This is a genomic window from Corallococcus sp. EGB (assembly GCF_019968905.1).
GTDB lineage: Bacteria > Myxococcota > Myxococcia > Myxococcales > Myxococcaceae > Corallococcus.
This window is the reverse complement of record NZ_CP079946.1, coordinates 2,395,309-2,451,241: the sequence shown is the minus strand read 5'-3', so window position 1 is coordinate 2,451,241 and position 55,933 is coordinate 2,395,309. Positions and strand designations below refer to the sequence as shown.

Annotated in this window: 46 protein-coding genes, 5 tRNA genes and 1 other RNA gene (1 of these 52 cut by a window edge); 30 read left to right on the top strand and 22 right to left on the bottom strand. The window is 71.4% G+C overall.

Features of this window, described 5'->3' with window-relative positions; genetic code table 11:
* Together KYK13_RS10335 and KYK13_RS10330 are read right to left on the bottom strand one after the other, a co-directional pair.
* Positions 1-504 carry the start of a class I SAM-dependent rRNA methyltransferase gene (locus KYK13_RS10335; RefSeq protein WP_223643899.1) on the bottom strand. The gene continues 675 nt to the left of window position 1, outside the view, so the window shows 504 of its 1,179 coding nt (coding positions 1-504); the start codon lies at positions 502-504; its stop codon lies off the left edge, out of view.
* A 9-nt stretch (positions 505-513) separates the two neighbouring features.
* Positions 514-1,767 (bottom strand): metallopeptidase family protein, encoded by a 1,254-nt coding sequence (locus tag KYK13_RS10330; protein WP_223643898.1) that lies wholly within the window; start codon positions 1,765-1,767, stop codon positions 514-516.
* Positions 1,768-1,872: 105 nt separating this feature from the next.
* Here KYK13_RS10330 and KYK13_RS10325 point away from each other — a divergent pair, with 105 nt between their 5' ends.
* Positions 1,873-2,454 (top strand): nucleoside triphosphate pyrophosphatase, encoded by a 582-nt coding sequence (locus KYK13_RS10325; protein WP_223643897.1) that lies wholly within the window; start codon positions 1,873-1,875, stop codon positions 2,452-2,454.
* Between the two features lie 21 nt (positions 2,455-2,475).
* Here KYK13_RS10325 and KYK13_RS10320 read toward each other — a convergent pair whose 3' ends face one another.
* Positions 2,476-3,438 (bottom strand): DHH family phosphoesterase, encoded by a 963-nt coding sequence (locus KYK13_RS10320; protein WP_223643896.1) that lies wholly within the window; start codon positions 3,436-3,438, stop codon positions 2,476-2,478.
* Positions 3,439-3,806: 368 nt separating this feature from the next.
* Here KYK13_RS10320 and KYK13_RS10315 point away from each other — a divergent pair, with 368 nt between their 5' ends.
* Positions 3,807-4,058, top strand: a complete 252-nt coding sequence (locus KYK13_RS10315) for a hypothetical protein (protein WP_223643895.1) — start codon at positions 3,807-3,809, stop codon at positions 4,056-4,058.
* A 351-nt stretch (positions 4,059-4,409) separates the two neighbouring features.
* Here the strand turns inward: KYK13_RS10315 and KYK13_RS10310 are convergent, their stop codons facing one another.
* Positions 4,410-5,921 carry a hypothetical protein gene (locus tag KYK13_RS10310; RefSeq protein WP_223643894.1) on the bottom strand — a complete coding sequence of 504 codons (1,512 nt, stop codon included), beginning with the start codon at positions 5,919-5,921 and terminating at the stop codon, positions 4,410-4,412.
* A 139-nt stretch (positions 5,922-6,060) separates the two neighbouring features.
* Between KYK13_RS10310 and KYK13_RS10305 the strand changes: the two genes are divergently transcribed.
* Entirely contained in the window at positions 6,061-6,858 is a 798-nt protein-coding gene (locus KYK13_RS10305; RefSeq protein ID WP_223643893.1) for a TatD family hydrolase, read from the top strand.
* A 29-nt stretch (positions 6,859-6,887) separates the two neighbouring features.
* A complete protein-coding gene (locus tag KYK13_RS10300; RefSeq protein ID WP_223643892.1) occupies positions 6,888-7,787 on the top strand; it encodes a ThiF family adenylyltransferase in 900 nt (299 codons plus the stop codon).
* 18 nt (positions 7,788-7,805) lie between these two features.
* Here the strand turns inward: KYK13_RS10300 and KYK13_RS10295 are convergent, their stop codons facing one another.
* A complete protein-coding gene (locus KYK13_RS10295; RefSeq protein ID WP_223643891.1) occupies positions 7,806-8,771 on the bottom strand; it encodes a PD-(D/E)XK nuclease family protein in 966 nt (321 codons plus the stop codon).
* Between the two features lie 143 nt (positions 8,772-8,914).
* Here KYK13_RS10295 and mutY point away from each other — a divergent pair, with 143 nt between their 5' ends.
* Both mutY and KYK13_RS10285 read left to right on the top strand, forming a co-directional pair.
* A complete protein-coding gene (mutY, locus tag KYK13_RS10290) occupies positions 8,915-10,102 on the top strand; it encodes an A/G-specific adenine glycosylase (protein ID WP_223643890.1) in 1,188 nt (395 codons plus the stop codon).
* 199 nt (positions 10,103-10,301) lie between these two features.
* Positions 10,302-10,541: a DUF2934 domain-containing protein gene (locus KYK13_RS10285; protein ID WP_223643889.1), complete on the top strand. Its 240-nt coding sequence runs from the start codon at positions 10,302-10,304 to the stop codon at positions 10,539-10,541.
* A gap of 28 nt (positions 10,542-10,569) precedes the next feature.
* Here KYK13_RS10285 and KYK13_RS10280 read toward each other — a convergent pair whose 3' ends face one another.
* From KYK13_RS10280 to KYK13_RS10270, 3 genes are read right to left on the bottom strand one after another with little or no spacing between them, the layout of a single operon-like run.
* Positions 10,570-11,664, bottom strand: coding sequence for a hypothetical protein (locus KYK13_RS10280; RefSeq protein WP_223643888.1), 1,095 nt, complete (start codon positions 11,662-11,664; stop codon positions 10,570-10,572).
* A 57-nt stretch (positions 11,665-11,721) separates the two neighbouring features.
* The gene (metH, locus tag KYK13_RS10275; protein ID WP_223643887.1) at positions 11,722-15,237 is read right to left on the bottom strand and encodes a methionine synthase; all 3,516 of its coding nucleotides are present in this window, start codon (positions 15,235-15,237) and stop codon (positions 11,722-11,724) included.
* The gene (locus KYK13_RS10270; RefSeq protein WP_223643886.1) at positions 15,234-16,130 is read right to left on the bottom strand and encodes a metalloregulator ArsR/SmtB family transcription factor; all 897 of its coding nucleotides are present in this window, start codon (positions 16,128-16,130) and stop codon (positions 15,234-15,236) included. The genes metH and KYK13_RS10270 overlap by 4 nt, the downstream gene beginning before the upstream one ends.
* Before the next feature lie 99 nt (positions 16,131-16,229).
* Here KYK13_RS10270 and KYK13_RS10265 point away from each other — a divergent pair, with 99 nt between their 5' ends.
* Both KYK13_RS10265 and KYK13_RS10260 read left to right on the top strand, forming a co-directional pair.
* The gene (locus KYK13_RS10265) at positions 16,230-17,108 is read left to right on the top strand and encodes a patatin-like phospholipase family protein (RefSeq protein ID WP_223643885.1); all 879 of its coding nucleotides are present in this window, start codon (positions 16,230-16,232) and stop codon (positions 17,106-17,108) included.
* A gap of 138 nt (positions 17,109-17,246) precedes the next feature.
* Complete coding sequence (locus KYK13_RS10260) at positions 17,247-18,848, top strand: S8 family serine peptidase (protein WP_223643884.1); 1,602 nt, start codon at positions 17,247-17,249, stop codon at positions 18,846-18,848.
* An 87-nt stretch (positions 18,849-18,935) separates the two neighbouring features.
* Here KYK13_RS10260 and KYK13_RS10255 read toward each other — a convergent pair whose 3' ends face one another.
* The 3 genes from KYK13_RS10255 to KYK13_RS10245 form a co-directional block, all read right to left on the bottom strand.
* Complete coding sequence (locus KYK13_RS10255) at positions 18,936-19,379, bottom strand: CoA-binding protein (protein WP_223643883.1); 444 nt, start codon at positions 19,377-19,379, stop codon at positions 18,936-18,938.
* A complete protein-coding gene (locus KYK13_RS10250) occupies positions 19,376-20,284 on the bottom strand; it encodes a hypothetical protein (protein ID WP_223643882.1) in 909 nt (302 codons plus the stop codon). Before KYK13_RS10250 ends, KYK13_RS10255 begins: the two co-directional genes overlap by 4 nt.
* Before the next feature lie 84 nt (positions 20,285-20,368).
* Positions 20,369-20,686 (bottom strand): DUF2795 domain-containing protein, encoded by a 318-nt coding sequence (locus tag KYK13_RS10245; RefSeq protein WP_223643881.1) that lies wholly within the window; start codon positions 20,684-20,686, stop codon positions 20,369-20,371.
* A 213-nt stretch (positions 20,687-20,899) separates the two neighbouring features.
* On the opposite strand from KYK13_RS10245, the gene KYK13_RS10240 reads away from it, so the two are divergent.
* Genes KYK13_RS10240 through KYK13_RS10225 form a run of 4 tightly spaced genes read left to right on the top strand, consistent with a single transcriptional unit; the run spans position 20,900 to position 24,295 of the window.
* Positions 20,900-22,501, top strand: coding sequence for a YiiX/YebB-like N1pC/P60 family cysteine hydrolase (locus tag KYK13_RS10240; RefSeq protein WP_223643880.1), 1,602 nt, complete (start codon positions 20,900-20,902; stop codon positions 22,499-22,501).
* A gap of 17 nt (positions 22,502-22,518) precedes the next feature.
* Positions 22,519-22,794 (top strand): hypothetical protein, encoded by a 276-nt coding sequence (locus KYK13_RS10235; RefSeq protein ID WP_223643879.1) that lies wholly within the window; start codon positions 22,519-22,521, stop codon positions 22,792-22,794.
* 55 nt (positions 22,795-22,849) lie between these two features.
* Positions 22,850-23,704, top strand: coding sequence for a SirB1 family protein (locus tag KYK13_RS10230; RefSeq protein ID WP_223643878.1), 855 nt, complete (start codon positions 22,850-22,852; stop codon positions 23,702-23,704).
* A gap of 18 nt (positions 23,705-23,722) precedes the next feature.
* The gene (locus tag KYK13_RS10225) at positions 23,723-24,295 is read left to right on the top strand and encodes an NUDIX hydrolase (RefSeq protein WP_223643877.1); all 573 of its coding nucleotides are present in this window, start codon (positions 23,723-23,725) and stop codon (positions 24,293-24,295) included.
* Here the strand turns inward: KYK13_RS10225 and moaC are convergent.
* Genes moaC through trxB form a run of 3 tightly spaced genes read right to left on the bottom strand, consistent with a single transcriptional unit; the run spans position 24,292 to position 26,940 of the window.
* Entirely contained in the window at positions 24,292-24,732 is a 441-nt protein-coding gene (gene moaC, locus KYK13_RS10220; RefSeq protein ID WP_304504102.1) for a cyclic pyranopterin monophosphate synthase MoaC, read from the bottom strand. The two genes, KYK13_RS10225 and moaC, sit on opposite strands and share 4 nt — an antisense overlap.
* Positions 24,729-25,916, bottom strand: a complete 1,188-nt coding sequence (locus KYK13_RS10215) for a PLP-dependent aspartate aminotransferase family protein (RefSeq protein ID WP_223643876.1) — start codon at positions 25,914-25,916, stop codon at positions 24,729-24,731. The genes moaC and KYK13_RS10215 overlap by 4 nt, the downstream gene beginning before the upstream one ends.
* A gap of 40 nt (positions 25,917-25,956) precedes the next feature.
* Positions 25,957-26,940 carry a thioredoxin-disulfide reductase gene (gene trxB / locus KYK13_RS10210; RefSeq protein ID WP_370645330.1) on the bottom strand — a complete coding sequence of 328 codons (984 nt, stop codon included), beginning with the start codon at positions 26,938-26,940 and terminating at the stop codon, positions 25,957-25,959.
* Between the two features lie 63 nt (positions 26,941-27,003).
* Here trxB and KYK13_RS10205 point away from each other — a divergent pair, with 63 nt between their 5' ends.
* The 4 genes from KYK13_RS10205 (at position 27,004) to KYK13_RS10190 (ending at position 30,769) form a co-directional block, all read left to right on the top strand.
* Positions 27,004-27,462 carry a cyclic nucleotide-binding domain-containing protein gene (locus KYK13_RS10205; RefSeq protein ID WP_223643874.1) on the top strand — a complete coding sequence of 153 codons (459 nt, stop codon included), beginning with the start codon at positions 27,004-27,006 and terminating at the stop codon, positions 27,460-27,462.
* Positions 27,463-27,640: 178 nt separating this feature from the next.
* Positions 27,641-28,402 (top strand): DNA repair protein RadC, encoded by a 762-nt coding sequence (radC, locus tag KYK13_RS10200; protein WP_223643873.1) that lies wholly within the window; start codon positions 27,641-27,643, stop codon positions 28,400-28,402.
* Positions 28,402-28,662: a DUF3006 domain-containing protein gene (locus KYK13_RS10195; RefSeq protein WP_223643872.1), complete on the top strand. Its 261-nt coding sequence runs from the start codon at positions 28,402-28,404 to the stop codon at positions 28,660-28,662. Before radC ends, KYK13_RS10195 begins: the two co-directional genes overlap by 1 nt.
* Before the next feature lie 52 nt (positions 28,663-28,714).
* On the top strand, positions 28,715-30,769 hold the full coding sequence (locus KYK13_RS10190; RefSeq protein ID WP_223643871.1) for an ATP-dependent DNA helicase RecQ: 2,055 nt from the start codon (positions 28,715-28,717) through the stop codon (positions 30,767-30,769).
* A 4-nt stretch (positions 30,770-30,773) separates the two neighbouring features.
* On the opposite strand, the gene KYK13_RS10185 is transcribed toward KYK13_RS10190, so the two are convergent.
* Positions 30,774-31,112 (bottom strand): hypothetical protein, encoded by a 339-nt coding sequence (locus KYK13_RS10185; protein ID WP_223646579.1) that lies wholly within the window; start codon positions 31,110-31,112, stop codon positions 30,774-30,776.
* Positions 31,113-31,164: 52 nt separating this feature from the next.
* Positions 31,165-34,863, bottom strand: coding sequence for a tetratricopeptide repeat protein (locus KYK13_RS10180; protein WP_223643870.1), 3,699 nt, complete (start codon positions 34,861-34,863; stop codon positions 31,165-31,167).
* Positions 34,864-34,955: 92 nt separating this feature from the next.
* Between KYK13_RS10180 and KYK13_RS10175 the strand changes: the two genes are divergently transcribed.
* Positions 34,956-35,399 (top strand): hypothetical protein, encoded by a 444-nt coding sequence (locus KYK13_RS10175; RefSeq protein ID WP_223643869.1) that lies wholly within the window; start codon positions 34,956-34,958, stop codon positions 35,397-35,399.
* 346 nt (positions 35,400-35,745) lie between these two features.
* Here KYK13_RS10175 and KYK13_RS10170 read toward each other — a convergent pair whose 3' ends face one another.
* Together KYK13_RS10170 and KYK13_RS10165 are read right to left on the bottom strand one after the other, a co-directional pair.
* Positions 35,746-36,708: an SDR family oxidoreductase gene (locus KYK13_RS10170; RefSeq protein WP_223643868.1), complete on the bottom strand. Its 963-nt coding sequence runs from the start codon at positions 36,706-36,708 to the stop codon at positions 35,746-35,748.
* On the bottom strand, positions 36,705-37,559 hold the full coding sequence (locus tag KYK13_RS10165) for a lysophospholipid acyltransferase family protein (protein WP_223643867.1): 855 nt from the start codon (positions 37,557-37,559) through the stop codon (positions 36,705-36,707). The genes KYK13_RS10170 and KYK13_RS10165 overlap by 4 nt, the downstream gene beginning before the upstream one ends.
* Before the next feature lie 91 nt (positions 37,560-37,650).
* Between KYK13_RS10165 and KYK13_RS10160 the strand changes: the two genes are divergently transcribed.
* Positions 37,651-39,084: a DUF2252 family protein gene (locus KYK13_RS10160; RefSeq protein WP_223643866.1), complete on the top strand. Its 1,434-nt coding sequence runs from the start codon at positions 37,651-37,653 to the stop codon at positions 39,082-39,084.
* Here KYK13_RS10160 and KYK13_RS10155 read toward each other — a convergent pair whose 3' ends face one another.
* The 3 genes from KYK13_RS10155 to KYK13_RS10145 all read right to left on the bottom strand — a co-directional run bounded on the left by KYK13_RS10155 (position 39,085) and on the right by KYK13_RS10145 (position 42,150).
* Positions 39,085-40,032: a polysaccharide deacetylase family protein gene (locus tag KYK13_RS10155; RefSeq protein ID WP_223643865.1), complete on the bottom strand. Its 948-nt coding sequence runs from the start codon at positions 40,030-40,032 to the stop codon at positions 39,085-39,087.
* A 15-nt stretch (positions 40,033-40,047) separates the two neighbouring features.
* Positions 40,048-40,758 (bottom strand): glycosyltransferase family 2 protein, encoded by a 711-nt coding sequence (locus KYK13_RS10150; RefSeq protein ID WP_223643864.1) that lies wholly within the window; start codon positions 40,756-40,758, stop codon positions 40,048-40,050.
* Positions 40,759-40,836: 78 nt separating this feature from the next.
* On the bottom strand, positions 40,837-42,150 hold the full coding sequence (locus tag KYK13_RS10145) for an NAD(P)/FAD-dependent oxidoreductase (protein ID WP_223643863.1): 1,314 nt from the start codon (positions 42,148-42,150) through the stop codon (positions 40,837-40,839).
* 228 nt (positions 42,151-42,378) lie between these two features.
* On the opposite strand from KYK13_RS10145, the gene KYK13_RS10140 reads away from it, so the two are divergent.
* From KYK13_RS10140 to ffs, 9 genes are all read left to right on the top strand, one after another.
* Positions 42,379-47,274, top strand: a complete 4,896-nt coding sequence (locus KYK13_RS10140; RefSeq protein ID WP_223643862.1) for a tetratricopeptide repeat protein — start codon at positions 42,379-42,381, stop codon at positions 47,272-47,274.
* Between the two features lie 159 nt (positions 47,275-47,433).
* Complete coding sequence (serS, locus tag KYK13_RS10135; RefSeq protein WP_223643861.1) at positions 47,434-48,714, top strand: serine--tRNA ligase; 1,281 nt, start codon at positions 47,434-47,436, stop codon at positions 48,712-48,714.
* 125 nt (positions 48,715-48,839) lie between these two features.
* Positions 48,840-48,926 (top strand) — tRNA-Ser (locus KYK13_RS10130).
* A 42-nt stretch (positions 48,927-48,968) separates the two neighbouring features.
* Positions 48,969-49,058: transfer RNA gene (locus tag KYK13_RS10125), tRNA-Ser, on the top strand.
* Positions 49,059-49,087: 29 nt separating this feature from the next.
* Positions 49,088-49,164, top strand: a tRNA-Arg gene (locus tag KYK13_RS10120).
* Positions 49,165-49,188: 24 nt separating this feature from the next.
* Positions 49,189-49,656 (top strand): tRNA adenosine(34) deaminase TadA, encoded by a 468-nt coding sequence (gene tadA / locus KYK13_RS10115; protein ID WP_207051137.1) that lies wholly within the window; start codon positions 49,189-49,191, stop codon positions 49,654-49,656.
* A gap of 7 nt (positions 49,657-49,663) precedes the next feature.
* Positions 49,664-49,750: transfer RNA gene (locus KYK13_RS10110), tRNA-Ser, on the top strand.
* Positions 49,751-49,763: 13 nt separating this feature from the next.
* Positions 49,764-49,850: transfer RNA gene (locus KYK13_RS10105), tRNA-Ser, on the top strand.
* Positions 49,851-49,877: 27 nt separating this feature from the next.
* An RNA gene (ffs, locus tag KYK13_RS10100) (signal recognition particle sRNA small type) lies at positions 49,878-49,970 on the top strand.
* Positions 49,971-50,056: 86 nt separating this feature from the next.
* Here ffs and KYK13_RS10095 read toward each other — a convergent pair.
* Entirely contained in the window at positions 50,057-51,514 is a 1,458-nt protein-coding gene (locus KYK13_RS10095) for a glycosyltransferase family 39 protein (RefSeq protein WP_223643860.1), read from the bottom strand.
* 109 nt (positions 51,515-51,623) lie between these two features.
* Between KYK13_RS10095 and KYK13_RS10090 the strand changes: the two genes are divergently transcribed.
* The 3 genes from KYK13_RS10090 to KYK13_RS10080 all read left to right on the top strand — a co-directional run bounded on the left by KYK13_RS10090 (position 51,624) and on the right by KYK13_RS10080 (position 55,910).
* A complete protein-coding gene (locus KYK13_RS10090; RefSeq protein ID WP_223643859.1) occupies positions 51,624-53,162 on the top strand; it encodes an NAD(P)/FAD-dependent oxidoreductase in 1,539 nt (512 codons plus the stop codon).
* 77 nt (positions 53,163-53,239) lie between these two features.
* On the top strand, positions 53,240-54,451 hold the full coding sequence (dnaX, locus tag KYK13_RS10085) for a DNA polymerase III subunit gamma/tau (RefSeq protein WP_223643858.1): 1,212 nt from the start codon (positions 53,240-53,242) through the stop codon (positions 54,449-54,451).
* A gap of 355 nt (positions 54,452-54,806) precedes the next feature.
* On the top strand, positions 54,807-55,910 hold the full coding sequence (locus KYK13_RS10080; protein WP_223643857.1) for a DNA polymerase III subunit gamma/tau: 1,104 nt from the start codon (positions 54,807-54,809) through the stop codon (positions 55,908-55,910).
* Positions 55,911-55,933: the final 23 nt, after the last annotated feature.

Below are 55,933 nucleotides of genomic sequence, written 5' to 3'. Positions count from 1 at the left end.
GAGGCTCTCGAAGTCGCGGCCGGAGGCGTCGTCGCGGCACACCACGTGGCTTGCGCCCGTCCTCTCCACCAGGGCGCGCGCGAGCATCTGCTTGCGCGCGTCCATGCCCTCCGACAGCGTCTGCACCGTGAGGCCCTGGCCGTAGCGGTCCACGAAGAAGCCGGGGAGCAGGTCCGCTTCCCCGTGCACCAGGCGCAGGCCGTCCCGCCCCGGGAGCACCGAGCGGCGGGCGAGCGCGGCCTCCAGGCGGCGGAGGAAGAAGGCGTCATCCACCTTCTCCTCGTTGGGGCCCTTGCGCGTGAGCAGCCGCAGGGCGAGCGGGGAGCGGCGGGCGTAGAGCGCCTGGCCGATGGGGTTGCCCTGCGGATCCACCACCGCCACCACCGCGCCCGGCGTGTCGGTGGCGGGAGCGTCGGTGAGCTCCGTGCGGTACACCCAGGGGGTGCCGCGACGCAGCGTCTTGGCGCCCTTGAGGCTGACCCGGGCGGTGGGAAGGGAAGGCATGTCTTGGGCTCACTCCAGGCCGCGCGCGGCCAGTTCCTCGTCGTCTTCCCCGCGCAGATGCCCGATTTCATGCAGCAGTGTCACGCGAATCTGTTCGCGCAGCTCTTCTGGGGTGCGCACCGCGCGGGCCAGGTTGCGCCGGTAGAGGGCCACCGAGCGGCAGGGCGTCTCCGAACCATCGCAGGGCTCGTGCAGGGACGGGCCCCGGAAGAGGCCCAGGATGGTGGGTGACAGGGGCGGCTGGTTGGCGAGCAGGTCGTCCTCGGAGGGAAGCTCCTCCGTGGTCACCGGCACGCCCTCCAGGTCGCGGCGCATGTCCGCGGGCAGGTCCGCCATGGCGCGCGTCACCTGGGCCTTGAACTCGTCCGCCGACGGCAGGGGGGGCGGGGGGAAGTCCTCCGGCTCCAGCGCGCGGGCCTTCTGGAAGTGCTCCTCCGCCTTGGCCCACTGGCCTTCGCGCTCCAGCAGGAGGCCCAGGTGCTGGTGCGCGTGCGCCGCGCGGTCCTTGTCCTTCAGGAGCGACGCGAAGGCCACCTTCGCCTCGCGGAAGCGGCACAGCTCGAAGAGGGCCAGGGCCTTCTCGTACTTCGCCTCGGCGTTGCCCGGCTCGCGGGCGAGCACGAGGGTGGCGCGGTCCAGCGCCTGCTCCGCCTGCCCCAGGTCGTTGAAGGCCATGGCCGCCACCAGCGCCAGCGACGGCACGAGCTCCGGGGGCGTGGAGGGCTGGGACAGGCCGCGCTCGGCGTAGAGGGCGCCCAGTTCGTCCCGCTCGCGCGTGGAGGGCAGCTGCACCGCGTACAGGTGCGCGGCGCCCAGCAGCGCGTCCGCGTCCCCCGGGTCGATGGCCAGCGCGCGGGCGTAGGCGAGCTGCGCCTCCGGCTCGCGGTTGAGCGCGGCCAGGGCGGCGCCGCGTTCCGCGTGGGCGGCGGCGAGGTCCGGCTCCAGCGCGGCGGCCTGCGCGGCGCAGGAGAGCGCCTGCTCGTACTGGCCGGCGTCGTAGTAGTCCCGGGCCGCGTCCAGGGGCGCTCCCCCCTTCGCGTCGCAGACCGCCAGCGGGTGCACCTCCGCGACCGCGTCGTCCGGGCGCGTGACGGAGGCGCGAGGGCCCGCGTCCAGGGGGCCTTCCGCGAGCGCACCCGCGTCGGCCTCCTCGGCGGCGGTGGCCACGCCCGCGTCCGTGCCCGCGTCGGCGGCCGCCGGAGGGTTCCGTTTGCAGGAGGCGAGCAGAAGCAGACAGACAGCGAGCAGACCGCGCCGCGACATGGGCGGGGAGGCTATGGCATCCGCCCCATGCACAGGAAGCGGGGACGTGCCTGCCCGCTCGAGGGGTCCCCTCCCCTCCCCTGCTGCATTACCCTCCGGCCTCCCATGAGAGAGCTCATCCTGGCATCCACCTCCAGCGCGCGCCGGGCCCTGATGGACGGGCTGGGCGTGCCCTACCGCACCGAGGCCCCCGGCGTGGACGAGCACGTCCCCGCGGACCTGTCCGCCGATGAAGCCGTCCGCATGCTCGCCGTGCGCAAGGCCCGCGCCGTCCAGGAGCGCCACCCGGAGGCCTGGGTGCTGGGCGCGGATCAACTGGTGGAGGTGGGCCGGGACGTGCTGGGCAAGCCCCGGGACCGGGACGCGGCGCGGGCGCAGCTCCAGCGCCTGCTGGGGAACACCCACGTCATCCACACCGCCGTGTGCCTGCTGGGCCCGGGCGGCCACCACTCGGAGACCGTGGAGGACACGCGCCTGACGTTCTTCTCCGTCCCGCCGCAGGAGCTGGAGCGCTACCTGGACACCGGCGAGTGGGAGGGCTGCGCGGGCAGCTACCGCGTGGAAGGCCGAGGACAGGCCCTGCTCCAGAAGCTGGAGGGCGACCGCACCAACGTGCAAGGGCTGCCCATGCTGTCGGTGGTGCGGCTCTTGCGGCAGGCGGGCTTCGACCTCTTCGCCCGCCCCTGAGCCCCGGAGAAGGCCCGGCGCTCAGCTGGCGCCGGACAGCTCCGCCAGGATCTCCTGGTACGCGGCGCGGGCCTTGTCGGCCTGGTCCGCCTTGAAGCTCGCCGCGGCCACCACCGGGTGGCCGCCTCCACCGTAGCGGCCGGCGATGGCGGACAGGTCGTGCTTGCGCGTCTCCGGCTTCCACGGGTTGGAGCCCAGCGACACCTTGGCGCGCGACGCGCCCTTGCCCACCCACAGCGTGTAGCGCGCGTCCGGATAGAGCGCGTACGCGATGAACTTGTTGAGGCTGTCCACGCCCTCGTCCACCAGGTCGAAGAAGACGACGCCGTTCTCGTAGCGGGCCTTCTCGCGCACGAGGTCGATGTTGCGCTGGTGCCTGAAGAGCAGCGGCTCCAAAGGAGCGGAGATGAGCGGCGACCGGGCGATGTCCGCCAGCGACTCCGTCTGCATGCGCCGGATGACCTCCGGGATGAGCGTGTCGTCCTTCGTCGCCTCCAGCACCGTCATGATGCGCAGCGCGGGCTCCTCCAGCGCCACCGCCATCTGGGGGCTGGGGAACTGCGCGCCGTCGATGATCTCCGCCCAGTGCAAGAGGTCCTTCAGCGGGGACGCGTCCCAGCCGAAGCGCTCGCGCGCCACGTCCGCCAGGTACAGCGTGCAGCTCTTGCGATGCGGGTCGTGGAACTTCCGGCCGCTCGTGTCTCGCTGGAAATGGGGCTCGTCGCCGGGCTGCTGGAACGCGGAGGCGTGGTGGTCGAACCACCAGGTCAGGCGCGCGTCCTGGCTGTAGCGGAAGTCGACGATGACGTTCTCGTCGCCGGTGAACACGGCCGGGTCGATGCCCTCCGCGCCCGGCTTGTGGGCGAGCCCCCGGTAGCTGAACGTCGCATCCGCGCGGACGCGCTCCCGGTAGAAGCGGGTGAAGACCGCGGCGCTGGCCGCGCCGTCGAAACAGTTGTCGTGGAAGAGGACCTGGACTCGCATGGGCGCCCGCCCTCTACCCCAAAGCCCCGCCGCGTCCCAACCGCACCGTGGTCGCTCGGCCGCAGGGGCTGTGGCCAGGGGGTGACACCTGACCCGGCCCTGTCAGGCGAGTCCCACGCAACGGATGCGCGACATTGAACGATGCGTGGAAATCCGCTCACTGGGTGAACGAAAAACTCGACAGAACGAGGAACGACCCTGAAGGGCTGAAAAAAGGAAGGCCTGCCTGCCCCACGGAAACCCGCTAGCCACAAGGAAAACCCCTGGAACCAGGAACCTGCCGGGGAGCCTGAGCCCTGGCACCTCGCCTGCATGATGTCAGACCGACGAGGTACTCACCCGCGCATCACGAGGTGGCGGGAGGAACCATGGCGAAGCGGACCGCGGTCAAGGCAAAGGGTGGCACGGGGGTGCGGCGGCAGGGTCGGCGGGTGATGCCCGCCTTGCGTCGCACGGCGAAGCGGGCGCGGGTGGCGGCCCAGAAGGCCCAGCTCACCCTGGGCGAGGTCATCGCGGCGGCGTTCGACACGGCGGGCGGAGAGATGAACGGCGTGCTGGAGCTCGTCACGTCCCCGCAGATGACCCGCGCGCTGGGCCGCCGCATCGTCGTCGTGGGCTGAAGGAAGCACCCGGCGTCCCGGCCCCGTGAAGCCCAGGCCGTGCTCCTGTTCCGGAGCGCGCGGGCCCCGGCGCCGTCGCGACACGGCTGTCAGTCATCCTCCACCAGGTGCCGCGTTTCGCGTGAGCGCGGGTGGAGTTCCTCCCCTCTCCATTTCGTCCGGAACCTGGACCCGCAAGACTGGGAAGCGGATCCGCGCGGGTTCATCCAGACCCGGCGCTGCCCGCGTTCGTCACTTCGCGCGGGGTGCGCCGCGCGCTTCGCACCCAAAACGCGACGGCCCGTGCTCCCTCGTGAAACGGGGAACACGGGCCGGGAAGCCCCGGAGCGCGGGGCTTGGGACACCGGGGTGCTAGCGGGGCTGCCAGCGCGGGCGGTAGTCGTCCCCCTCGCTCGTCAGCGCCGTGAACGTGGTCTTCATGTGGACGATGGGCGCGCCGGCGGGCTGGCCCGAGACCGGGTTGATGGCCTGCACCGTGAGCGCGCCACTCTGGATGTAGGCCACGAAGGCGCTGTCCGGGGAGAACGACGGCAGCGTGGCGTTCTCCGCGAGCTGCACCGGGTCGCCGACCGGCGCGCCCGTGGTGGTGTCCACGCGCTGCAGGAAGATGACGTTGCCCGCCGTGGTGCCGCACAGGGTCGCGCCGGTGTTGCCGCACAGGATGGCCGCGTTGCCGATGAGCTGGTAGTACGCGCGCACGTACGCCACCCAGCTGCCGTCCGGCGCCCAGTTCGGGTTCGCGATGTACGAATCCACGGAGCCGCCCGCGGCGGGCTGGGAGGTGCTCGCCGCGATCGTCGTGGGCGTGCCGCCCCCCGTCACCGGCAGCGAGTACAGCTGCAGCACCGGGGTCGCGACGCCGCCGAAGGTCACGGTCTTGTTGTCCGGATTGGCCAGGAAGAGCAGCTGCGAGTTGACGCGGTTGAAGTGCGGCTGCTCAGCCGTGGTGGGCGAACCCGCGAGCGGGGTCGGCGCGCCGCCGTTCGTGGAGACGAGGATGCCCGTGCCCGAGGCGCTGTACGCGAGCTCCGTGCCGTTGGGCCCCCACTCCGGGAAGGTGCCGTTGGGGGTGACCGTCGTGGGCGTGCCGCCCGTCGCCGCGATGGTGGAGATGCCCGAGTTGCCGCGCACCCAGACGATGAGGTTGCCCGGCTCCCACTCCATGTAGCGGATGCGCGCGTCGCCGGCGGCCGTGCCCGTCGTCAGCACCGTGGGGGTGGTGGCCGTGAGCGGCACCGGAAGCACCGCGAGCTCACCCGTGGGCTCGACGACGTTCCCCTGCACGAAGGCCACCTGGGGGCCGCCCGGGCCGAAGCGCGGGTAGGCGCTGGGGACGCCGGCCGCGGAGAGCTGCGTCATCCCGGCCACGTCGTCGTAGGCCGTCACCACCGCGACCGTGCTCGTGCCGGCGTCGCCGGCCGCCACGCCATTGGCCGTCACGGCGATGAGGAGCGACTGACAGGTGTTGGCCTCGCAGCGCAGGCCCGCCATGCACTCGGCGGACGCGGTGCATGCGCCGCCCTTGGCCACGGTCATGCCTGCGTCCGTGCCGGCGTCCATCCCCGTGCCCGCGTCGGTGCCCGCATCCATCCCCGTGCCCGCGTCCACCTCCGTGCCCGCATCCATCCCCGTGCCCGCGTCCACCTCCGTGCCCGCATCCACCTCCGTGCCCGCGTCCACGATCGGCTCGGGCACGAAGGCCTGCAGCTGGCACTTGTTGTCCGGGTTGCAGATCCACTGCTGGCCCTCGGGTGGCGTGCCCTTGTCACGGCAGTCGAACTGATCGACGCACTCGTCGCTGCAGCCCGTCCCCAGTACGGCCAACGCCCCGAACAACGCCCCCAACACCACTCGCTTGGTCATTTCCACGCCTCCCACATCGCGATGGATCCAAAGTCAGGCGGCGCGTCATACCTTCGCGCTCGCGGGTGTCGGGATGCCCTGAAGGGCTCCGCATCCGGGCTTGTCAGTGATTGAACGGGTCTGTGACGAAGGGTGCTCAATGATCGACACGCACTGCCATCTGGACGCCTCGCGCTTCGACCCGGACCGCGACAGCGTTGTCACACGTGCCTGGGCCGCGGGGCTGCACGGCATCCTCATCCCCGCGGTGGGCCCGGACACGTGGGAGCCGCTGCTCCAGCTGCCGCGCAGGGATGCGCGCATCCAGGTGGGGCTGGGCATCCATCCCCAGTTCCTGCCGGACCTGCCACCGGAGGAGGACGGCGCGCACCTGGAGCGGCTGGACGCGCTCCTGGCCCGGGGCGGCGCGGTCGCGGTGGGCGAGTGCGGCCTGGACGGCCCGTCCCTCCCGGGCGCCCCGCTGGAGCGGCAGCTGGCGGTGCTGCGCGGGCACCTGACCCTGGCGCGCAAGCACGGGCTGCCGGTGCTGATGCACTGCCACCGGCTGCACCCGGCGCTGATGGAGCTCTTGAAGGCGGAAGAATGGCCGGAGGCCGGCGTGCTGATGCACAGCTACAGCGGCGGCGCGGAGCTGGCGCGCTTCTACATCCAGAAGGGCTGTCACTTCTCCTTCGCGGGCCCGGTGACGTGGGCGGAGGCGCGCAAGCCCCTGGACGCCCTGCGCGTGATTCCGGCGGACCGGCTGGTGGCGGAGACGGACGCGCCGGACCAGGCGCCCACGCCCTTCCGGGGGCAGCGCTCGGAGCCGGGCTACCTGCCCCACATCCTCGCGGGCATGGCGCAGGCGCGGGGGGAGCCGGTGGAGGTGCTCGCCCAGCGGACGACCGAGAATGCCCGACGCCTGTTCCGGGAAGCTTTCCCCTCCCCTTCGCGGTAGGCGAGCGTCGCGTGATAGAGGAGCCCTTCATGAACCCGCAGCCCGCCCCCACCCCCACCGCCGAGCCGGAGGCGTCCTCCGCCTCCCCGGCCGCTTCGAACGCCGTCGCGCCGGCGGCCTCGCTCGCGAAGCCCTTCAAGCTGTCGCGCCGCTTCGACCGCACGGCGCGCCTCCTGGGCGACAACGCCATGGAGCGGCTGGCCAACGCGCACGTGGTGGTGTTCGGCCTGGGCGGCGTGGGCAGCTTCACCGCGGAGGGCCTGGTGCGCAGCGGCGTGGGCCGGCTGACGCTGGTGGACCACGACGACGTGTGCGTCACCAACACCAACCGCCAGCTGCACGCGACGGTGAAGTCGGTGGGCCGGTCGAAGGCGGAGCTGATGGCCCAGCGCTGCCAGGACATCAACCCGATGGCGAAGGTGGAGGCCGTGCGCGAGTTCTACCGCGAGGAGCTGGCGGAGACGCTGCTACCCGCGGGCAGGTACGACTTCGTGGTGGACGCCATCGACAACGTGAAGGCGAAGCTGCACCTGCTGCACCGGTGCGTGACGCTGGGCCTGCCGGTGGTCAGCTCCATGGGCGCGGCGGGACGCCTGGACCCCACGGCCATCCGCGTGGAGGACCTGAGCGAGACGCACATGGACCCCTTCGCCAAGGACATCCGCAAGCTGCTCAAGCGCAAGTACGGCGTGGAGACGGAGCGCCACACGGGCATCACCGCCGTGTACTCCATCGAGACGCGCCGGCAGCCGGTGCCGCTCAACTACGACGACGCGACCGACGGCTTCCTGTGCGTCTGCCCGCAGGACAACGAGTTCCACACCTGCGACCACCGCACGCAGATTGACGGCAGCGTGGCCTTCGTCACCTCCGCCTTCGGCATGAACGCCGCGGGCGTGGTGGTGCGCCGGCTGGCGTCCGCGCGCTGAGCGGCTTCAGGAGGCGTTTCAGGCGACTCGGGGCCGGGCCTGCGTCACCGCGGGCTCCCGGCCACACGGGCGGCGGAAGACGCAGCGGGCGCAGACGTCCAGGTTCCCCGTCTGCGGGAAGGCCTCCGCCTCCTTGGGCGTGTTGGTGGCGGGGTCCTTGAGCAGCGAACGCATCCCCTCCACGCTGCGGGCGAAGTGCTGGCGGAAGGAGTCCATGGCGGACGGGTCCACCGTCACGTCGTGCTCCAGGCCCTCGTTGAGGTACACGAGCGACGCACGCACCTTCTCCAGCGGGTAGCGGTAGCGCTGCGCGATGTAGAGCGCGTAGCCCAGCACCTGTTCGTCGTAGCCGTCGCGCGAGCGGCCCGTCTTCCAGTCCACCACCACGACGGAGCCCTCGGCGTCCACGTAGGCGAAGTCCGGGATGGCGAAGGTCTTCACCCCGTCCATGACGAAGTGGGCGAAGTCGAAGCCCGCGTCCACCTCCAGCCACTGCGCGGGCTTGAGCCCCTTCGCCACCGCGGGCCAGCGCGACTGGAAGAACCACGCGAGCGCGGAGCGCACCGTCTCGAAGTTCTGCTTCCAGGACTCGTTGGGGACGTCCTCGCCGTACTCGTGCTCCGCGAGGCCGGTGAAGGGCTTGCGGTACTTCGTCGTCCAGTAGGCCTTGGAGCGCGAGTGCCGGAAGTCGTCCTGCATCAGCTTGTGCGTGCGCGCCTCCACCTTCGCGGGGTCCACGTCGCGGCCGGCGCGCCAGTCCAGGAGCACGTCCTTGAGGGCCTCGTGCACGATGCTGCCCGCCCAGGTGTAGCGGTTGTGCAGCTTCTTGAGGACGTAGAGCTCGCGCACGTCCTTCGCGGCCTCCGCCTCCCAGCCGCCCCAGGAGCGGTAGTAGTAGAGGTAGTAGGCCCGGAGGCACTCGGTGAACTTCTCGTGCCGGCTCTTGGACCAGGAGAAGTCGTTGGTGATGGGAGGGCGGGCCATGGACGCGGGGCATCCTATAGACGATCGCCCGCCTCGCCAGAAGAGGGACGGCCGGCCGGACAACCCCCCCCTTTCGTTGGCGAAAACGGTGGGCGCGCCCGACCACATGGGTTAGGTGCCGCGCTCCCCCCGCGAAGAATCACATGAGCCCACGCAAGCGCACCGACACCGGGGCACTCCCCGCCCCTGTCTCCCCTGAACGCCACACGGCCCTGCATGATCCGCTGCTCTCCTGGTACGACCGGAACAAGCGCGACCTGCCCTGGCGCCGCACGCGCGACCCGTACGCCATCTGGCTCAGCGAGGTCATGCTCCAGCAGACCCAGGTGGCGACGGTCATCCCGTACTGGGAGCGTTTCCTCGCGCGCTTTCCCACGGTGAAGGCGCTGGCCTCCGCGCCCCTGGACGACGTGCTCTCCGGGTGGAAGGGGCTGGGCTACTACTCGCGCGCGCGCAACCTGCACCGCGCGGCGCAGGAGGTGGTGGAGCGCTTCGGCGGGAAGCTCCCGGCCACCGCGGAGGAGCTGCTCACCCTGCCCGGCTTCGGGCGCTACACCTCCGGGGCCGTGGCCTCCATCGCCTTTGGGGAAGAGGCACCCATCGTGGACGGCAACGTGGCGCGCGTGCTGTCGCGCATCTTCGAAGTGGAGGGATTGCCCGGGGACCGCGACCGCGAGGCCACGCTCTGGGCGCTGGCCTCCGCGCTGGTGAAGGGCGAACGTCCCGGTGACTTCAACCAGGCGCTGATGGAGCACGGCGCCACGGTGTGCCGGCCGGAGTCCCCGCTGTGCCTGCTGTGCCCCGTGCGCGACGGGTGCCTCGCGTTCAAGAAGGGCCGCGTGGACGAGCTGCCACCGGCCAAGGTGCGCGCCGCGCCCCGCAAGCTGTTCCTGGCGCTGGCCGTGTGGCCACACGCGGGCACGCTCCTCTTCGCGCGCCGCGCGGACAAGGGCCTCTTCGGCGGCCTGTGGGAGCTGCCCGCCGTGGAGGTGGAGGAGGACACGCCCGAAGCGGAGGCCACGGAGCGGCTGGCCACGACCCTGGGCGCACCGCTCACGTTGACGGGTACGCTGGACAGCGTGCGCCGGCAGCTCACCCACCGCGACCTCACGCTGCGGCTGTTGCGCGTGACGGGCGACCCGCGCCCCACGAAGTCCGCCGCGTTCCAGGAGCTGCGCTGGTGCACGCCCCAGGAGGCGGAGGCGTTGGGCATGAGCACCGCGATGCAACGCGCGCTCGACGCGGCCCTGGGGCACGGCGTGATGGGGACGGAGGCCCCGCCCGCGAAGAAGGCGCCGGGCCGGAGTGCCAGGAAGGCGACCGGCCGCTGAAGCAGCGGGCGGCCTTCCGCTCACGGACCACGCCTCCAGGCCCATTCCTCGAATGGATTTTCCGAGGGGAATCGACCGTTGCACCCTCAACACTTCGCGACCCTGGATGTCGCTCGGGCAACCCCCCACGCCTTGGGTCTCTTCCGTGAGAGAGGGGGTGCGTCCGAAGCTTCAGGCCGCCTTTCCCAGGAGGACCCCCATGGCCCGTCAGAACGCGCAGAAGTCGCAACCGAACCCGGCTCCCAAGGCCGCGCCCGAGCGGACCGAGGACAAGAAGCCGGCGGTCCCGGTGAGCGCGCCCACCAGGAGCGCCGCGCCCACGCAGGAGCAGATCGCCCGCCGCGCCTACGAAATCTTCCAGGCGCGGGGCGGCACGCACGGCAGCCCCGAGCAGGACTGGCACCAGGCCGAACGCGAGCTGCGGCTCGGCCGTCAGTAGCCGCCTTCCGAAGTCCGCCGTCCGCGCGTCAGTGCGCGGGCGGCATCCCCTGGACGGAGGGGCGCTCGGACTCCAGCGCCCGCTTCAGCCGGCGCTGGGCCTGCTTGAGCTCCTCCAGGATGCGCTCCGCGTCCATCACCGAGCGCATCGCCAGGCCGCACGCGGGCGTCAGCAGCACCGTGGACAGCGCGCGCGCGAAGCCGATGTCCCCGGGCAGCGCAGCCTTCAACGACGCCTCCACCGAGTCCGCCAGCTCCTCCACCGAATAGGTGGACGCCAGGTCCGTGGGGATGATGCCCAGGCTGAGCGTGGCGCCGGAGTCGAGGAAGCGCTTGAGCGCGTCCGTCTCCTCCAGCATCGCGTCCAGCGACAGCCGCACATCCAGCGAGACCAGGTCCGCCTGCGCGTCCAGCAGCACGCCCCAGTCCGTGTTGCCGCAGCAGTGGATGCCCACGAGCGCGCCCTCGCGCTGAAGCGCCACCACCAGCAGCCGCAGCTCCTGCTGCGCCAGGAGGTGCTGCGGGTTCATCCGCACGTAGGCGTAGAGGCCGGGCTCGTCCAGGTAGAACAGGGGCGTGGTGCCCGTGCGCTTGAGCGCGCGCACCATGGCCAGCGCGCGCACCATCACCAGCCGGAACAGCGCCGCGTCCAGGCCCGGCACCGACAGCACCGGCTCGCCGGTCGCGGTGCGCACCACGGAGCGCACCGTGAAGGGGCCGGACAGCTGCGCCTTCGCGAACGCGAGCTTGCGGTGCTCCACCTCCCAGAGGAACGGCTTCCACGCGCGGCACGCGTCCGCCGTGGGCTCGAAGTCCTCCAGGTCCTTGGAGGCGAGCGCCGCCTCCAGCCGCTTCTCGAAGGCCTCGCGCCCCGCGGTCCACGCGTCCACGTCCACCGTGCAGACGCCGTCCTCGTCGAAGCGCAGGCCCGGCAGGCCCTCCAGCGCGGCGGGGATCATCAGCTCCGAGGGGTGCCCCACCGGCAGCTGCGGCAGGAACGGGATGTCCAGGGCGAGCGCGGCTTGCAGACCCAGTTCCACCTGGGTGTGCGGCAGGCTGCCAATGCCCGTCGTGGCACACGCGGGCAGGAGCTGGACGGCGCGACGGATGGTGGGCGAAGGCATGGGCGGCAATCTAACCCGTCCGCGGCGTCGGGGCCCGGCCTTCGGGCCACCGACGCATCAGGTCACGGAGAAGTACGTCGCGTTCGGGTGGTGGAAGACGATGGCGGACACGCTCGCCTCGGGCTCCATCATGCAGCCGTCGGTGAGCTGCACGCCGATCTCCTCCGGCTTGAGCGCGGCGAACAGCTTCGTCTGGTCCTCCAGGCGCGGGCACGCCGGGTAGCCGAACGAGTAGCGCTTGCCGGTGTACTCCGCGCGGAAGCGCTCCAGCATCGTCATGTCCGCGCGGTCCGGGAAGCCCCACATGCTGCGCAGCTGCGTGTGCAGGAGCTCCGCGTAGCCCTCCGCGGTCTCCAGCGCCAGCGCCTGCACCGCGTGCATCTTGAGGAACTCGCCCCTGGCCTTGAAGCCCTCGGACAGCTCGCGGATGCCCGCGCCCGCCGTGGTGACGAACAGCGAGAGCGCGTCCACGGGCCTGCCGTTCTCCAGCGGCTTCACGTAGTCCGCCAGGCACAGGCCGTTGTCCTTGTCCTGCCGGGGGAAGTCGAAGGACGTCACCGGCTCGCCCGTCGTGCCGTCGAAGAGGAGCACGCGGTCGCCGTCGCTCGCCGCCTTGAAGAACTGGAACACCGAGCGCGCCTGCATCACGCCGCCGCGCAGCAGCGTCTTCAGCTCCTCCACGGCCTCCTTGAGCGCGAGCGCCTTGCGCCCTTCTTCCGTCTTCGCGAGGTCCGCCTCCGCCGGGGTGCCCAGCGCGCGCGACGAGGTGCGCAGGCCCAGGTGGCGGCCGTAGAGCATCACGGGGTTGATGAACTTCCAGATGTGATCCAGCGGCGTGTTGGTGAGCACGTGCCGCGCGAAGTCCGGCGCGGGCGGCACCGTGTCCAGCACCGGCACCTCCGCGCTGCGCGAGCGGCGCACCGGGGCGGCGGGCGCGGGGCGCTCCTTCGCCTCCTGCGCCAGCTTCAGCCGGCGCGCGGCCAGGTCGTCCCGCAGCTTCGCGTGAGCGCCCGGCTCGACAATCTGCTTCGCCAGCTCCAGGCCGTTCATCGCGTCCTGCGCGTAGGCCACCGTGCCGCCGCCGTAGGCCGGGGCGATGTTGCGGTCCACGAAGTTGCGGCTGAGCGCGGCGCCGCCCACCAGGATGGGCGTCTCCACGCCCGCGCGCTTCAGGTCCTCCGCGGTGGCCACCATCTGGTGCGCGCTCTTCACCAGCAGCCCCGACAGGCCGAGGATGTCCGGGCGGTGCTCCTTCACCGCCAGCACCAGCTGCTCGGGCGGGACCTTGATGCCCAGGTTCACCACCTGGAAGCCGTTGTTGGCGAGGATGATCTCCACCAGGTTCTTGCCGATGTCGTGCACGTCCCCCTTCACCGTGGCGAGGACGATCTTTCCGCGCGACGCCGCCTGGGTCTTGCTCATGTGCGGCTCCAGGTGGCTCACGGCGGCCTTCATGGACTCCGCGCTCTGGAGCACCTCCGCGACGATGAGCTCGTTGGCGCCGAAGAGGCGGCCCACCTCGTCCATGCCCTTCATCAGCGGCCCGTTGATGATGTCCAGCGGGGACATCTCCTTCATCGCCAGGTCCAGGTCCGCCGTCAGCCCGTCGCGCGTGCCCTCGATGATGTAGCGCTGGAGCCGCTCATTCAGCGGCAGGCTGCTCACCTGCGCCTTGGCCGCCTTGCGCTCGCGGAAGTGCGCCGCGAAGGGCGTGATGGGATCCGCGCCCCGGTTGTAGAGCAGGTCCTCCGACAGGCGGCGGTCCTCCTCCGGCAGGGACGGGTAGCGCTCCAGCTTCTCCGAGTTGACGAGCGCCATGTCCAGGCCCGCCTGCACGCAGTGGTACAGGAACACGGAGTTGAGCACCTCGCGGCCCGCGGTGGGCAGGCCGAAGGACACGTTGCTGATGCCCAGCACCGTGCGGCACTGCGGGAAGCGCTGCTTGATGAGGCGCACGCCTTCAATCGTCTCCACGCCGCTGCCGGTGTACTGCGCATCCCCCGAAGCGCAGGGGAACACCAGCGGGTCGAAGTAGAGGTCCTCCGGGCGCATGCCGTACTTCTTCGTGAGCAGCTCGTAGCTGCGCTCGGCCACGGCGAGCTTGCGGTCGCGCGTGACGGCCATGCCCACCTCGTCGATGCAGCCCACCACCAGCGCCGCGCCGAAGGCCTTCGCCAGCGGGACGACCTTCTCGAAGCGCTCCTCGCCGTCCTCCAGGTTGACGGAGTTGATGATGGCCTTGCCCTGGCAATACGTGAGCGCCATGGCGATGACCTTCTCGTCCGTCGAGTCGATCATCAGCGGCACGCGCACCTTCTTGACCACCACCTCCAGGAAGTGGCGCATGTCCTCCAGCTCGTCCCGGTCCGGGTTCGCCAGGCAGATGTCGATGACCTGCGCGCCCCGCCGCACCTGGGCGCGCGCGATCTCCGACGCGTCGTCCACCTGGCCCGCGACGATGAGCTCCTTGAACTTCTTGCTGCCGATGACGTTGGTGCGCTCACCCACGATGATGGGGCGCTGCTCGTCCGTCACCTCCAGGTAGTCCACGCCGGACAGCGACGAGCGCGGCTTCGGCACCTCCATGCGCGGCTTCAGGCCCTTCACCGCGGCGGCGAGCGCCTCGATGTGCCCCGCGTGCGTGCCACAACAGCCGCCCACCACGTTGATCCACCCGCTGTCACAGAAGCGCCGCAGCGACCGGGCAATCATCTCCGGCGACTCCAGGTACTGGCCGTTCTCGTCCGGCAGGCCCGCGTTGGGCACGCACGACACCGGGAACGGGCTCATGGACGACAGCGACCGGATGTGGTCCGTCATGAAGTCCGGGCCCGTGGCGCAGTTGAGCCCCAGGTACAACAGCTCCGTGTGCTCCAGCGACGCGGCCAGGCTCTCCACGGACTGGCCCGCGAGCATCGTGCCCATGGGTTCGATGGTCCCGGACACCGCCACCGGGAGCCGCCAGCCCAGCTTCCGGAAGGCCCGGTCGATGCCCAGCAGCGCCGCCTTCACGTTGCGCGTGTCCTGCGCCGTCTCCACCAGCAGGTAGTCAGAGCCGCCCACCGCGAGCGCCTCCGCCTGCACGGCGAAGTTGTCCACCAGCTCCTCGAAGGTGATGCCGCCCGTGACGCTGATGGCCTTGGTGGTGGGGCCGATGGAGCCCGCCACCCAGCGCACCCGGCCGTCCTTCGCCTCCGCCGCCTTCGCCGCCTTCAGCGCGATGCGGGCCGCAGCGACGTTGATGTCGTGCGCCTTGTGGCCCAGCTCGAACTCCGCCAGCACCACCGGCGTGCCGCCGAAGCTGTCCGTCTCCGTCACGTCCGCGCCCGCGGCGAAGTACTTCGCGTGGATGCCTTCGATGACGTCCGGGCGGGTGAGGACCAGGTGCTCGTTGCAGCCCTCGTACTCGGCGCCGCCGAAGTCCGCCGCCACCAGCTGGTGGCCCTGCAGGAGCGTGCCCATGGCGCCGTCCAGCACCAGGATGCGCTCACGCATCGCGGCCAGGAGCGCCTCCACACGCTGGCCGTGCTCCCCGGAGGGAAGCGGCAGGGGATGGGCGATGTGGCTCGTCATGACGGTTTGACTCCGGTCAGCAGGAAGACGCGGAAGGGACTGGCCCCGTCGCGCGCATGCGTCTCGCGGGTGAACGACGTGAAGCCGGCCTCGCGAAGGGCCGCTTCGAGGACTTCGGGCGAAAACCCCAGGTGCCGGTGGCCCAACCGCTCCAGCACCCACTTCTCTTCGTGCGGCATCAACTCCAGCACCACCAACCGGCCCCCCGGCTTGAGCAGCCGCGCGGCCTCCGCCACCACCGCCGCGGGAGACTCCACGTGGTGCAGGCTCTGCGAAATCACCACCAGGTCCATGCACCCGCCCTGAAGCGACAACCGGTGCAGGTCCTCGCGCAGGAAGGTGATGTTGGTGAGTTCGTCGCGGGAGGCCAGAGTTCGAGCCTGCGACAGCACGTCCTCGCTCTGGTCGATGGCCCACACGTGCCTCGCCCACCGGGCCATGGCCCGGCTGAACACGCCCGTGCCACAGCCGAAGTCCGCCACGTCCAGCGGCGGCAGGAGCGACGCCAGCGCGCCCGCCCAGAGGAACCACGACTGGCCCGGCTCCAACAGCCGCTCGTTGAGCGCCTGCCGGTCCTCCCGCGCGCGCAGGAGGTCGTTGAGCCGAGCGGAGTCCCCCGCCGCGTCCTCCGCCTCGCGCGCCAGCCGGATGAGCGGCCAGCGCGCGTCATCCGGCTCCAGGGCCAGCGAGTAGTAGGTGAAGCCCGCCTGCCGCTCCTCCCGGATGAGCCCCAGCCCCTTCAGCTTGGACAGGTGGTGGGACACCGACGACTGCGCCACCCCCACCAGCGACACGAGCTCCGTCACGTTCAGCGGCGCCTGGGCCACCAGGCGCAGGATGCGCAGCCGCGTCGTGTCCCCCAGGACACGGAAGGATTGGGAGAGGACATCCATATCGAGCCATCAACATATATCGATACCCCGATTCCGCCACAAGGGACCCGGCAACGCATTGCGTTGCCTTGGGGCGCACCCATCCCGTAAAAATCCGAAATGGCTCCCTCTTCCACGTTGCACTCCCTGCTCGAAGGCAAGCGGTTCGGGCTGGTCCTGTCCGCGGGCTACTTCGGGTTCTATGGCCACGCGGGCTTCCTCAAGGGGCTGCATGCCTCCGGGCTGAAGCCGCACGCCTACGCGGGCACGTCCGCGGGCGGGATGGTGGCGGCCTACGCGGCGGCGGGGATGCCCATGCCGGCCCTGGAGGAATTGGTGCTGCGCCAGACGCGGGCCAACTTCTGGGACCCGGACCCCCTTGGCGCGGTGCTGAACGTGGCGTCGCAGGGGCACGGCTTCACGGGCCTGCTCAAGGGCGAGCGCTTCCGGCGCCTGCTGGAGGACACGCTGCCCGTCTCCACCTTCGAGGACCTGCCGCACCCGCTCTTGCTCACCGCGGCCAACCTCACCCACGGCACGCACCAGGTGTTCACCACGGGGGAGCTGGCCCCGCGCGTCCACGCCACCTGCGCATACCCGGGCCTCTTCCGCGCGGTGCCGCTGGACGGCCAGCTGTTCTGGGACGGCGGCCTGGTGGACAAGGCGCCCGCGCTGGCGCTGCAGGAGAGCGCCATGGGCAAGGACCTGGACGCCATCCTCGTGCACTTCCTGCCCAGCCGGACGCGCAAGGTGGTGGGCGGCCCCATGGCCTACCCGCAGGGCCTGGCCGCCGGGTCCGCGGCGCTGAGGCGCGACCACTTCCGCCTCCAGCTCACCGTGCTCCAGACACGCAACGTGCCCGTCTACGTCGTCGTCTCCAACCTGCCCCCGGTGACGCCCGCCACGCTGGAGCGCGGCTTCGACGCCCTGGATCAAGCCCGGCTGTCCGCCGAGCGCGCCCTGGCCCGGCCTCCCTTGCCCTTCGAGCAGAGCACCTGAGCGCCTTCGCCCGCCCGCCCGCCCGCTCGGTTCAACAAGGACTGAATAAATCAACAGGACAGAAATAACAGAATATCAAGATTTAAATGACAGACCGGCGTAGCATGGTGGGAGTGCTGTCCATCCCGGAGGAAGTCCATGCTGAAGTCGACGCTGTCCCCGCGCCCCCTGCGTGGCGCGGTCATGGCTGTGTCCCTGCTGGCGTTGGCCCCCGCTGCTGGCGCCGCACCCTCGCTGACGCCGCGTGCGCTCCTGGCGAAGCCCACGGGCCGGGAGCTGCCCGCGGGGACGTTCGTGGAGCGGCTGGTGGTGAAGTTCCACGAGGGCAGCCACATCCGTCTGCGCGGCGATGCGCTGCGCGTGCTCGCCTCCGAGCGCAGCGCCAGCGAGCGCGCGCTCCTGTCCGGCCTGCGCCTGGACGATGCGCGCGTGGAGGCGGACCTGGCGGAGGTGGTGGCGCTGCTGGAGCGTGCGCCGCGCATCGGGTCGCTGGAGCGGGTGTTCCAGGCGGACGAGGCCGCGCTGGACGCGAGCAAGCTGTCCGGTGAGCGGTCGAGCGGCGAGCAGCTGGCGGACCTGAACCTGTACTTCGAAGTCCCGCTGTTGCCCGGCACCACCGCGGACACCGTGGCGGACCTGGTGGCGGCGCTCAACCGCGTCGGAAGCGTGGAGACGGCCTACGCGGCGCCCCCCGCGGAGCCGGCGATGGTGAACTTCGGCATGGAGGCGGGGCTGCGCGCGCTGCTCTCCGCGGCGGACCTGCCGCCCACCACGCCGCTGTACCAGGCCAACCAGGGCTACCTCAACGCGGCGCCCTCCGGCGTCAACGCGACGTACGCGTGGACGGTGAACGGCGGCAAGGGCACCAACGTGAAGTTCGTGGACATCGAGGGCGCCTGGCGCACCACGCACGAGGACTTCCCCACGTTCTTCCGCGTGGGCGGCACGCAGTACAACGACCTGGGCTGGCGCAACCACGGCACCGCGGTGCTGGGTGAAATCATCGGCGCGTCCAACGCCTACGGCGTGACGGGCATCGCCCACGCGGCGACGCCGGGCGTGGAGGCCATTGGCGCGCAGAGCACCGCGAGCGCCATCACCAACGCGGCGGCCGCGGTGGGCGCGGGCGGCGTCATCCTGATCGAACTGCACGCGGGCGGCCCCGCGGACGGCACGCCCTGCACGTGCAACACGTCCCAGTGCAACTACATCGCGATGGAGTACTGGCAGGACAACTTCGACGCCATCCGCAACGCCACCGCCAACGGCGTCATCGTGGTGGAGGCGGCGGGCAACGGCAGCGCGGACCTGGACGCGGCGGCCTACGGCGGCCTGTTCAACCCGGCCACGCGGGACTCGGGGGCCATCATCGTGGGCGCCAGCACCGCCACCACGCGCGTGCCCATGTGCTGGACCAACTTCGGCCAGCGCGTGAACGTGCACGGCTGGGGTGAGTCCGTCGTGTCCACCGGCTACGGCGACCGCTTCGGCAGCGCCTACGGCGAGGACCAGTACTACACGTCCACCTTCAGCGGCACCTCCAGCGCGTCGCCCATCATCGTGGGCACCGCCGTCAGCGCCCAGGGCGTGGCGAAGGCCAACGGCCGGCTGCTGACGTCCGTGCAGATGCGCGGCCTCTTGCGCAACAACGGCACGGCGCAGGCCGCGGACTCGCGGCAGATCGGCCCCCTGCCGGACCTGCAGAAGGCCCTGCCCAAGGTCATCTCCGGCAACTACTGACACCTGACGAGGGCCGCCGACCTCCACGCGCGGCCACGCGGCCCGCCGTGCCCTTCGGGGTGCGGGGGGCCGTTGTCGTTCCTGGCGTCAGCGCCCGCTGTAGCGGCGGTGGTCCACCATCAGGCAGCGGTCCTGCACCACGCGGATGCCCGCGGCCGCGAGCCGCTTCGCCGCGGCGTCGTTGCGGATGCCGGACTGGAACCACACCGCCTTGGGCTTCTTGGCGATGATGTCGTCCACGTGCTGGTCGATGTCGCCGGGCCGGCGGAACACATCCACCACGTCGATGTCGCCCGGGATGTCCACCAGCCTCCGGTACACCGGCTTGCCCAGGATCACCTTCGCGTCCGGGTAGTAGACGGGCACCGGCACCACGTCCACGCCCGCCTTCGCCAGGTACTCCGGCACGTAGTACGCGGGCTGGGCGGAGTGGTCCTCCGTCTTGATGCCCAGCACCGCCACCCGCTTCGCCTCCTGCACCACGCGCTTCACACCCGCGTCGTCCTCGATGAGGTACTCGTCGTGGCTCATGGCCCTTCCTCCTGGAGCGCTTCCGCCTGGGACTCGGTGGTGAGCGTGAGCGTCGTGCCCGCCTCCACCGCCTTCACCTTCAGCAGGCGGCGCACCGGGATGAAACGGCCCGTCGCCACCACCTGTTCGCCTTCACACGTCACACCCTTCGAAAGTCCGGGCGAGCCGGCCTCCGCCCACACCGCCTTGAGCTCCTCCGGCGCCTTGGGCGGCAGCGCGTCCAGGCAGCGCAACGACAGCACCACCGCGTCGCCGAACATCGTCGGGCGCGTGCCCTGCACCGTGCGCTCCAAGAGATAGGTGCGCTCCGCGCCGTCCACCGTCACGGAGTCCACCGCCCAGGTGCGCTGCCCCTCCACCAGGTTGCGCTGGAGCAGCCCCGCGTACTTCGCCTCCCACTCGCGGCGCGTGCGGATCTCCAGCGCCTCCGGGCTGAAGAAGCGCTCCACCTCCGGCACGCCGGGGCCGCCCTCGGGCGCCACCTGCCGCAGCGCCTCCTGCGCGGCCTCCGGGCCCACCAGCTTCACGAAGGTGCCGTCCGCCGCCAGCTGCATGCGCAGCGTGAAGCGCTCCAGCACGGCGCCGGACAGGGACGGCACGTCCCGCCCGTCATGGACCTGCCGCGGGGTGCGCACGGACTGGGCCGCGCGCCAGCCGCCGTCGGACGGAGTGAAGCGCGTCTCGGTGGTGAAGGCCGCCTCGTCGCGCACCTCGGGCAGGCCCTCGCGCTGGAGGGTGCGGGTGGCGCGCACGGATTCGGTGAGCAGGCGGTCCACGGGGGGCTTGAAGTCCAGACGCACCGGCGGCGGCAGCCCCGGCGGGGGGGTGAGCGGCGGATACCGGGACTTGCACCCGGCACCCGCCAGCGACAGCAGAAGACAGCTCCACACGAGGCCCGTACGCATGCGCTCGCGAACGCTGGCAGAAAGCCAGGGCGCCCGCGAGCGTCTTGCAACGTCCTTGCGTCGAGTGTCAGCGCGCAGGCGACACTAGGGGTGGCGCGTCTCGCCCTCGGAGGCACCCTCGACGCGGTCGCGCCCGATGTTGCGCCGGTCGCGGTCCACGCCGTCGTCGTCCGGCAGCCCGTTCATCGCGAAGCGGCGCTCGGCCTCCGCCAGGTCGCGCAGCACGTGCTCGCGCAGCATGTACTCGTCCTGCGGCAGGGACTTGAGGATGTTGATGATGTCGACCGGGGCCTCGTTGTCCGCGGCGGTCTCGACGAGTTCCTCGCGCGTCGCCGGGTACTCCACCCCATCCAGGTGCGGGGTGATGGAGCGCGAGAGGTCCTCCGCCTTTCCGTAAGCCATCGTGTCTTCCACCTTTCTTGCGCCCGGAGCTCCCATGCCCGGACGGTCATCCACGCATCAACGTGGGGATGCCGCCCGCACCGGGCCACCCTGGCCGCCTGTACCTCCCCTGTACCTCCTTCGACGCCGGGCGAGCGGGGGACCGTCCGCCTCTCCCGCGTCCGCTTCGCGCTAGAGTCCCCGCGCCCACGCCCGCCGGAGTCCTGCCCTCCGATGTCCTCCGCTTCCCTGCTCGCCGCCTGGCTCACGCTCGCCAGCCCTCCCGCCGAACCGGCGTCCCCTCCGCCCGGCCCCGCCGCCGAGCAGGCCCCGCGCGACATCTACGCGCTGGATGACGCCGCCTTCGTCGCCCAGGCCCGCCGGGACCTGGAGACGCTGCGCCTGGGGACGGAGGGGCTGCGCCGGCTTCGTGAGGAGGCCTTCCGCTCCAAGGCGCTGTACCGGCGCGACCAGGACGTGCCCTACACGCCGGACGAGAAGCAGCTCCTGGTGTCCACCTGGGCCGCGTTCTTCGACTGCTTCGTCACCACGGAGGTGGTGCGCCAGCGCTACTGGGACTTCCTCAAGGTGCCCGCCCTCACCCAGCCGAAGAAGCACGCCTGGGGCTTCCTCCTCACCCACGCGGCGCTCGCCGCGGAGCTGGCGCAGGGCATGGCCTTCGCGGACCTCGCCGGGAGCCAGAAGCAGCTGGAGGTGCTCCTGGATGAGCCCGGCCCGGAGTACGGCCTGCCCGCGCGCGCCTTCAGCCGCTTCAAGGAGAAGGTCGTCCACGTGGGCACCAGCACGCAGCTCTTCACGGGCGACGGCTACCGCGCGACGCTGCACCCGGTGCTGGCGAGGTCCGGCGTGCTGGACGAGCCCGGCGTCTCCGCGCTCTTCCAGGCCATGCGCGAGGACAGCAAGGCGGCCCGCACGCGCCTCCTGAAGCGAGGCCCGGTGCTCTTCGCGAAGGCCGCCGCGGACCTCACCCAGGACACCACCGCCCGCGCGGTGTTCCCGGTGCAGAAGACGGTGGCGGAGTGGATGGGGGACACCCGCGTGCACCGCTCGGGCCGTCCGCTCATCTCCCGGGAGCAGGCGCTGGCGCTGCTGCCGCGCATGGAGCCCGGGGACGTGATGGTCGCGCGCCAGAACTGGTTCCTGTCCAACATCGGACTGCCGGGCTTCTGGCCGCACGCGGAGCTGTACGTGGGCACCTCGCGGGAGCTCTCCCAGGCCTTCGACGCGGAGCCTGGCGTGAAGGCCTGGGTGGCCACCCTGCCCGGCCATCCGGAGACGTTCACCGCCCACCTGGCGAAGGCCTTCCCCGCCAAGTGGGCGGAGTACACCCGGCCGGACGCGCACGGCGACCCGGTGCGCATCATCGAATCCATCAGCGAGGGCGTGAGCTTCACCGGCGTGGAGCACGGCATGCACGTGGACTACCTGGGCGTCCTGCGGCCCCGGCTGTCCCCGCTGGACAAGGCCCGCGCCATCCTGCGCGCCTTCACCTTCCAGGGCCGCCCGTACGACTTCAACTTCGACTTCTTCTCCGACCAGTCGCTGGTGTGCACGGAGCTGGTGTGGAAGTCCTACGCCCCCTCAAAGGACATGAAGGGTCTGGACATCCCCCTGGTGAGCGTGGCGGGCCGGCGCACGCTGCCGGCGAACGAAATCGTGCGCGTGTTCGACGCGGAGTACGGCCAGCCCGGCCGGCAGTTCGACTTCGTCGCCTTCCTGGACGGGCGGGAGGCCCAGGGGGACGCCGTCGAAGCAAACGCCGAGGCCTTCCGTTACACCTACCGGCGCATGAAGTGGGACATCGCGCAAGAGTGAGGCGAGGCAGACACACCATGACGGAAGAGACGGCGAACGAGTTCCTGGCCCTGGCCACCCCCCTCTACGAGCGGATGATCGCCCAGCAGCAGGCGAAGGTGCTCAAGCTGGCGCGCGAGGCGGTGCCCAACATCGGGCCGGAGGAGCTGCGCAACCCGCACGACTTCCCCGAGCTGAAGGAGCACCCGACCTTCGAGTTCGAGGACGGCATCCTGGCGGGGCTGATTTCCGCGCAGATGGCGCTCCGGGCGGAAATCAAGGGCCGGCTGCCGGCGGCGCCGCCGGCGTCCTGACGCTCGGCTGCCTGCCTTTGCCGTGAGGAGCGTCCGTGGGTTACTGGTGCCAACCGTGAGCTTTCCCTCTGGATTCGGCCCTCCGCTCGCGCGCGAGCGGCTGGTGTCTTCCCTGGCCGCGGAGCCTCCGCGGCTGGACCTGGCGGCCCTGGCCATCGCGACGCTGGGCCGCGAGGACCTGGATGCTCCGGCGTGTCTGAGGACGCTGGACGCGCTCGGCGCGCGGGTGCAGGTGGAGGCGGAGCGGCTGCGCGAGAAGGGCGAGGCGCTGGCCCCGCTGCGCGCGCTTCGCCACGTGCTGGCGGACATCGAGGGCTTCCGGGGCAACGAGGAGGACTACCACGCCCCGGACAACAGCTTCCTGGACCAGGTGCTGGAGCGGAAGGTGGGGCTGCCCATCACGCTGTCGGTGCTGTACCTGGAGGTGGCGCGCCGCGCGGGCATTCCGCTGTACGGCGTCCCCTTCCCCGGCCACTTCCTGGTGGCGTGCGACGCAGGCGACCACAAGCTGGTGATGGACCCCTTCCACCACGGCGACATCCTCACCGAGCACGGCTGCGAGGAGCTGCTCAAGCGCGTGGCGCCGCAGCTCAAGTTCGACCGGTCCATGCTCGCGCCCGCGCCGGTGGAGCTCATCGCGTACCGCATGCTGTCCAACCTTCGCCGCGTGTACCTGGGGCGCGACGACAGCCAGCAGGGCCTGGCGGTGGTGGACCTGCTCTTGCTGCTGGCGCCGGACCATCCGGGAGAGCTGCGCACCCGCGCGTCGCTGCTCACCACGATGGGCGCCTTCCGCGCGGCCTTGAAGGACGTGGAGCGCTGCCTGGAGCTGTCACCGGACGCGCCGGACCGCGAGCGCCTGGAGATGTCCGCGCGGGAGCTGCGCGAGCGGGCGGAGCTGCTCAACTAGCGAGAGGGAGTCTGTCGCATGGCGTCCGCGCCCGAGACGAAGGTGAAGCCCTGGCCGCGACTGCGCCGGGGCCTGGTGCACGACTTCACGGTGGTGCAGATCCGCGAGGACAGGGTCGCGGACCCGCGCACGCACCGGGAGCACCCGCGCGTGCACATGGACTGCGCGGACTGGGTGAACGTCATCGCGGTGACGAAGCAGGACGAGCTGGTGATGGTGCGCCAGTTCCGCTTCGGCATCGACGCGGCGACGCTGGAGGTGCCGGGCGGCGTCATCGACCCGGGCGAGGACCCGGCCACGGCCGCCGCGCGCGAGCTGGAGGAGGAGACGGGCTACCGCGCCGCGAGGCTGGAGCCATTGGGCGTCGTGCATCCCAACCCGGCCTTCCAGGCCAACCGCTGCCACACGTACCTGGCGCTGGACTGCGAGCGCGTGAGCGAAGGCGACCCGGACGACGGCGAGGACATCGCCGTGGAGTTGCACCCGAGAGCGGACCTGCCCCGGCTCATCCTGGAGGGACACATCACGCACTCGCTGGTGGTGACGGCCTTCTTCCTGGAGCGGCTGCGCGCGGAGGCGCAGGCGCGTTAAGCCGGGTCGCGGTCCCAGGTGCCGGAGCGGCCGCCGGACTTGTGGTCCAGTTGCACCGCTTCGATGACCATGCCCCGGTCCACGCTCTTGCACATGTCATAGACGGTGAGCGCGGATGCGCACGCGGCCGTGAGCGCCTCCATCTCCACGCCCGTGCGGTCCACCGTCTTCACGCGCACGCGCACCTCCAGGCCTTCCTCCACGGGCGCGAGCGTCACGTCCACGCCCGCGAGCGCGATGGGGTGGCACAGGGGCACGAAGTCCGGGGTGCGCTTGGCGGCCATGATGCCGGCGAGCCGCGCCGCCGCGAGCACGTCCCCCTTCTCCACCTTCCCCGCGAGGATGCGCTCGCGAGTCTCCGGCAGCATGCGCAGGCGCGCGGTGGCCACCGCCACGCGGTCCGTCTTCGGCTTGTCGCCGACGTCCACCATCTTCACCGGCCGGCCCCCTTCGCCACCGCGGCGAGCAGGTCGTCCGCCACGTCGTCCGGGTCCTCCAGCCCCACGGACACGCGGATGAGGCTGTCGCGGATGCCCGCCTGGGCGCGCTCCTGGGGCGTCATGCGGCGCGCGCTGGCGCTGGCCGCGTGCATCACCAGCGTGCCCACGTCTCCCAGCGACGGCCCGGGCTTCGCCACCCGCAGCGCCTCCAGGAACCGGTCCCCTTCCTTCTGCCCCGCGCCCTTGATTTCGAACGCCACCATGGGCCCGAAGCCACCCTCCAGCACCCGCGCAGCCACCGCGTGGTCCGGATGGGAGGCGAGGCCCGGGTAGATGACCCGCTCCAGCAGCGGCGACTCCGCCAGCCGCTTCGCCACGTGGGCGGCGTGCTCGTTGTGGGCCTTCATGCGGACGGGCAGCGTGCGCAGGCCGCGCAGCGTGAGCCATGCCTCGAAGGGGCCCAGCACGTCACCGGACAGGATGCGCGCCGAGCGCAGCGGGTCGATGCGCGCCTTGGAGCCACTCACCGTGCCACCCAGGGCGTCGCTGTGGCCGTTGAGCCACTTGCTGGTGGACTGCACCGCGTAGTCCGCGCCCAGCTCCAGCGCGCGCTGGCCGAACGGGGACGGGAACGTGGCGTCCACCGCGAACACCGCGCCCGCGTCGCGGCAGGCCTCGGCGAGCGCGCGGATGTCCGGCACGCGCAGCAGCGGATTGGAGATGCTCTCCGCCAGGACCAGGCGCGGGCGCCACTCCCGGATGCGCGCGGGCGCCTCCGGGGACGTCGGGGCCAGGGGCTTCAATTCCACGCCCCAGCGGGCGCACAGGTTCTTGTAGAGCGCCCGGGTGACGCCGTAGCCGTCCGTGGGCATCACCAGCACGTCCCCGGCCTTCCACGGCTGCGCGTCGAACAGCGAGCGCAGCGCGGCCATGCCGCTGGCGTAGGCGACGCAGGCCTCCGCGCCCTCGAGCGCAGCCACGGCCTCCTCCAGCAGCGCGGCGTTGGGCGCGCTGATGCGGGCGTAGGCGTAGTCCTTTCCGTCCAGCGCGTCCGACAGGTCGTCGCTGCTGTCGAACCAGTTCACCGCCGCCGGGAAGATGGGCGGCATGACGGGCACGGCCTTGCTCCCGGTGAGCCGGGAGCCCGCGTGCACCGCCACCGTCTTCTGCTTCGTCTTCATGCGCGTGTCGTCTCGCTCAGGGACGGAAAGGATGGGCGGACTACTCGCCGTGCTCGATGAGCCAGCGCTCCGCGTCGATGGCGGCCATGCAGCCCGTGCCCGCCGCGGTGATGGCCTGGCGGTAGTAGCTGTCCTGCACGTCGCCGCAGGCGAAGACGCCCTCGACGTTGGTGCGCGTGCTGCCCGGCACCGTCTTCAGGTAGCCGCTCTGGTGCGTCTCCAGGACGCCCTGGAACAGCTCCGTGTTCGGCGTGTGGCCAATGGCCACGAAGAGGCCGTGCGCGTTCACCAGCTTGCTGTCGCCCGTCTTGACGTTGCGCACCACGGCGCCCGTCATGCCCTTGCCGTCGCCCACCACCTCCTCCACCGCGGAGTCCCACATGAAGGAGATCTTCGGGTTGTTGAGCGCGCGCTCCTGCATCACCTTGGACGCGCGCAGCGAGTCGCGGCGGTGGATGAGCGTGACGTGGTTGACGATCTTCGCCAGGTACGTGGCCTCTTCCATGGCCGTGTCGCCGCCGCCCACCACCAGCACGTCCTGCTTCTTGAAGAAGGCGCCGTCACAGGTGGCGCACGCGGACACGCCCCGGTTCTTGTAGGTGTCCTCGCCCTTGACGCCCAGCCACTTGGCCGTGGCGCCCGTGGAGATGATGACCGTCTCCGAGCGCACCTGCATGCCGCTCTCGCTCTCCAGCAGGAAGGGCCGCTGGGAGAAGTCCACCTTGGTGATGTTCTCCATGTGGATGACGGTGCCGAAGCGCTCCGCCTGCTTCTGGAAGCGCTCCATCAGCTCCGGACCGGTGATGGCCTCCGGGAAGCCGGGGTAGTTCTCCACGTCCGTGGTGACCATGAGCTGGCCGCCCGGGACGCGCTGCGGGTGCTCCAGGGTGGGGCCGCCGGCGAACAACACGGGCTCCAGGTTGGCGCGCGCGGCGTAGATGGCGGCGGTGTAGCCCGCCGGGCCCGAGCCGATGATGGTGACCTTCTGGATCTTGTCCTGCGACACGGCGCCTCCTGCGCTCATACGTTTGCGGGCCGGGACGGTACCAGACACCGCCATCCTGGCCATGATACGAACCTGGACCCCATGGATGCCGCTGTCCTCAAGAAGGTTGCGCTCTTCGAGGGATTGACCCAGGGCCAGCTCGCCAAGGTCGCTCGGATTGCACTCTCCCGGAGCCACGCGGCGGGGGACTTCCTATTCCGCGAAGGCGACACCGGCCAGGAGATGTTCATCCTGACCACCGGCAAGGTGCGCATTTCCAAATCCGTGCCGGGCATCGGGGAGGAGGCGCTCGCCATCCTCGAACCCGGCCAGTATTTCGGAGAGATGGCGGTCATCGAGGATTCTCCCCGCTCGGCGGACGCCATCGCGCACACCGACTGCACGGTGTGGGTCATCGAGCGCGCGAAGCTGGACCAGCTGATGTTCACGGACAAGGACCTGGCCTACGTCCTCCTGTGGACGTTCGTCCGCACGCTGAGCGAGCGGCTTCGCGAGACGAACGACAAGATCAAGGGCTTCTTCGCCATCTCCCGCTTCTAGCTGGCGGCCCCGGCGCTTCCTGCCTCCTCGCACGCCAGGAGTGCGAGTGGAGCATCGCTGTCCGTCCCGCTCCCGGGCCTCTTCACACGCCGCTGGACGGGCCTGCCTGGGCGTCCAGGAGTGGACCCCAGCGGGCACATGCCTTGCTCAAGCCCGCCGTCGCGTGGACGGAGGCGGGATGGAACAGGGTGGAGAGGCGTGGGTGGAGCCGGGCGAAGGGGAAGCCACGGGGGCCAGGTCGGTGAGGGCGCGCGGCGCGGGACGGGGGGATGCGCGCGAGCGCCTCTTCCGCCTGGGCGCGGAGTCCCTCACCGACCTGGAGCTGTTGGGGCTCCTGTGGACGGAGGGGTTGGGGGACGCGGCGGACGGCGTGGCGAGGGACGGGCTCAAGGCGCTGGTGCAGGAGGATCCGCGCGTCTTGTGCGCGCGGCGGGGCGTGGGGCCCTCCCGCACGTCCCGGCTGCTGGCGGCGCTGGAATTGGGACGGCGCGCGCAGCGCTCCCCGGAGAAGCGGCCCCGGCTGCGAAATCCGAAGGAGGTGCACGCGTACCTGGCGCCCACGCTGGGCGCGCTGAGGCGCGAGGTGTTCCACGTGCTCTGCTTCAACCCGCGCAACGTGCTGGTGCGCGACGCCCGGGTGGCGGAAGGAACGCTGAGCGCGTGTCCGGTGGATCCGCGGGAGGTGTTCGCCGCGGTGGTCGCATCGAGGGCCACGGCCATCGTGCTCGCGCACAACCACCCTTCCGGAGACCCTGAGCCCAGCCTCCAGGACGTGGGGCTCACGGAGCACCTGGCGCGAGCGGCGGGGATCCTGGGCGTGAAGCTGTTGGACCACGTCGTCGTGGGGGACGGCGTGTTCGTGTCCATGCTGGAGCGGGGCATCCTCCCGGACAGCGAGCGGGAGGGGCGGCGCAAGTGCGTCACGGGAGGGGGCTGGTGATGGGAGCGGGGGTGCTGCTGGCGCTGGGGGCGAGTCCCCTGCGGGTGGAGGTGTTGGAGGACACGCGGGCCCTGGTGGTGCGGACCGACGGCGGGCAGGCGTGCACGGTGGAGCGCTGGCGGCTGCCTCCGGGCGCGCGCGAGGGGGACGTCATCGTGGACGGCCGCCTGGACCCGGAGCGGACGGAGGCGCTGCGGCGCGAGGTGGCGCGCAAACGGGCCGCGTTGGCGGTTCCCCTTCCTCCGGGGCTCGAGCTGTGAGGTGGGGGCGCCGGTGCCCACGGAGGGGATTGGCGTTGACGGCCGATCCAGGATGGTGAACATGCGCGCGATGACGGAGTCCCTGCCCCATTTCGAGGATGCCCAGCAGGGACTGGTGCGGCACTTCGGCCTGTCGGAGTTCCGCCCCGGCCAGGCGCCCGTCATCAGCTCCGTCCTCAGCGGCCGCAACACCGTGGTGGTGATGCCCACGGGCGCGGGCAAGAGCCTGTGCTACCAGCTGCCGGCGCTGCTGTTGCCGGGCATCACGCTGGTGGTGTCGCCGCTCATCGCGCTGATGAAGGACCAGGTGGAGCAGCTGGCCGCGAAGGGCATCCCGGCCACGTACATCAACTCGTCCCTGTCGGACGTGGAGCGGGCGGAGCGCCTGCGCAAGCTGCGCGCCCGCGAGTACAAGCTGCTCTACGTGGCGCCGGAGCGCTTCCGCAGCGCGAGCTTCCTGGAGCTGGTGTCCGGGCTGGGCGTGGAGCTGTTCGCCGTGGACGAAGCCCACTGCATCTCCCAGTGGGGCCACGACTTCCGGCCGGACTACGCGATGCTGGGGCAGGTGCGCAAGAGGCTGCGGCCCCCGCGCACGGTGGCCCTCACCGCCACGGCGACGCCGGAGGTGCGCGAGGACATCGTCCGGGTGCTCCTGATGAAGGACCCGGCGGTGTTCGCGCAGGGGTTCGACCGGCCCAACCTCTTCCTGGACGTGGTGAACGTCAGCGGGGACGAGGAGCGCCGCGACGCGTGCGCGAGCCTGGCGGCGAAGGGCGGCAGCGGCATCATCTACTGCTCCACGCGCAAGGCGGCGGAAGGCATGCACTCCGCGCTCGTCACGCGCAAGGTGAACGCGGTGCTGTACCACGCGGGCATGGAGGACGACGCCCGCCGCCGCGCGCAGGAGGACTTCATGTCCGCGAAGGAGGCGGTGGCGGTGGCCACCAACGCCTTCGGCATGGGCATCGACAAGCCGGACATCCGCTTCGTCGCGCACGCCAACATCCCCCGCGCGGTGGAGGCGTACTACCAGGAGATTGGCCGCGCGGGACGCGACGGCAACCCCGCCACGGCGGTGCTCCTGTTCAACCACGCGGACGTGTACACGCAGGAGCGCCTCATCGAGGGCAGCCACCCATCCGAGTCCGTGCTGTCGGACATCTGGGCGCAGCTGCAGGCCGTGGAGGAGTTCGACCGGGGCGTGCACGCGCTCGCGGGCATGGTGGGCGCCAGCGAGTTCGAGGTCTCCGCCGCCCTGAAGATTTTCGAGCGCGAGGGCAAGCTGGAGCGCGGCGGCCGGGGTGAAGGCGAGTACGGCATCACGCTGACGGACAAGGCCGCCAGCGCGCAGCCGCACGCCGCGGAGTCACAGCGGCTCCTGCGGTCGCTGCTGGAGACCTTTCCCGTGGGACGGCAGGCCACCACGGAGTTGCCCATCCTCGCGCGGCGCACGGGGCTGACGGAGGACGCCGTCCGGCACGCGCTGGGCCTCCTGGAGAAGTCGGGCGTGGTACGGGTGCGCCGGCCGTTCGCGGGGCGCTCCATCCGCGCGCTGGAGCGCGTCCCGTTCCGTGAGCTGTCGATGGACCTCTCCCGGGTGCGCGAGCAGGAGCGGCTCAACCGGCTGATGCTCAAGCGGATGGCGGACTACGCGTACACGCCCAAGTGCCGGCGCGCGTTCATCCTGCGCTACTTCGGCCAGGCGGACGCGGCGGCGGTGTGCGGCAAGTGCGACCGGTGCGCGGGCAGCATGATGCCCAGGCCGTCCGGTTCGTCCTCGCGCTCGGCGCCGGCCGCGTCCGGGGCGCCGGTGATGGCGTACAGCGAGCTGGCATCCACGGAGCTGCGCCGCTGGCGCAAGGACCTGGCCAGGGACCTGGACATCCCGCCCTTCATCATCTTCAACGACGCGACGCTGCTGGGGCTGGCCGCCGCGCTGCCGGTGGACCGCGAGTCCTTCCTCGCGGTGAAGGGCACCGGGGAGAGCCGTTGGGAGCGCTTCGGCCCCAAGGTGGTGGACATCTGCCTGATGGCGCGCGCGGCGGGCCACGAACCCCAGGTGGCGCCCGTGGCCCCGCGCATCCGCAAGGCGAAGTCGCGGCGCTGACCGCTCAGCGCTGCGGAGGGGGCGGGCCGCCACGCGTGGCGCGCACGAGCGCCAGGCGCAGCACGGCCATGATGGCGCCCACCACCAGGGCCAGGAGGAAGATGACCGCCACGGTGGCCACGCCGAAGACGGCGCGCACGCCCAGGTCGGTGATGCGGCCGCTGAAGTACGCGGCGCGCAGCGGCTCCATGGCGTGCACCAGCTCCAGCGCCCGCGCCGGCAGCGAATCCAGCGCCATGGAGAGGCGCTCGAAGAAGGGCGTGTGGTACCGCCGCCGGACGGACTCCACGACGATGCCCGCCAGCAGGTAGAGCACCGACAGCAGGAAGGCGTTGCCCCACATGACCTTCAGCAGGGGGGAGGACGGGGGCCGCGGGTCGCTCACGGAAATCACGCTAGCGCGACGCCCGACGCTTGAGGAGCGGAAGCGCCTTCTTCACCCGGTTCGCCTCCGGCGCCCCCCCGGCCAGCTTCAGGAAGGCCTCGTACGCCTCCACCGCCCGGGGCAGCTCCAAGGACTCGCGCACCAGCACGTCCGCCAGCGCCAGGTGCGCCAGGCCGTCCGTGGGCTCCAGCTCCACGGCCTTGGTCAGCGCCTCGCGCGCGGGGCCCTCCTGCCGCTGCTTGAAGGCCACCAGGCCCAGGGCCAGGTACGCGCGCCCGCTGTAGGGGGCCAGCTTCACGGCCTCGTCCGCCGCCGCGCGGGCCTCCTTCATGGCTCCGGCGCCCAGCAGCACCCGCGCCAGCGTCGTCTGGGCGAAGGCCTTGTCCCAGACGGTGGGCGCCTTGTCCGCCAGGTCCTGCAGCGTGCGAGCCACGCCCCGTCCGCCGCCCGGCAGCTGCGTGTACAGCTCGCCCACGCGGCCGCACGTGGCGTCCGGGCCTTCCCGCCGCGCCGCCGCGAAGGCCGCGTCCGCGCTCTCCACCTGCCCCTGGCGCAGGAACGCCTGGGCGATTTCACAGAAGGTGTTCGGGTCCTTGGAGTCCAGCTTGTTGGCGCGCTCCAGCGCCGCGAAGCCGCCCTTCGCGTCACCGTTGGCGAACAGGAGCGCCGCGCGCAGGCGCTGCCCCTCCGCGTCGTCCGGCGCCAGCTTCACCGCCCGGCCAGACGCGCCTTCCGCCTCCTTGCGGCGGCCGGAGTGGTACAGCGCCAGCGCGAAGCCCTTCTGCGCGGCCGCGTTGCCCGGGTTGTCCAGCTGCCACGCCTCGAACTGCTTCAGCGCCTCCGGCGTGCGGCCCAGCGCCAGGAGCGCGCGGCCCAGGGCGTCGCGGGCCTCGCCGTGCGCGCCGTTGCGCTCCACCGCCTGCGTCAGCGGCTTGAGGGCCATGTCCGGAAGGCCGCGCGACAACAGCAGCCGCCCCAGCGAGCACGCGCCCTCGTAGTCGCGCGGGTCCTTCAGCGCCTCGTCGAACTGGGCCTGCGCCTTGTCCAGCGCGCGCTCGCGCCAGTACACCTGTCCCAGCGCCACGCGCAGGTCCGTGCGTGGCTTCTTGGCCACGGCCTTCTCCAGCACGTCGCGCGCCTGGGCGCCGTTGCCCTCGTTGGCGTCCGCCAGCGCGAGCCACGCGACGGCCTCCGGCGGATAGCGGTCGTTCACGCGCGTCTTGCCCAGCTCCGCGCGGGCGCGCTTCCAGTCCCCGAGCCGCGCGTACGCCGCACCCCGCACCAGCGCCACGTTGCGGCCCCCGTCGGCCTCCAGCCGCTGCAGGGCCTCCTTCTCGCGGTCGCGGTCCACCAGCGTCCGCCCCAGGCCCTCCTTCGCGGCCTCGCTCTTGGGCTGCAGCTTCAGCGCGGCCTCGTAGGCCTGCTGCGCGGCCTCCAGCTTGCCCGCCGCGCGGCCCGCGGCCCCGAGCGCCAGCTGGAAGTCCATGGCCAGCGGCCCCTGCGTGCCCTTGGAGAGCATCTCGCGCGCCTCGTCGTACTTGCCCAGCGCGGACAGCAGCTCGCCGTGCACCAGCTGCTGACGCGGCTGGAGCGCGGGAGGCAGCTTGGGGTCCTGCGCGAGCGGCGCCACGTCCGCCAGCGCCGCGTCCAGGTCCTGCTCCAGCCCGAGCCGGCTCTCGGCCATGCCGATGCGGGCGGCCGGGTGTTCCTTGGAGACCTCGCGAGCGCGCTTGAACATCTCCAGCGCCTGCGGGAAGTCCTCGGAGGCCAGGTAGTAGTCGCCCAGCGACACCAGCGCGCGCACGTTGCCCGGCGACGCCTTGAGCGCGCGGTCGAAGCGGTCCAGGGCCTTCTTCTCGTCCTTGGCCGCGAGCAGCAGGCTGCCCGCGAGCGCGTGCACCTCCGTCACGTCGTCCTGCGAGGCGAGCAGCGCGCGGTGCGCGGCCTCACGGGCCCGGTCGTCGGCGACGAGCGCGTTGGTGGCCAGCACCAGGCCGTTGAAGCCCTCCTTCACGCCCGGCTTCTCCAGCGCCTCCAGCGCCAGCCGTCGGTCATCGGCGTTGGCGCCGTGGTCCAGGTAGCGCAGCGCGTGCGCGTAGCCCGTGAGCGCCCATGCGGCGGGACTGGACTCGTCCATGTCGCGCGCGCGGTCGAGCTGCCGGAGCGCCTCGTCCAGCGAAGCGCCCGTGTCCTGCGCCACGGCGCGCTTCGAGAGCTCCAGCGTCTCCGACAGCGTCTGGCCGCCCTGGCGGGAGCGGTAGAGGATGAAGAAGCCGGCGCTCGCGCCCAGAAAGATGAGCGCCACGAAGAGCGCCACGGTCTTCGCGCCATAGCGCTCGATGAGGGACTGCTTCGCCCGCTCCTTGGCGATCTTCTCGTGCATCTCGCGCTCGTACTTCGCCGCGAGCGCCTCCGTGTCCTTCGCGTTGGCCGCCGCCTTGTTGCGCGCCGCGGCCGCCGCCAGCTCCGTCGCGTCCGGGATGTCGTCCAGCAGCGAGCGCTTGCCACCCGCGGCCTGTGCCACCGGAGCGGGAGTCACCGGCGCGGCCGCGCGAGGCCGCGCCGCCTCCGGAGGCGGAAGGTCTCCGAGCAGTCCCCCGCCCTGCGACGCGGCGGGTTCATCCGGAGGAGGCGCGTCGGGAAGGTCCGCGAGCATTCCGGACTTGCGCCCGCGCCCGGAGGCTCCTGGATCCGCGGACACGGGAGGTGCGCCCGCGTCCGGAGCCGACGGCACGCCGTCCACCGGATCAGCGCTGCCACCCGAACCCGGCTCCACTCCGGCACCTGATGCCTCGAGCCCACGCCCCGAACCGGGCTCCTGCCCCGGATCCGACGCCCCACTGGCCGCACGCCCCCGGCCCGATGACCCCGGCTCCTGGCCCGGATCCGAAGCCACACGGCCCCGTCCTGAACCCGGCTCCTGCCCGGGATCCGAAGCCGCACGGCCCCGTCCCGAACCCGGCTCCTGCCCCGGATCCGACGGGCCCGCGTTCGACGGATCCGCCGCGGCCACGGAGCCTGCGTCCCGCGCGTCCGCGGGCACCGGCGTCCCGGTGGCGGCGATGGGCCCGCCATGCGCCTCGACCGCGCCGACCTTCGATGCCGCCTGCGGCTCCACTCCCCCCGCGGGCGTCTCCGTCCGGGCGGGCCGGCGCGGCTCCAGTCCGGCCGCCGCCGCGGCGCGCGCCTCGAACGCGGACGGGTGCGCCTCCGAAGCAGGCGGCGGCTCCGGCGCCTCCTCTTCCGGCGCCGCCGCCGGGATCGACAGGGTGCCCAGGTCCGCGAAGATGGGCGCCGGTCCACCGGACAGCGCCTGCTGGGCCTGATCCAACCACTGCTTCACGCGCCCGTTGTTGGGCTGCAGCGCCACGGCCTTGCGCAGGATCGGCAGCGCCGAGCGGTACAGGCCACGCTGCAGAAGCACGTCGCCAATCAGGTTGTAGGCGTACGGGTTGTCCCGCTCGATGGCGATGGCCTGGTCGAACTGCTCCATCGCCTCCGCGGGCCGCCCCAGCTGGATGAGCGCCTTGCCCCACAGCACCCGCCCCACGATGGAGGTGGGGTGGTGGGAGATGCCCTGCGTACACACCTCGATGGTGCGCGCCGCGTCTCCCTTCTCCAGCAGCGCCTTCGCCAACTCCACGAAGACGGAAGAGGTCGGGTCCTGCCGGAGGAGCTGCTCGTAACGCTCCACCATCGACTTGGCCATGTTGAGTCGCGACTCCGGTGCGGTTGGCGGGGGAGCGCGGACCATACCACTGCCCTCGTCCGTTCCGCCCAGCGGCTGGTACCGTCATGCGCATGAAACGCCTGTCTGCCCTGATGGTCGCCCTGGTCCTCGGTGGGGCCTGTGCCCACACGCCGCCCAAGTCGGACCTGGAAGCGCTCCAGCCCGTCGTGGAGGGCTTCCACAAGAACCTGCGCTGGAGGAACTACCGCGCGCTGTCCAGCTTCCTCGTCCCCGAGGAGCGCCAGGACTTCGAGCGCCAGCGCCGCGAGCTCCACGACGACCGGGACCTCACCGTCACCGACTACGAAATCGAGGATGTGAAGCTCTCCGACGACGGCCGCCGCGCCACCGTCCACAGCCGCATCCAGTGGATGCGCCTGCCCTCCGCCACCGAGCAGACCGACACCGTCACCTCGGAGTTCGTCTTCCGCAACGGCATCTGGCTGTTGGAGAAGCAGCAGTCCGGCCCCTTCGCCGGCGAGCTGGAGCCACGGGAGGCACCGCCATCTCCGTAGCCTGCAAAAAAGTCGCCCACCGTCTCGGGGCCGGCCGAGACGATGGGCGTCGAGGGCTCCCCAATGGAACCCCCTACCAGGGTGACGATGTCGCGCGGTACTTCCGGCCCGCTGCGACCCCGCCGTGTTGCCTGGCTTCTAGAGCAATGCGAGTGCCAACCCTCGCGTCCCCCTGCCCCACCCCCGGTTCCCACGGGAAATCAGGCACTTGCCTGCCCTCACACCCCGTCCTCACCGCCCCGTGCCTGACAGTGCTGTCAGGGCCTCCCTGCCATCCCGCCACGTCCTCCCTGACAGGCATGTCAGGGAACCGTGGCGGGGGCCCACGAAAAGCCGCGCCCCGCCGCTACTCCCCGATGACGGAGCGGATGGTGTCGCGCATGGAGTGGCGGGCCTTCCAGCCCACGTCCTGGACCCAGCGGTTGCCGTCCACGGCGCAGAGGAACTGGATGTGGTCCAGCTCCGGCGGCGGGAAGTTGGCCAGCCGGTAGCGGAACATCAGTCCCAGGAGCGGCCGGGCCACGGGGTGTGGCACGGGGATCGCGGTGTGGCCCAGCTCGCGCAGCACCGCGGACAGGGGCACCTGGCCGGGGCCCACGACGTTGTAGACGCCCTTGGGCTCCGGGCGCAGGGCCTCCACCATGGCGCGGGCCACATCCTCCACGTGGATGAGCTGCACCATGGGGTCGAAGCCCGCCATCGTCCACGGGTGGCGCAGCCGCAGGTAGTTGGACGGCGCGTTCTTGATGGTGGGCCCCACGATGTGAACGGGCCGCAGGATGACCGTCTCGATGTCGGGGTGCTTCCAGAAGAAGCTGTGCGCCAGCATGTCCACTTCGATGAGGTCGCGCACGCCGGAGAAGCGGCTCGCGGCCATCAGCGGCGCGTCCTCCGTGAGGAAGTTGGAGTTGTCCGGGCTGGGGCCGTAGACGTTCGCCGAGGACAGCACCACCACCTTCTTCACGCCGTACTTCGCGCAGTACTCCAGCAGGCGCGTGGTCCCCACGACGTTGAACGAGTGGTGCTCCTCCTCGCTCATCCGCGGGTCATGCATGATGCCCATGTGGATGACGGCGCGGACCTCGTTCTTGCGGAAGACGTCCTCCGCCTTCTTCTTGCGCAAGTCCAGCTGGTGCATCTCGACGTCCTTCGGCTTCCCGATGAAGGGACGCCGGTCGATGCCGATGATGCGCTCGCGCTTGTGCAGCTGTTTGGCCAGCGTGCGGCCCAGGTTGCCGCTGATGCCGGTGACGACGACGGCCGGGCGCTTGTCCTGGGCGGCGTCCTTCTCTTCGTGCGAGGGGCTCACCAGAACACACCCCGGCGTTCCTTGAGACCCTGGTGGAGCATCGCCTGGATGGAGGCCTTCACGGTGCGCACCTTCTTGTCCAGCTCGCTGTCCTCGTCGTCCGCGCGGCCGGTGAAGTGGAGCGCGTCGCCGAAGTAGATGCGGTACTTCGTGGGCAGCGGGAAGGGCGTGCCCGTGGGGGTGATGGGGAAGGACGGGAAGCCCAGCAGCTTCGCCACGGGCTTCAGGTTCATCAGCGCGGGGGCCTGCTCCTCCGCGCCCACCACGGCGATGGGCACGATGGGCGTGTTCGTCTCCAGCGCCAGCCGCATGAAGCCCAGGCCGAACTCCTGCAACTGGTAGCGCTGCGGCCACAGCTTGTTGAGCCCGCGCGTCCCTTCCGGGAACACGAGGATGGCCTCCTCCGCCTCCAGCAGCCGCCGGCAGTTCTCCGGCGTGCCGACAATCTGGCCCACGCGCGCCATGAACGTGGAGACGTACGGCAGGGACGGCACCCACTTCTCCACCATGCTGCGGATGGCGCGCGGCGGGTTGCCCTCCACCATCAGAGCGATGCCAATCATCGCGCCGTCCAGGGGCAGCTGGCCGGAGTGGTTGGACACCAGCAGCACGCGGCCGGCGGGCACGCGGTCCGCGCCGTAGGCCTCCACCCGGAAGTAGTGGCGGTAGAGCCACATGAACGGGGCGATGGCGGCCAGGCTGTAGTCCAGGTTGAACCCGAACGGATCCACCCCGTACTCGTTCTCCGTCCGGGCCAGGGCCTGGAGTTGGTCGGACTGTTGCTCGCCGGCCATGCGCTCGGTCCATTCGCGCAGGCCCTTCTTCACCTTGTCGCTGAAACGCTCCAGCATGGGCCCGCTCTTAGCACCCCCGCCCGCACACCGGGAGTGGGCCGACAACCCGCGATGCCCTTCTGACGATAATCCGCCGGAAGGTCCCCCCATGCGCATCCCCTCCAAGCCCTCCTCGCCCTCCCGGACGCCCGCCTCGGGCTCCACCGTCGCCGCCACGGTGCTGACGCTCGCCTCCTCCGGCGCCGCCGCGGGCCGGCTGGCCCCCGACGTCAGCGACTTCCAGCCCCAGGCCACCACGTCACGGGCGAGCAACACCGTGGCGGTGAACACCCTCGCCCCCCAGAAGGGCAGCTCCCCCGGCCTGGAGCGCGAGCCTTCACAGGCCGTGACCTTCGTGCGCGACTTCAACGCGCGGCTGGACCTGCCGCCCGCGCGGCTGAAGGAGAAGCTGGCGCAGATGCGGCAGAGCCCCTCCGCCATGTTCCGCACCATGCCCGCCCTCTTCCAGGCGGACCTGCGCGGCCCGTACGCGCAAGCGGCACGGCTGACGGACCGGCCCGCGCCGGACATCCGGGTCGTGGGCGACATGCACGTGGGCAACCTGGGCACGTTCCGGGGGCCGGACGGCAAGGCGGTGTGGGGGATCAACGACTTCGACCAGACGGGCACCGGGTCGCCGGAGGCGGACCTCACGCGCCTGGCCACCAGCGCCGTGCTCACCGCGCGCGAGGCGGGCCTGTCCACCAGCGAGCAGACCAAGGTGGTGGAGGCGCTCGCGAAGAACTACTTCGAGACGCTGGAGCTCCTGGCGGATGGGGACAAGAACCCGGGCGCGTTCCTGGGCAAGAAGGAGTCCTCCGGCCCGGTGAAGGACCTCATCGTCAAGGCGCGCGACACGTCCGCGAAGGACGCCCTGTCCAAGTACGTGAAGCTCGACGGCGCGAAGGGCCCGCGCTTCATCAACTCGGACACGCTCAAGCCGCTGGACGCGGAGCAGAAGGCGGCGGTGCGCACCGCGCTGGCCTCCTACGAGAAGACGCTGAACGGCGCGGAGGGCGTGGCGGTGCCCTTGAAGGTGCTGGACCTGGCCGGGCGGCTGGACGCGGGCGGCAGCAGCTACGGCCTGGAGCGCGATTATGTGCTCGTGGGCGCGGCGGATCCGAAGGCGCCCCCGGTGCTGCTGGAGATGAAGGAGCTGCTCGCCTTCGGGGTGCCGTCGCCGCCGGTGCCCGCGAACGGCGAGGACGTGGTGAAGGCGCAGGCGGAGCTGGGCGGCGCGGTGAACCCGCTCACCGGCGCGGTGAACATGGGCGGCCGCGCGTTCCTCGTGCGCGAGGTGGAGCCGGAGAAGAACAGGCTGGACGACGCCGTGCTCGCGAAGAACAAGTCCCTGCGCTCCACCTTCGAACAGGCGGGCGTCGTGCTGGCCCGGGCCCACGGCAACACGCAGGCGCAGGCCGCGCGCCTGGAGGACTGGGTGGGCGGAGACACGAAGGAGGCCACGAAGCGGCTGGTCGCCTTCGCGAAGGCCTACGCGGATCAGGCCGAGGCGGACTGGAAGGCCTTCAAGGCCGCCCGCTGATCAGAGCGACGCGGACAGCTGCTCCGCCGCGTCGCGCAGGGTGACGACGCCGTAGTCGTCCTTCAGCCACTGGAAGATGCCGCGCAGCCGCTCCATCTTCTTCGCGGCGCTCACGCGCAGGTCGCGCTGCTGGCGCACCAGCTCCGGCGGGATGCCGTCGGTGGCGTCCAGCACGTCGACACCATGGAGCTCGAAGTTGAAGAAGGCATCCGCCCGGCAGGACCGGTACGCGGCGCGCATCGTGCCGCGAGGCAGCGTCGCCGCGAACGTGCCGATGAACGGGAAGCGCACCACCGGCGTCACCGTCATGGGCAGCTCCAGCACCGGCCCCGAGCCGCGCCGGTAGGGCTGCGACGGATCCGGCCGGTACGGCGCGCGCGGCGCCAGCAGCACCCGCGGCGTGTCCAGCACGGAGCGCGACGGCCGCCCCAGCGCCGCGAGCGCCCCCATCACCGCCGCCTTCGCCGCGTAGTAGGGGGCCGCCGGGAACGCGGACGAACCGTACCGGTAGCCCTGCTGGGCGGTGGCCGCGTACAGGTCCGCGTTCAGCGTGTAGCCCGGGGCGCGGAAACCGGACGGGCGCACGCCCACGGCCTTCTGGATGGCCGCGTCCGCGCGCTGGAGGTCCGCCGCGATGGCGGCCGCGCCGCGCCGGGTGAGCGCGTAGTCATGGGCGTGGCTGTGGCTGGCCACCTCCACGCCCGCCGCGTGGGAGCGCCGCATGGCGTCCGTAGCGCCGGGATCCGTCTCCAGGTCCTCGCCGATGACGAAGAACGTCCCGGGCACGCCCACCGCCGCGAACAGCTCCAAAAAGCGCGGCACCGCGACGCGGTGGATCAGCGTGCGGGCGCGCTCGTCGAGCAGTGACTCCGGCAGCCCGTGGATCCGGCAGTAGTGCGGCAGCGAATCCAGGTCGACGGAGATGGACGCCAGGCGCGCCGCCGTCATGAGGCCACCCTCCGCTCAGGTCCCGCGCACGCGGATGACGTAGAACAGCTTGCCCACGTTCTTGAGCACGTTGGGCACGCGCTTGAACAGGTGGATGGACGGCTGGCGCTTCTCATGGAGCTGGATGGGGATCTCCATGACGTTCAGTCCCTCGCGCCACGCGCGGATGACGAACTCGCTGGCGAACACGTCCATGTCCACCACGCACTTCTGGATGACGGGCAGCAGCGCTTCGCGGCGGAACGCCTTCAGGCCGTGCGTGTCCGTGCCCTGGAAGCCCAGCGTCACGCGCAGGAGCTTGTTGTGCACCCGCGTGGCCGCGCGGCGGATGAGGGGACGCTGGTCGCTCGCGCCCTTGGCCGCCTTGGAGCCCACGACCATGTCCGCCTCGCCGCGCTCCAGCCGGGGCAGCGCCGCGTCGTAGAAGGTCAGGTCGCACAGGTCGATTTCATCGCAGACCACGTAGGTGCCCTGGGCCTTGAGGATGCCGGCCTTGAGCGCCACGCCGTAGTTGGGCGTCTCCGAGTGGAACCAGCGCAGGCGCGGGTGCTTCGCGCAGAGTTCGTCCAGGATGCGCGGGGTCGCGTCGCGCGAGCCGTTCTCCGCGAAGATGATTTCGTAGTCGAGCCCGCGAGCATCCAGCCCCTGGCGCAGCTCCTCGGCTGCCTGGGCGATGATGGACTCCTCGTTGTAGACGGGGATGACGACGGAGAGGTGCAGGGCCATGGGTCCGGAAATCCGAAAGGAAGGCCCTGGGGCGTAGCACGCCCCCGGACCACCGTCGACAGGAGACGACTCCCTGCGTCAGCCGTTCAGCGTCCGGGCGCAAGCCCGCCCGTCCAGGATGGCGTCCTCCATGGAGGAGTATTCCCACTTTCCATAGCGCCCGGCGGCGAGGATGCCGGCGTGCGCCAGGAAGCGCTTCACCTCTGCCATCGCGGGTCCGTAGGCGTCGTCATAGAGGACATACGCGTTGGGGATCTCGCGCCCCTTGGCGAAGAGGATGTCGTCCGCCGAGTGGATCATCCGCGAGCGCAGCAGGTCCTCCACCGCGTACTTCTCCGCGTCCGCCACGGACAGCTCGCCGTGGTGGCTGAACTCCACGGAGAAGCTCGCCGTGTCCGGCGGGGCCAGGGGCGCGTACACCGCCGACGGCGCCCCGATGCGGTACGAGTGGAACTCCGGCTCCGGCAGGTAGATCCAGTGCCACGGCTGGCGGTTCGCGCCCCGGGCACCCACGCACACGTACGTGACGATGAAGGCGCGCAGGCGCTTCGCGGCGGCCCGCACCTCGTCCGGCACGCCGGAGGCGCCCTTGCCGATGAGCTCCACCAGCGTGGGCAGCGCGATGGAGGACACCAGCCCCGAGTACGGCAGGGTGCGTCCGTCCGAAAGCGTGACGTGCTTCGCCTTCCAGTCGATGGAGACCGGCTCGGTCTGAACGCTGAGCTCGCCGCCCTTCAGGTGCTGCTTCATCGCGCGGGCCAGGCTCTCGATGCCGCCCTCGCGCGGGTAGAGGAACGACGCGTTGTAGCCCAGCTGATCACTGCCCGCGCCGAGCGCCCCGTCCACCACCTCCTTGAGGGAGGGGCGCGGCACGAACCGGCCCACCCACGCGGCGGACATCTCGCGCGGGTGCACGGTCCAGAGCTTCTGGTTGTAGGGCAGCATGAAGTTCTTCGCGAAGCCCTCGCCCATGTAGCGGAGGATGAACTCCTCGAAGTTGACAGGCTCGCGCTCGCGCAGGGCGCGGCCCTTCTCCCCGTAGATGGCCTCCACGTAGCCCACGAGGTTCTCCGCGACGACCTCCGGCGGCAGCCCGTGGGTGTTCACCTGATAGGGGAAACGGGTGAAGGTGTCGCGGGAGAACACGGCGGCGCGGCGCTGGATGCGCACCAGCTGGTCGGGGAGCCAGAGCGTGTTGACCAGCTCCTGGATTTCCGGGTCGCGCAGGTGGAGCCAGTGACCGGTGGGGTCGAAGTAACACCCGTCGATGACCTCGGTCTTGATGAGGCCTCCGACCCGGTCGGACTTCTCGATGAGGCGCCAGGGGCGCTGGAGGAAGTGCGCGGTGGAGAGGCCCGCCAGGCCCGCTCCGAGGATGACGATGGGATCCATGCGACGCCCTCTACCACCCCGGGAGGGGCCCTGGAAAAGGGACGCACACCCCTGGTGTTGGCGGGCGCCCGCCTTCTTGCCCGGCCGGGCGACGGCGGTGCGCCCCCAGGACGCGTTCTTTCCGGGCTTGAAACGGCTCTGCTAGCCTGCACGGCGCCGCGCGGACCCCCGCACCGCCCTGTCGTTGCTGCGCGTGCGCGCGTCAGCCGGTCTCGTCGAAGGAAAACAATGAAAGTCTCCTGCCCGTCGTGCCAGACGAATTACAACATCGATGACAGGCGGATCCCGCCCGGCGGCGCGAAGCTGAAGTGCGCCCGGTGCCAGACCACGTTCCCCATCAAGGCGGATGGCGCGAGCTCCGAAGCTCCCGAGGCCGCGCCCCCCGCGGCGCCGCAGCCCGCCGCCGTTCCCCTGCCGGGCAGTGCCGCGCCCCAGTCCGCCGCCATTCCGCTGCCCGGGGCCGCGGCTCCTCGCGCCCCCGCGCCGCAGTCCGCCGCCATCCCGTTGCCGGGCAGCGCCGCGCCCCAGTCCGCCGCCATTCCGCTGCCCGGGACCGCCGCGCCGCAGTCGGCTGCCATCCCGCTGCCGGGCAGCGCCGCGCCGCAGTCCGCAGCCATCCCTCTGCCCGGGAGTGCGGCGCCCCAGTCCGCCGCGATTCCGCTGCCCGGGACCGCCGCGCCCCGCGCCGCCGCCCCGGCTCCGCAGTCGGCTGCCATCCCGCTGCCCGGGAGTGCCGCGCCGCAGTCCGCCCCCATTCCCATGGGGACGGGCCCGGCCATTCCGCTCCCTGGCACCGCCGCGCCTCGCGCCGCCGCGCCGCAGTCCGCCATTCCGTTGCCGGGCAGCGCCGCGCCGCAGTCCGCCGCCATCCCCATGGGCGCCGGCCCGGCCATCCCGCTGCCGGGGAGCGCCGCGCCGCAGTCCGCCGCCATTCCGCTGCCCGGGGCCGCGGCTCCTCGCGCCGCCGCCATCCCGCTGCCCGGCGCCGCCGCACCCGCCGCCATCCCCATGGGCGCGGGCCCGGCCATCCCGCTGCCCGGCTCGGCCGCCCCGCGCTCCGCCGCCATCCCGCTGCCGGGCCACGCCGCGCCGCCCGTCCCCGAGGATCCGTTCTCCTTCGACGACGAAGTCCCGCCCGCCGCGTTCGCCTCGCCCGGCGTGGCCGCGCCCCGGGCCATCTCGCTCGACGCGGGCCCTGGCGCGCCGCTGCCCCCTTCGGATGACGCGTTCAACTTCGACATGGCCGCCGCGCCGGTGGCCCCCGCTCCCGCGGAGGACGACTTCGCGGAGGTGAGCAGCGGCGAGTTCGCCTCGGTCGACACCAGCGACTTCTCCGAGCCGCGCGAGGACGTGACCCGCGTCGTCGCCATCCCCGTCCCCACCGACGCCTTCCGCGAGTCCGCCGCGCCCGCCGCCTACGGCTCGAACGAGCCCGCCGGCACCGCGCGCGACTTCGACTTCTCCGAGGAGCCCATCGCCGCGGCACCACCCGCCGAGGCCGACTTCGGCACGCCCGACTTCGACTTCGCGGACGACGGCAACCTGCCCGTCCCCGCGCAGCCGGCCCCCGAGGACGCGTTCACCTTCGACATCAACGACCCGTCCAACGCCCACGGCCCCGCGGCGGCGTCACGCGCCCACCCGCAGACCTACGGCTACGGCGCCCCGGAGCCCCAGGCGGATCCGTTCGCCCTGGCCCCGCCCCCCGCGGAGCCCGAGGCGGATCCGTTCGGCCTCCCGCCGCCCTCCGCCTACGCGGCCCCGCCCCCCGTCGCGGATCCGTTCGCCCTGCCCCCGCCGCCGGCCGCGCCGTCCTACGACCTGGGCGGGATGCCCTCGGCGGGCGACGACCCCTTCGCCCTGCCCCCCACGCCGGGCATGGACTTCTCGGACCTGCCCGCGCCCGCCGCGCCCCCGTCCATGGACTTCTCGGACCTGCCCGCGCCCGCCGCGCCCGCGGTGTCCTTCGACTTCGCGGAGCCGCCGCCCGCGTACGGCCAGGCCCCGGTGCCCACGGATGATCCGTTCGCCGTGGACTTCACGTCACCGCCCCAGGCCGCGCCCCCCGCGCCGGACTTCCAGCTGGACTTCGGAGACCCCGCTCCGGCCGCGCCGCCGCCGCCCGCGCGCATCAACCCCGCCGTGGACTTCGGCGACGTGGACTTCGGAGACCCCGCGCCCGCGCCGGCCTCGGCGGCCACGGGCCTGCCGGACGCGCTGGAGTTCGACCCCACCGCCGCGCCCGCGGATGACCTGGAAGCGGACCTCTCCGCGCCGCTGCCGCCCCCGCCCGCCGCGGGCCCCGCGGACGGCCTGGAGATGCTCAGCTTCATCGACGACAGCGCCGGCAAGGACGCCGGCGGCCGCGTGCCGGTGAAGCGCTTCCACGTGCGCCGCCGCTCCGGGAAGATGTTCGGCCCGTTCGAAGAGGGCGTCATCGTCAAGATGCTCGAGGACGGCCAGCTCCTGGGCAACGAGGACGTGTCGACGGACTCGGAGGCGTGGTCCGCCATCGGCACCGTGCCGGTCTTCGCCTCCGCCATCCAGCGGCTGATGGAGGGCCCCGCCAAGGCCGTACCGCTCGCGGCCACCCCGGGCACGCCCGCCCCGGACGCGCCCGTGGGAGCGGATCCCGCCAACCCCCAGGCCAGCATGGAGCGGCTGCGCCAGCTCTACGAAGGCCGCATGGCCGCGGTGTCCGTCGTGGACCGCAGCGCCACCGACGCGAAGTGGAAGAAGCGCCTGCCCGCCCTCATCGCCGCGGGCGTGGCCGTGCTCGTGCTGGGCACCGGCGCCAGCTTCGAGCTCAGCCGCTACGGCGCCTTCGGCCGCCACAAGTTCTTCCCGGCCCGCGTGTCCGCCGGCTCCGCGGAGGCGAAGCTCGTCGAGGAGGCGCGCAAGGGCCTCCTGGAGGACACCTACGCCAGCTACAAGGAAGCGCGCGCCAAGAGCGCCCAGGTGCTGGCCAGGACGGAGTACCCGGAGGTCCGAGCCCTCTGGTGCCAGTCCGTCGCCTACCTGCAGCGCCGCTACGCGGACGGAGACCGCGCCGACCTCACCACGTGCACCCGGAGCATGGAGGCCATCGAGCTGCTGGGGGAGAAGAACGTGGAGGTCATCAAGACTGCCGCGGGCATCGCGCTCACGCAGCGCAAGGGCGCGGAGGTGCAGGCCCGCCTGCAGGACGCCGCCGTCCGCGAGGACAACCAGGGCGACCTGGAGCTCTCCTTCCTCCTGGCGGAGTCCTACGCGCAGCAGAAGGACATCCCCAACGCCGTCGCCACGCTGACCAAGGTGCTGGAGAAGGACGCGAAGTCCGCCAAGGCCCACCACGCGCTGGGCAACCTGTACCAGGCGCAGGGCAAGGCCGACGAGGCCGCCAAGGCCTACGCGGACGCGCTCGCCGCGGATCCGCAGCACGCCGCCTCCGCGGTGGAGCTGGCCGCGGTGGAGCTCCTGGTGCGCAAGTCGAACATCGAACAGGGCGCCCAGGCCGTGGAGAGCGCCCTGAAGCTCCAGGATGAGCTGGGCCCCGCGGAGCGCGCCCGCGCCCGCGGCCTCAAGGGCGTGGCCCTCTTCCAGCAGTTCAAGCCCAAGGAGGCGGAGGCGGAGCTGAAGGAGGCCCTCAAGGACAACCCTGACTCCTCCTTCATCAAGGCCCGGCTCGCCCAGGTGCTGCGCTCGCAGCGCGACTACGACGGCGCGCTGCCGCTCTATGCCTCGCTCGCGAAGGAGGACAGCGACAGCCTGGAGTTCGTGGACGGTCACATCACCGCGCTGGTGATGACGGGCAAGATGCAGGACGCGCTCACCGCCGTGGAGGCCGCCAGCAAGAGCTTCCCCAACGAGGCGCGCATCGCGTACCTCTACGGCCGCATCGAGGACGCGCTCGACAAGCCCTCGGAGGCGGAGGGCCACTTCAAGCGCGCCACCGCCGCCGACGCGAAGCTGGTGGACGCGGGCCTGTACCTGGGCCGCCTCTACCTGCGGCAGCACCGCAACGCGGATGCGCGCGCCCTGCTGGATGCCGCCGTGCAGCAGGCGCCGGAGCACGCCGGCGTGCACGCGGGCCTGGGCGAGCTGGCGCTCGCGGAGAACAACAGCCTGCTCGCGCAGCAGGAGTTCGACCGCGCCATCCAGTTGGATCCCAACCTGGCGGACGCCCACCTGGGCCTGTCGCGCGTGTCGCTGCTCAACGGCGACGCGACCCGCGCGGAGGCGGAGGCCAACCGCGCCCTGGAGCTGGATCCGCACCTCTTGAAGGACGGCCGGCTGCAGCGCGGACTCGTGCTCTGGCGGCTGCACCGGCTGGACGAGGCCGCCGCGGAGCTGGAGAAGGCCAAGATGGAGGACCCCCGCTCCACCACCACGCCCATCACCCTGGGCGCGGTGCTCCTGGAGAAGGGCGACCTGGCCGGCGCGGAGAGCAACCTGGGCCTCGCGCTGCGCAACGAGCCCTCCAACCACGAGGCGCTCTACTACCTGGGCCTCGTGCGCGCGAAGCGCTCCGAGTACACCCAGGCGCTCGACAGCATGAAGACCGCCGTGGACCGCGCGCCCAAGCGCCCGGACTACCACTACGCGTACGGCGTCATCCTGCGCGACGCGAAGCGGCTTCCGGAGGCCATCGAGCAGTGGAAGGCCGCCGTGGAGCTGGATCCCCACTACGCGGACGCGCACGAGGCCCTGGGCCACGCGCACCTGGAGCGCGGCGAGTTCGACGACGCCATCGCCTCCTTCGAGGCCAGCCTCAAGGCGGATCCGCAGCGCACGCGGGTGATGGGCGCCATGGGCGACGTGCTCTTCAGCGCCGCCCGCTGGGACGACGCCGTCCGCCGCTACCAGGCGGCGCTCAAGGCGGATCCGAAGCTCACGTACGTCTACTACAAGGTCGCTCGCGCCTACACGGAGCAGGCCCAGCACGCCAAGGCCATCGACTGGTACAAGAAGGCCACCACCGCCGAGCCGGAGAACCCGCAGTCGTTCTACTACCTGGGCTTCGCCTACAAGGAGCGCAACAAGCGCAAGGACGCCATCACGGCCTTCAGGGAGTACCTGTCGAAGAAGCCGGACGCGGCGGACAAGAAGGACATCGAGGACGAAATCTACGACCTCGAACACTGAGCCTGGCCTGCCGGGCGGGCCATTGTTCCAGGCCCGTCCGGACCGCCGGTAGGGCCCCTTCGGGTCAGTCCCCAGGGCCTGGGGGCGTCCGGCCTTGAGCACCCGGTGCGCGGTGAGCCTTGCCGGCCCGCGCCCGGGATGACTACAAGGCGAGCCCCTATGCTGGACCTCCGGAATGTTGCGCAGAACTTCGATGCGGTCGTCGCCCGACTGAAGACGCGGGGCGGCAGCCTGGACCTCGGCCCCTTCCAGACGCTCTTCACCGAGCGCCGCGACCTCTACGTCTCCATGGAATCGCTGGCTGCGCGCCGCAACGCCGCCAACGAGGAGATGAAGCGCAAGGCCAAGGAGGACCCGGCCGCCATGGAGAAGCTGCGCGGCGAGCTGCGCGGCGTCTCCCAGGAGATCAAGGAGAAGGAGACCCGCCTCAAGGAAGTGGAGGAGGAGCTCAACCGCATCCTGCTGATCATCCCCAACGTGCCCCACGAATCCGTCCCGGTGGGCGCGAGCGCGGACGACAACGTCCAGGTGAAGGTCTGGGGTGAGAAGCCCCACCTCCTCTTCACGCCCAAGCAGCACTTCGAGCTGGGCGAGTCGCTGGGCATGCTCGACTTCGAGCGCGCCGCGAAGGTCTCCGGCAGCCGCTTCACCTTCTACAAGGGCGCCCTGGCCCGGCTGGAGCGCGCGCTCGTCACGTTCATGATCGACGTGCACACGTCCAAGGGCTACACGGAGCTGCTCCCGCCCTACCTCGTGCTGCGCGAGACGATGATGGGCACCGGCCAGCTGCCCAAGTTCGAGGATGACGCCTTCAAGACGTCCGGCGACCCCGAGCGCTTCCTCATCCCCACCGCGGAAGTCCCCGTGACGAACTACCACGCGGACGAAATCCTGGAGGGCGAGCAGCTTCCCATCCGCTACTGCGCCTTCAGCCCGTGCTTCCGCGCGGAGGCCGGCGCCGCGGGGCGCGACACGCGCGGCCTCATCCGCCAGCACCAGTTCCACAAGGTGGAGCTCGTGAAGTTCTCCCAGCCGGACAAGAGCCTGGACGAACTGGAGGCCATGACGGACGACGCGTGCGACATCCTCCGCCGGCTGGGGCTGCACCACCGCGTGATGCTCCTGTGCACCGGCGACATGGGCTTCGGCGCGCGCAAGACCTACGACATCGAGGTCTGGCTGCCGGGCCAGGGCGCGTACCGGGAGATTTCGTCCTGCTCGGACTGCGGCGACTTCCAGGCCCGCCGCGCGAAGATTCGCTTCCGCCCCCAGAAGGGGGACAAGCCGCAGATGGTGCACACCCTCAACGGCAGCGGGCTGGCCGTGGGGCGCACGAGCATCGCCATCCTGGAGAACTACCAGCGGGAGGACGGAAGCGTCGCCATCCCGGAGGCGTTGGTGCCGTACATGGGCGGCGTGAAGGAATTGCGCCCCCTGTAGTCAGGGCGATGGGCCCCCGGACGTAAAAAGGGGCCAACATCTCTCTTGCCACAGGGAAGAAATGATGTAGAAGGGCGGCCCCACGGGCGCGGTTGGCCCGCCGGGAACCGAGCGGCACCTGCTGTGGAGGCGTGGCCGAGCGGTTGAAGGCAGCGGTCTTGAAAACCGCAGAAGGTGAAAGCCTTCCGTAGGTTCGAATCCTACCGCCTCCGATTTTGAGCTTGAGTTTCGCGGTTCTTTGACAGAGAAGAGTTGGAGAGATGGCCGAGAGGCTGAAGGCACAGGTTTGCTAAACCTGCATACTCGAAAGGGTATCGAGGGTTCGAATCCCTCTCTCTCCGCCACTTGATGTAAAGCAGCAGCCGGAAGAAATGCTCCCTTAGCTCAGCTGGATAGAGCGTCGGACTACGAATCCGAAGGCCGGAGGTTCGAATCCTCCAGGGAGCGCCACTTCTTCTTTGGCGCGCACGTCTCATGAGTGACGACATCGCTTTCATGCAGCAGGCTTTAGAGCTCGCGCGGGAAGCGGCTTCACTCGGGGAAGTACCGGTCGGTGCGGTGGCGGTGCTCGACGGCAACGTCGTGGGCACGGGTTACAACCGCCGCGAATGCGACCGGAACCCCTTTGCCCACGCCGAAATGATTGCTCTCGCCGCCGCGGCGAAAGCGCGTGATGCGTGGCGGCTCTCCGGGGTGACCCTCTACGTGACGCTGGAACCGTGTGCCATGTGCGCCGGTGCGCTGGTGCAGTCTCGTGTCACCCGACTCGTCTTTGGTACAATGGACCCGAAAGCGGGTGCGGTTGGCTCGCTGTACAACCTGGTGGAAGAGCCCCGGCACAACCACCGGCTTCAGGTCACAAGCGGCATCCTGGCGGAAGAGAGTCGCCAGCTTCTCAAGACGTTCTTCGAGCGCCTGCGCGCGAAGCGACGCGAAAACTGAATATTCTGGAGAGCTGGCCGAGTGGTCGAAGGCACCTGACTCGAAATCAGGCGTACCGGCAACGGTACCGTAGGTTCGAATCCTACGCTCTCCGCTCCAAAGTCTCTGGAGAGGTGGCCGAGCGGTTGAAGGCGCACGCCTGGAACGCGTGTATATCTGAAAGGGTATCGTGGGTTCGAATCCCACCCTCTCCGTTGTTATCTTGAAGTGGCAGCAGTGATTTTGTGGTCGGGACAACGTGGGGGCGCGAACCCCGCCAGGTCCGGAAGGAAGCAACGGTAGCGTACTTCCGCGTGTGTCCCGGCCGTTCTGTTTCACCTGAAGCGCCGACATCCCTCCGGGGATGCCGGCGCTTCGGCTTTGCGGGCCTGACACCCCTCCCCTGCCCGGCCGCCCCCTGTCAGTCGCGGGCGAGGATGGTCTCGCGTCCTACTTCCCGGACGACGCGGAAGCCGGCGGCCTGGAGCTCCGGCAGGGCCCGGCCCTCGAAGGTGACGGCGCGGTTGAAGGCGCGGTCGTGGATGGACGCCTGGAAGGCCGCGTCGTGGGGCCAGTCGCAGGTGCGCCAGGGGATGTTCTTCCCGATGTAGAAGAAGCCCCCGGAGCCCCACAGCCCCTCGTTGACGATGAGCAGCCCCGTCGCGTCCCCCCGGGTGGCCCGGACGATGGCGCGAAACTGGTCCGCGCGCAGGTCGTTGGACGGGTAGCCGCGGCCGTGCACGAAGCCCAGGGCCAGCGCGAGCACCGCCCCCCCGTTCCTCAGGCCCTGCCAGGGACGCGCGGCGAGGTACGCGGCCAGCTGGGCGGCGGCCGCGAGCAGCGCCACCACCAGCCCCGGGTAGAGAAAGCGCTCCTCCTTGTGCGGCGTGGCCAGGAGGACGGCGGTGTAGACGGCCGCGCAGGTGAACGGCAGGGACAGCGTGCGCCAGCGCAGCAGGGGCTTGAGCGAGAGCGGCACGGCGGCCCAGGCCCAGAGCGGCACGGCCTGGAGCATCGGCTCCCAGTAGAAGCCCGGCGGAGAGGCGCCAAAGGCGGCGGCCGCCTTCCCGGAGAGGACGTTGTAGTCCACGTAGGCACGGAACGAGTGGAAGGGCGTGCCCCAGGTGCCCCAGTCGAGCAGCCCCAGCCCCGCCGCCACCGCGCCACCGCCCAGGCAGGTGAAGGCGAGCAGGCGCCACCGCCGGGCGATGACCAGCCACCCGAGCGCGGCGGCGACGAAGAGGGCGGACGGGTAGCGCGTCACCACGGCGAGCCCCAGGGCCGCGCCGCCCAGGAGCCCCGCCCGGCGCGCGTGTCCGTCTGGCCGGTCCAGGGCCTCCATGGCCACGAGGAGGAAGGACGCGGAGAAGGACTCCGACAGGGTACGCCCGGCGAAGAGGAGCACCGGCGCGCTCAGCCCCACCAGCAGCACCGCGAGCGCCCCACCCCACGGGCCCGCCCGGCGCTCCGCGAAGCGGTACACGGCCCACAGGCTCCAGGCGTGCAGGGCGAACTGCGGCAGCGCCACCACGCCCCGGTACACGCGGGGGTCGGTGACGCCGAACCCACTGGCCACCTTGAGGAAGGCGGCCAGCACGCCGGGGACCGCCCAGTTGCGCAGGCCGTCGCGCCACTCCCAGGCCAGCACCCCGTAGCCGTGCACGCGCCAGTACGCGGGCTCCAGCGCCTGGAACACCTCGTCCGGGTGGATGCGCCCCAGCTCGCGCACCGCGAGGACGCACGGCACCAGCGCCACCGCGAGGAGCCCCAGCACGCTCAGGCCTCCGGGCAGCCCCGGCGGGGCAGCGGGGGCCGGGACTTCCAGCGGCGCCTGGGGGGAGACAGGGGCCGGGGATGCGTCGGAGGTGGGGGCGTTCACGTGGCGGACGCGACTCTTTCCGGCCCTGGCGTCCAGCGCAAGACGCTCGGCGTTTGTCGGGGAGGTCGCGGCTCGGGTAGGAACGGCCTTTTCCCCAAGGAGGAAGAGGATGCCAGACGTCATCGTGGTGGGCGCAGGCCACAACGGACTTGTCGCGGCGGCCATGCTCGCGCGCCGGGGCCTGTCGGTCACCGTGCTGGAGGAGAAGGACCAGGTGGGCGGCGCGTGCAAGACGGAGTACCCGTTCCGCACGGCCCCGAAGCTGGGTGTCTCCACGGGCGCGTACCTCCTGGGGTTGATGCCGCCGGAGCTGCTCAAGGAGCTCCAGTTGGAGCTGCCCCTCAAGCGCCGCGACCCGCACTACTTCCTGCCCACGATGGACAAGCGCTACCTGCTCTTCGGCTCGGATGAGCGGGAGCTGGAGCGGCAGTTCCGCGAGTTCTTCTCCGAGGCGGACTGGAACGCCCACGTCGCCATGAACGAGGAGCTGGCGGCGCTGCGCGAGGACCTGGCCCCCGCGTGGCTCCTGCCGCCCGTGTCGCTGGAGGAGACGGCGGAGCGCTACGTGCGCCCTGCCCTGCGCCAGCACTTCATCCGGCTGTGCCGCGGCACGGCGCGCGAGTACCTGGAGCGCTTCGGCTACAAGTCCGACTTCGTGAAGGCGATGTACGCCGTCACCGACGCGTTCTCCGGCCTGGACGGTGGCTATGACACGCCGGGCACGGGCATGAACCTGCTGGTGCACAACCTCTGCCGGCTGCCGGGCAGTGGCGGCACGTGGATGATCGTCGAAGGCGGCATGGGCACCGTCACCCAGCGCATCGCGCAGATTGCGCGCAAGCATGGCGCCCAGCTGCGCACGAACGCGAAGGTGGCCTCGGTGCGCGTGGACGGCGGCACGGTGAAGGGCGTGGTGCTGGAGAACGGCGAGGAGCTGTCCGCGAAGGTCGTGGTCTCCAACGCGGACCCGTTCCGCACGCTGAAGCTGGTGGACCCGGGGGCGCTGAACAAGGAGTACCGGAGCATGGTGGACGGGCTGTCCGCGCCGGGCACCACGCTCAAGGTGAACCTGTGCCTCAAGTCGCTGCCCACCTTCACCTGCCTGCCGGAGGACCGGGGCCAGTTCGGTCCCACCATCCACCTGCTGCCGCAGGGGGACGACGTGCTGGGGGCGCTGGCGCACGGCTACAAGGAAGCGAAGGCCGGACGGCTGGCGGAGTTCCCCTCCATCGAATGGTACGTGCACACCACGGTGGACCCGTCGCTGAAGGACGCGGAGGGCCACCACAACTCCGCCCTCTTCGTGGAGTGGGTGCCGGAGAAGCTGGAGGGCACCACCTGGGAGAAGGAGGAGGCGCGCTACGTGAAGCACCTCTTGTCCATCTGCGACCGCTTCGCCCCGGGCACCAGCGACCTGGTGCAGGAGTACTTCGCGCTCACGCCGCCGAAGATCGAGTCCCACTTCGGCATCACCCGCGGCCACATCCATCATGTGGACAACAAGCGCGGGTTCACCGACCGGCTGCCCTATGAGACGCCGGTGCAGGGGCTCTACTTCTGCAGCGCGGGCTGCCACCCGGCGGGGAGTGTCATCGGGGCGGCGGGCCACAACGCGGCCAACGTGGTGCTACAGGCGCTCGGACGCTGACCCGGAGTGCGTCTCACGGCGGGCGGAATGGACGTTCCATGGATCATTCGGCCCGCCGTGTTTAGATGACGTCCCCCATGAGCTACCTCGTCCTCGCCCGCAAATGGCGCCCGCAGAAGTTCGATGACATGACCGGCCAGGAGCACGTGGTCCGGACCATCGGGAACGCCATCAAGATGGACCGGGTCGCGCACGCGTACCTGTTCTGTGGCCCGCGAGGAGTGGGCAAGACGACGGCCGCCCGCCTGCTCGCCAAGGCGCTCAACTGTGAGCAGGGCCCCACGGCGACCCCGTGCGGCGCCTGCCGGGCGTGCACGGAAATCACCGCCGGCACCAGCGTGGACGTGGCGGAGATCGACGGTGCGTCCAACAACGGCGTGGAGAACGTGCGCGAGATTCGCGAGAACGCGAAGTACCTGCCGCAGCGCGACCGCCACAAGATCTACATCATCGACGAAGTCCACATGCTCTCCGGCGCGGCGTTCAACGCGCTCCTGAAGACGCTGGAGGAGCCGCCCGGTCACGTGAAGTTCATCTTCGCGACGACGGAGGCGCACAAGCTCCCGGACACCATCCTGTCGCGTTGCCAGCGCCACAACTTCCGGCGCATCTCCGCGGCGCGGATGCTCCAGCGGCTCAAGGAGATCTGCCAGGCGGAAGGCGCGGGCATCTCCGAGCAGTCGCTGTCGCTGGTGGTCCGCCAGTCCGAGGGCGGCATGCGCGACGCGCTGAGCCTGCTGGACCAGATCCTGGCGTCGTGCGGCCCCAACCCCACGGACGAGGCCGTCGCGGAGGCGATGGGCGCCATCGACCGCACGGTGGTGCAGGACTTCGCGGAGGCGCTGGTCCGCAAGGACGCGAAGCGCGTGCTGGGCCGGGTGGACGAGGTGTTCAACCGGGGCCTGGACCTGAAGCGGTTGGCTGAGGAGCTGGCGCTGCAGCTGCGGCATCTCTTCGTGACCAAGTCGCTGGGTGAAGCGCCCGCAGAGCTGGCCGAGTCCGAGCAGAAGGCGCTCGTGGCGCTGGCGAAGGAAGCGGACACGGCGCAGCTGTCGCGGCTGTTCGACATCGTGCACGGCTGCATCTGGGACGTGTCGCGAGCGGCGCAGCCCCGGCTGGCGCTGGAGATGGCGCTGCTCAAGGCCATCCAGCTGTCCCCCGCCGGTTCGATTCCCGACCTGCTGGCCCGCGTGGAGCGGCTGTCGGCGGGCCTTGGCGCGGAAGGCGCCGCGAAGAGCACGTCCGGAGCGCCAGGAGGTCGCTCCGGTCCCGCGAACTTTCGCGTCTGAGACCCAGGCCGAAGTCCGCGCGCCCGGAGCCGCGCCACCGCGCGCCACGGAAGGACAGGGTGCGTCCGCGCCCATGAGCGCCATGCCGCGTCCATCCGATGCGCAGGCGTCGTCCGCGCACGCGGGGGCCACTGTCCGGCCTCTCGACGAGGCGCGCGCTCCGGCGCATCCGGCATCGAATGGACTCTCCCGTGAGACCCCGGGCCCCACGGCCCATGTGGGCGCCAGTCCCCGTCCCTTCGGGGTGCAGGACGCCTCCGCGCACGCCGGTCCCGCGCCGCAGCGCTTCGAGGCTCGCGCTCCATCCACTCACGCGGGGGCCACCGCTTCGCATGGGGCTCCGGCTCCAGGCGACATGGCTCGCGGCGAGCCGGTCCAGGCCGGTGCGTCCGCCGTGGCCACCCGGATGCCTCCGGCTGCCCTGATGGAGGGCCTGTCCCCCGCGGCGGCCCGTCCCCTCTCCTTCCTCCGCAATGGTGGCGGCGCGAGCGGTCCCGCGCCCACTCCCGCCGCCGTGCCACCTTCGCCGGTGGTGATGGACGACCTGCCGCCCTCCGCGGCGCGCCCGCTGTCCTTCCTGCGCAATGGCGGCGGCGCGGCCCCTGCGATGGAGCCCCCTCCGGCTCCGGGCGTCGTCATGGACGACCTGCCCCCGTCCGCGGCCCGTCCCCTCTCCTTCCTCCGCAACGGCGGCGCCCAGCCTCCCGCGCCCCTCCCCGAGCCCGCCGCCCGCGCGCCCGAGCCCGCCGTCCCCACCGTGCGCATCACCAACATGCGCAAGCCCGAACCGGTGGCTCCGCCCGAACCGCCGCCCTACGGCGACGGGGACGCGGACGAGCGCATGTTCCCGGAAGAGGGCTCCGCCGAAGGCTGTGCCTCCGGCGAATGCATCCCCGTCGCGGAGCCCGCCGCCCCCGAGCCGGAGCCGCCGGAACCCGAGCCGCCGCCCGCGATGGCGCCCGTCGCCACCAGCCGCGACAACCCCAACCGCCCCCTGCCTGAACGCTGGCGCGCCGCCGTGGAGACCGTGAAGGCCGCGTCCGTGCGCCACGGCACGGCGCTCGCCAATGGCCGCCTCCAGTCCATGCGGGCGGGTGAAATCATCCTGGGCTATCCGCCCTCCGCCGCCTTCCACAAGGCCGCCGTGGTCGCCGCCGTGGGCAAGGCCACCGTGGACGCGGCGCTGGCCTCGCACTTCGGCCGGCCCGTGAAGCTCACCATCACGGACGTGCCCCAGACCCAGGATGCCCTCCCCGGGGGCATGGGGCTGAGCCTCTCCGAACAGGACAGCCAGAGCCGCGCCACCCACGAGAAGTCCACCGAGGGCAAGGTGCGCTCCCACGCGTCCGTGCGGGCCGTCCTCAAGATGCTGGGCGGCGAAATCGAACACATCCAGGTCTACGAGCCCGAGCGGCCACCGGCCAACCTCCCGGACGTCCCCGCCGCTCCTGACGACTGACAACGCCGCCGGGCCCCGCTAGG

Bases quoted from the DNA above. Each gene is read 5' to 3' on its own strand.
- KYK13_RS10250 (WP_223643882.1), bottom strand. From the start codon at position 20,284: ATGCGTACGGGCCTCGTGTGGAGCTGTCTTCTGCTGTCGCTGGCGGGT.
- KYK13_RS10255 (WP_223643883.1), bottom strand. From the start codon at position 19,379: ATGAGCCACGACGAGTACCTCATCGAGGACGACGCGGGTGTGAAGCGC.
- KYK13_RS10080 (WP_223643857.1), top strand. From the start codon at position 54,807: ATGGCTCGCGGCGAGCCGGTCCAGGCCGGTGCGTCCGCCGTGGCCACC.
- KYK13_RS10235 (WP_223643879.1), top strand. From the start codon at position 22,519: ATGACGGAAGAGACGGCGAACGAGTTCCTGGCCCTGGCCACCCCCCTC.
- KYK13_RS10270 (WP_223643886.1), bottom strand. From the start codon at position 16,130: ATGGATGTCCTCTCCCAATCCTTCCGTGTCCTGGGGGACACGACGCGG.
- KYK13_RS10240 (WP_223643880.1), top strand. From the start codon at position 20,900: ATGTCCTCCGCTTCCCTGCTCGCCGCCTGGCTCACGCTCGCCAGCCCT.
- KYK13_RS10160 (WP_223643866.1), top strand. From the start codon at position 37,651: ATGCGCATCCCCTCCAAGCCCTCCTCGCCCTCCCGGACGCCCGCCTCG.
- KYK13_RS10150 (WP_223643864.1), bottom strand. From the start codon at position 40,758: ATGGCCCTGCACCTCTCCGTCGTCATCCCCGTCTACAACGAGGAGTCC.
- KYK13_RS10145 (WP_223643863.1), bottom strand. From the start codon at position 42,150: ATGGATCCCATCGTCATCCTCGGAGCGGGCCTGGCGGGCCTCTCCACC.
- KYK13_RS10180 (WP_223643870.1), bottom strand. From the start codon at position 34,863: ATGGCCAAGTCGATGGTGGAGCGTTACGAGCAGCTCCTCCGGCAGGAC.
- KYK13_RS10310 (WP_223643894.1), bottom strand. From the start codon at position 5,921: ATGACCAAGCGAGTGGTGTTGGGGGCGTTGTTCGGGGCGTTGGCCGTA.
- KYK13_RS10315 (WP_223643895.1), top strand. From the start codon at position 3,807: ATGGCGAAGCGGACCGCGGTCAAGGCAAAGGGTGGCACGGGGGTGCGG.
- KYK13_RS10245 (WP_223643881.1), bottom strand. From the start codon at position 20,686: ATGGCTTACGGAAAGGCGGAGGACCTCTCGCGCTCCATCACCCCGCAC.
- KYK13_RS10185 (WP_223646579.1), bottom strand. From the start codon at position 31,112: ATGTGGGGCAACGCCTTCCTGCTGTCGGTGCTCTACCTGCTGGCGGGC.
- KYK13_RS10215 (WP_223643876.1), bottom strand. From the start codon at position 25,916: ATGAAGACGAAGCAGAAGACGGTGGCGGTGCACGCGGGCTCCCGGCTC.
- KYK13_RS10165 (WP_223643867.1), bottom strand. From the start codon at position 37,559: ATGCTGGAGCGTTTCAGCGACAAGGTGAAGAAGGGCCTGCGCGAATGG.
- KYK13_RS10205 (WP_223643874.1), top strand. From the start codon at position 27,004: ATGGATGCCGCTGTCCTCAAGAAGGTTGCGCTCTTCGAGGGATTGACC.
- KYK13_RS10285 (WP_223643889.1), top strand. From the start codon at position 10,302: ATGGCCCGTCAGAACGCGCAGAAGTCGCAACCGAACCCGGCTCCCAAG.
- serS (WP_223643861.1), top strand. From the start codon at position 47,434: ATGCTGGACCTCCGGAATGTTGCGCAGAACTTCGATGCGGTCGTCGCC.
- dnaX (WP_223643858.1), top strand. From the start codon at position 53,240: ATGAGCTACCTCGTCCTCGCCCGCAAATGGCGCCCGCAGAAGTTCGAT.
- KYK13_RS10330 (WP_223643898.1), bottom strand. From the start codon at position 1,767: ATGTCGCGGCGCGGTCTGCTCGCTGTCTGTCTGCTTCTGCTCGCCTCC.
- mutY (WP_223643890.1), top strand. From the start codon at position 8,915: ATGAGCCCACGCAAGCGCACCGACACCGGGGCACTCCCCGCCCCTGTC.
- tadA (WP_207051137.1), top strand. From the start codon at position 49,189: ATGAGTGACGACATCGCTTTCATGCAGCAGGCTTTAGAGCTCGCGCGG.
- KYK13_RS10260 (WP_223643884.1), top strand. From the start codon at position 17,247: ATGCTGAAGTCGACGCTGTCCCCGCGCCCCCTGCGTGGCGCGGTCATG.
- KYK13_RS10090 (WP_223643859.1), top strand. From the start codon at position 51,624: ATGCCAGACGTCATCGTGGTGGGCGCAGGCCACAACGGACTTGTCGCG.
- KYK13_RS10195 (WP_223643872.1), top strand. From the start codon at position 28,402: ATGGGAGCGGGGGTGCTGCTGGCGCTGGGGGCGAGTCCCCTGCGGGTG.
- KYK13_RS10320 (WP_223643896.1), bottom strand. From the start codon at position 3,438: ATGCGAGTCCAGGTCCTCTTCCACGACAACTGTTTCGACGGCGCGGCC.
- KYK13_RS10190 (WP_223643871.1), top strand. From the start codon at position 28,715: ATGGTGAACATGCGCGCGATGACGGAGTCCCTGCCCCATTTCGAGGAT.
- KYK13_RS10295 (WP_223643891.1), bottom strand. From the start codon at position 8,771: ATGGCCCGCCCTCCCATCACCAACGACTTCTCCTGGTCCAAGAGCCGG.
- KYK13_RS10280 (WP_223643888.1), bottom strand. From the start codon at position 11,664: ATGCCTTCGCCCACCATCCGTCGCGCCGTCCAGCTCCTGCCCGCGTGT.
- KYK13_RS10175 (WP_223643869.1), top strand. From the start codon at position 34,956: ATGAAACGCCTGTCTGCCCTGATGGTCGCCCTGGTCCTCGGTGGGGCC.
- KYK13_RS10265 (WP_223643885.1), top strand. From the start codon at position 16,230: ATGGCTCCCTCTTCCACGTTGCACTCCCTGCTCGAAGGCAAGCGGTTC.
- KYK13_RS10140 (WP_223643862.1), top strand. From the start codon at position 42,379: ATGAAAGTCTCCTGCCCGTCGTGCCAGACGAATTACAACATCGATGAC.
- KYK13_RS10325 (WP_223643897.1), top strand. From the start codon at position 1,873: ATGAGAGAGCTCATCCTGGCATCCACCTCCAGCGCGCGCCGGGCCCTG.
- KYK13_RS10305 (WP_223643893.1), top strand. From the start codon at position 6,061: ATGATCGACACGCACTGCCATCTGGACGCCTCGCGCTTCGACCCGGAC.
- radC (WP_223643873.1), top strand. From the start codon at position 27,641: ATGGAACAGGGTGGAGAGGCGTGGGTGGAGCCGGGCGAAGGGGAAGCC.
- trxB (WP_370645330.1), bottom strand. From the start codon at position 26,940: ATGAGCGCAGGAGGCGCCGTGTCGCAGGACAAGATCCAGAAGGTCACC.
- metH (WP_223643887.1), bottom strand. From the start codon at position 15,237: ATGACGAGCCACATCGCCCATCCCCTGCCGCTTCCCTCCGGGGAGCAC.
- KYK13_RS10300 (WP_223643892.1), top strand. From the start codon at position 6,888: ATGAACCCGCAGCCCGCCCCCACCCCCACCGCCGAGCCGGAGGCGTCC.
- KYK13_RS10155 (WP_223643865.1), bottom strand. From the start codon at position 40,032: ATGACGGCGGCGCGCCTGGCGTCCATCTCCGTCGACCTGGATTCGCTG.
- KYK13_RS10225 (WP_223643877.1), top strand. From the start codon at position 23,723: ATGGCGTCCGCGCCCGAGACGAAGGTGAAGCCCTGGCCGCGACTGCGC.